The organism is Cellulosimicrobium cellulans (genome assembly GCF_007679345.1).
Lineage (GTDB): Bacteria > Actinomycetota > Actinomycetes > Actinomycetales > Cellulomonadaceae > Cellulomonas > Cellulomonas cellulans_A.
Genome location: NZ_VEGH01000003.1, coordinates 391,755 through 439,444 on the forward strand (window position 1 = coordinate 391,755; position 47,690 = coordinate 439,444).

Here is a 47,690-nt window from a genome sequence, read left to right on the forward strand (position 1 = left end):
CCCCACCGGCCGGCGCCGAGCCAGATGGCGAAGGCCACGAAGCCCGCGACGAGGGCGACGTAGTACCAGCCGAACCCGCTGACCACGTCGGACTGCACCCGCCCGATGACGTCGCCCGCGGCGTCGGGGAACAGGATCGTGAACCCGGAGACGACGGCCACGACGGCGGTGGAGCCCCAGAACACGGCCCGGGACGTGCCCCACGGGCCGCGGCCGCCACCGGGTCGGGGCGCCGCCTCGTCAGCGGGGATGTCGGTCGTCGGTGTCGCCACGGGGGTCCTCTCGGCGGTCGGCGCGGGGCGGCGACCACCCTAACCACGCAGGTCACCACCCACCACAGGATCGTCCCGCCCCTCGCACCGCGCAGGGCGGGCGCTCGCCGTGCGGCTGCGGGCGGCCGGACCTACCGTGACCGGCATGAGCGAGCAGACCCCCGACCCCACCACCGACGCCACCAAGGACCCGTCCGACTGGGTCACCGGCGACGAGCCGATGACCGGCCCGCAGGACTCCTACCTGCACACCCTCGCCCGCGAGGCCGGCGAGGAGGTCCCCGAGGGCCTGACGAAGGCGCAGGCGTCTGAGATGATCGACCGGCTCCAGGGCGAGACCGGGCGGGGCGCGAGCTGACCCGCCGGCCCTCCCCCGTCAGTCCCCCTCGGGCTCCCGCAGCACCGGCCACGCGCCGTCGGACGTGTTCGCGATCACGGTGACCGTGACGCCGGTCCCCGGGTCGTGCCGCGTCCGCGCCGACACCCCCGCGTCGTAGCCCTCCAGGACCAGGTCGGCCGAGTCCGGCCCCAGCCAGAACCCGCGCCCGTAGCGCATCCCCTCGTCCTCGACGACGTGCAGCGGCTCGGTCAACCGCGCCACGGTGGCCGGGGACACGATCCGCCCGCCGGTCAGGGCGGCCCAGAACGCGGCGAGGTCGGCCGCGGTGGTCGCGAGACCCCCGTCGCCGCTCCCCCGCACCGGCAGGTGCAGCACGTTGGTCCGGGGCCCGTCGGCGTCCAGGTAGCCGACCGCCAGGTCCGCCGCCGGCTCGTCCGACCGCGGGAAGCCGGTACGCGTCATCCCGGCCGGCCCGAGGACCCGCTGCGCCACGAGGTCGGGGAACGGCACTCCCGCGACCCGCTGCGCGACGAGCGCCAGCAGCACGAAGCCGGAGTTGTTGTACGCGAACACCGCGCCCGGCTCGGACACCTGCGGGTGCGGAGCGAGCATCGGCAGGTAGGCCTCGGTGTCGTCCAGCGCGTGCGGCGGCACGGTCAGCACGTAGTCGGTGATCTGCCCGTCGCCGTTCTCGTCCAGGTAGTCGCCGATCCCGGACGTGTGCGCGAGCAGGTGGTCGACGGTGACCCGGTCGTCGACCAGCGGCAGGTCCTGACCCAGCACCGGCCGCACGCAGTCGTCCCAGCCCAGCCGCCCCTCCTCGACGAGCGAGGCGATCGTGAGCGCGGTGAAGCCCTTCGCGACGCTCGCGACGCCGAACCGGTGCTCGACGGAGGCCGCGACGCCGCGCGCCCGGTCGGCCCAGCCGTACGCCCGCGCGAACAGCACCTCCTCGCCCCGCGCGACGTGCACGACGCCGCTCAGGCCGGTGGCCTCGGCACGGGCGTGCAGGGCGGGACCGAGGTCCTCGGGGGCGGTCGTCGGGCGACGGTGCTCGGCGGTCGTCATGCGGCGACCGTACGGCGGCGGCCCACGGCGGGACCACCGGATATCGCGGTCGGGCCGCGGCCGTCACCAGCCCCAGGACGAGTCCGGGTGCTGCTCGGGGCACGCGTCCGCCCCGTCCGGCAGCTTCTCGAAGTGCCACACCTCGTTCGCGTACGTCTGGCACAGGCCGAACTCCAGCCCGTGCTCCGCCAGCCAGTACGCGCCCTGGGTGGCGCCCACGTCGATCGCGAGGCCCTGGACGTGCGCGGACGTCTCCGGCGGCAGCACCCACCGGTACGCCTCCGGCACGCCGTGCTTCGCCACCGCCTCGTCGACGAGCTGCTGCTGCTCCTCCGCGGTGCGCCTGCCCGAGGTGATCCGCAGCTCGACGTCCTCCGCCGCAGCGGCGTCGCGGGCCGCCTCGAACCGGGCGAGCAGGTCGGCGTCGACGCCGTCCGCCGGGCCGCCGACCGGGGCGCCGGGCTCACCGGTCGGCGACCCGGGCAGCTCGCCGTCGGACGCGGCCGCGACGCGCGGGGGGCGCTCGGTCGCGCCCGCCGCCGAGCACCCGGAGGCGACGAGGGCCACGAGGGTCAGCCCGGCCGCGGCCAGCGTCGGACGGCGACGGGTCCGTGCGGAGAGGGTGGGTCGGCGGGACGGTGCGTCGGTCGTCATGCCTCGACGGTCCCGCGTGCGGCGGCCCGCGGCGTCGGCCCCCGGGCCGACCGGCGGACGCCCGGGTCCGTCCCCGGTCGCACGCGGCGGTGGTCCCGTCGTCCGACGGGGAGGGTCCTCCGGACCTCCGGCTGCGGAGGCGTGCGGCGCCGCGTCAGCCCCGCACGCGCGTCGCCCAGAACGCCACGGCCCCCGCGGCCGCCACGTTCAGCGAGTCCACCCCGCCCGCCATCGGGATGCGCACCGTGAGGTCCGCCGCGGCGACGGTCGCGGGCTTCAGGCCGTCACCCTCCGCGCCCAGCACGAGCGCCAGCCGCTCCGGCGGGCCCGCCTCCAGCGCGTCGAGGCTCACCGAGTCGTCCGACAGCGCGAGCGCGGCCGTGACGAAGCCCGCCTCCCGCAGCAGCTCGATCCCACCCGGCCACGGGTCCACCCGGGTCCACGGGACCTGGAACACGGTGCCCATCGACACCCGCACGGACCGCCGGTACAGCGGGTCCGCGCAGCGCGGGGTGACGAGCACCGCGTCCACCCCGATCGCCGCTGCCGACCGGAACGCCGCGCCGACGTTCGTGTGGTCGACGACGTCCTCCAGCACCGCGACCCGGCGGGCCCCGGCGATGACGTCCGCCACGGCCGGCAGCGGCGGCCGGTGCATGGCCGCGAGCGCCCCGCGGTGCACGTGGAAGCCGGTGATGGCCTCGAGGACCGGCGGCTCGGCGACGTACACCCGCACCGGCTCGCCGTCCGGGTCCCGGGCCTCCAGCATCGCGGTGAGGTCGGGCAGCCAGCGCGGCGAGACGAGCACCGACCGCGGCCGGTGCCCCGCGGCGAGCGCCCGGCCCAGCACCGTGGAGCTCTCCGCGATGTAGAGCCCCTTCTCGGGCTCGTGCCGCGAGCGCAGCGCCACGTCGGTCAGGGAGACGTAGTCGGCGAGCCGCTCGTCGTCGGGGTCGGTCAGGTGGACGATGTCGAGCGCGGGCACGCCCGCCATCATCCCCCGGCGGCGATCAGGCCAGGAACTCCAGCGCCGCGGCCACCAGCAGCCGGCGTCCCGCCGCGATCGTCGGCTCGTCGAGCGGCGCGAACTGGGCGGTGTGGTTGCCGGGGACGGCCGCCGAGAACCCGGACACGTAGCCGTCCGGGAACAGCGCGGGGTCCATGCCGCCCCAGAACCAGAACGCGTAGGGCACGGGGTCGCCGTCGTAGCGCCCCTTCGGCAGCCCGTACTCGGAGAAGTCCTCGGAGCCCATCAGCGGCTCGGCGGTCCGGACGGCGCCCGCGGGCATGACGGCCTGCTGCGCCGCCATCACGCGGTCGACGACCTCGGCGGTGTTCACGGTCGCGGGCGGGTTCTCCCGCATCGTGATGGTCGGCGGCTCGGGGCAGCCCGCGGCCGCGGCCTCCGCGCCGACGATGCGCTCGACGGCGGCCACGGCACGCGCCATCGACGCGTCCGACCGGGCGCGCAGGTTCACGGTGAAGGTGGCGGTGTCCGGGATGATGTTCGACTTCGTGCCGGCGTGGAACGTGCCGACGGTGACGACCAGCGGGTCCTCCGGGGAGGTCTCCCGCGCGGCGATCGTCTGCAGCCGGGTGATCGCGTACGCGGCGGTCAGGATCGGGTCGACGGTGACGAACGGGCGGGAGCCGTGCCCGCCGCGTCCGTGGATCGTCACGTCCAGGGTCGCCGCCGCGGCCATGAGCAGGCCGCGGGAGTGGTTCGCCACCCCGGCGGGCAGCGGGCCGACGTGCTGGCCGAGCGCGACGTCCGGCTTCGGGAACCGGGTGAACAGGCCGTCGGCGAGCATGGCGCTCGCGCCGGTCGCCGTCTCCTCCGCCGGCTGACCGACCACCAGGAGCGTCCCGGCCCAGACGTCCCGCGCGCCGGCGAGGGTGTCCACCGCCGCGGCGAGCGCCGTCACGTGCATGTCGTGGCCGCAGGCGTGCATGGTGGCGACCGTCTCCCCCGCGGGGTTCACGTCCGTGTGCCGGCTCTGGTACGGCAGGCCCGTCTCCTCCAGGACGGGCAGGCCGTCCATGTCGGCGCGGAGCATGACCACGGGGCCCTCGCCGTTGCGCAGCACCCCGACGACGCCGGTCCCGCCGACGCCCTCGCTGACCTCGAGCCCGGAGGCGCGCAGCTCGGCCGCGAGCGCCGCGGCGGTGCGGTGCTCCCGCCCCGACAGCTCGGGGTGCGCGTGCAGGTCCCGGTACAGGTCCCGCCAGTGCCCGTCGCGGGTGTCCGCGGCGTCCAGGACGCGGCCAGCGCGCGTGCGGTCGGCGGGTGGGGCGGTGTCCAGGGCCATGCGGCGGGGTCCCTTCGGGTGCGGTCGGCGGTCCTGCCGCACGCTACCCCGGGACCGGCGGCGCCCGCCGTGCCGTTCCGGCGCCCACCTGCACCGCCGCGCGGCACCCCTTGCCCTGCGCACCCGCCGGGGGCCACCATCGGCCCATGCGGTACGGGGTCCTGGGGCCCGTGGAGCTCGTGACCGCGGAGGGGGCCGAACCTGTCCGCGGCTCGCGCCAGCGCGCTCTGCTCGCGGTGCTGCTCGCGCACAGGGGGTCGCTGGTCCCGCGCGAGCGGCTCATCGCCGCGCTGTGGCCCGCCGGGCCCCCGCCCAGCTCCGAGCACACCCTGCACAGCCACGCGTCGCGGATCCGCGCGCTGGTGGGCGCCGACCTGCGCGCGGTGCCGGGCGGCTACCGCCTCGACCCGCAGGACCTGGACGCGGACCGCTTCGACCGTGCGGTGCGCGCCGTGACCCGCGGCGCCACCGGACGCGGGCGGCCGGACGCCCGGGACTCGCCTGCGCACGCCGCGGAGGTGCTGGCCGAGGCGCTCGCCCTGTGGCGCGGGCCGGCGTTCGGGTCGGAGGCGGACCTGCCGGAGGTGCAGGCCGAGGCGGAACGGCTGGAGACCGCCCGCCGCAGCGCGCACGAGGCGCTCGCCCGCGCGCTCGTCGACACGGATCCCGAGCGCGCCGCGGACGCGGCGGAGCGGGCGCTGGACGGCGACCCGTACCGCGAGGGCGCGTGGGCCCTGCTCGTGCGGGCCCGCACCGCGGAGGGCCGCCCGGGCGAGGCGGTGCTCGCGTACCTGCGGGCGGCGGCGGCGCTCGACGAGATCGGGCTGCTGCCCTCGCAGGAGCTGCGGTCCGCCCACGCCGGGGCGCTGGCCGCGGGCCGGCCGCCGACGCCCGTCGGCACCCGCCCGGGCGCGTCCCGGGCCGAGGGGCGGGGCGTCCTGCCCACCGGACCCGGCGCCGGTCCCGGCCGCGCCGGCACCCCGTCCGTCGGGCCCGCGACCCGCGGCGCCGGTCCGGGCACGCCCGGGGGCCATGACGCGGCCGCCGCCCCGGCGCGGTCCCGCGGCGGGCGGGACGCACCGGCGGTCCCCTCGGCGAGGTCCGACCCCGGCGCGGCGGTCGACGGCCCCGCGGACCCGGCCCCGTCGGGCACCCGCGCGCCGGCCCCGGGGACGGCGAGCACGGCCGTGGCAGCCGGCGGCCGCCCGACGGGCAGCACGGCGGCGGGCGCGCGCACGTCGCGACGCACCTCGCCCGACGACCCGCCGACGACCACCGCCCCGGCCGCGAGCGACCGCGACCGCCCCCGCGCCCCGACCGGGCAGCAGCCTCCCCGCCCCGACCGCCCCGCTCCCTCGCCGCTCCCCCGTCCCCGCACGTCCTTCGTCGGCCGGGAGGCCGAGCTGCGCGCGGCCCGGGACCTGCTCGAGCGGAGCGCGCTGGTCACCTTCGTCGGCCCCGGCGGGGTCGGCAAGACGCGCCTCGCGCTGGAGTCCGCGGCGCGGGTGACCGCCCCGCTGGTCCCCCGGTTCGTCGAGCTCGCGGCGGTGCGCGACCCAGCAGCCGTCGCCACCGCGATCGCCCACGGCCTCGACGCCGACCCCACCGACGCCCCCGCCCAGGTCCTGGCCCGCGCGGGGACCCGCGCGACGGTCCTGGTCCTGGACAACTGCGAGCACGTGGCGGGGGCGGTGGCGGAGTGCGTGGACCTGCTGCTGTCCGAGCCCGGCCCGCTCCGGGTGCTGGCGACCAGCCGGACCCCGCTCGGCGTCGCGGGCGAGCACGTGCTCCTGGTCGAGCCGCTGGGCACCGCCGGCCCGGGGTCGGCCGCGGCGCGGCTGTTCCGGGACCGGGCCCGCGCCGCGTCCGGGCGCGCCACCGCACCCGCGGCGCACGCCGACGGCGCGACGGGCGCCCCCGCCCCCGACCCCGTCACCCGCATCGTCGCGCGCCTCGACGGCCTGCCGCTCGCCGTCGAGATGGCCGCCGCCCGCACCGCCACGCTCACCGTCGCCGACCTGGCGGACCTGCTCGACGCCCGGCTGGACGCCCTGGTCCAGCCCCGCCGGGACGCCCCCGCGCGGCACCGGTCGCTCGCCGCGCTCGTCGGCTGGTCGCGCGAGCTGCTGACCCGGGACGGGCGCACGGCGCTGGACGGCTGGCCGGTGTTCGCCACCGCGTGCCCGCCCGACCTCGCGGCCCGCGTGCTCGACGTCCCGGCCCGGACCGCCGAGCTGCTCGCCGCGGCCTCGCTGCTGGTGCGCGACGACGCCCGCGGCCGGACCCGGTACCGGATGCTGCAGACCGTGCGGGCGGTCGTGGGCCCGCCCCCGGAACCGGTGCGGGCGCGGCACGCCGCCGTCCTCCTCGACGTGGCCCGGGACGCCGACCGGGCCCTGCGCGGTCCCGGCGAGCCCGAGGCCCGCGCGCAGCTCACGGCGCTGCTGCCCGACCTGCGCGTCGCCCACGCCTGGGCCGCGACCCACGACCCGGACCTCGCCGTGCGGCTCACCCGCGCGCTGCACCGGCACGCGGTCGACGCCCTGCGCACCGACGTGCTCGCCTGGCCGGTCCCCGGGCGGGAGGACGCCCCCGCCGTGCTCGCGGCGCTCGCGGCCCGCGCGCTGGTGCAGGGGCACCGCGGCGGTGCCGGCCGCCGCGCCCAGCAGGCGCTCGCGGGCGCCACCGACGCCGCGGACCGGCTGCACGCGCTCGAGGTGCTGGCGGACCTGGCGCTGTTCGAGGGGCGCACCGAGGACGCGGTCGCCCTGGGCGGCCGGATCGCCGCCGAGGCCCAGCACGCCGCCGACCCGCACTACCGGGTGATCGGCCTGACCTACCCCGCGCTCGTGGCGGCCTACCGGGACCGGCCGCTCGCCGCCGACGCCGCGCTCGCCCAGCTGCGGCGCGCCGTGCACCCCGTGCACGCCGCCCCGTCCGACCGCGCCTGGCTCGCGTTCGCCACCGGGGAGGTGCTGGCGCGCACCGACCCCGCCGCGGCGGTCGCGGCGCTCGCGGACGCCCGCGACCTCGCCGACGCGGTGGGCGACCGGTACCTGTCGGGCGTCGCCCGGGCCGCCACCGTGGCCGCCGTCGCGCGCCGCCCCGACCCGGCGGGGGCGCTCGACGACCTGCTGGCGCTGGCCCGGGACTGGGCGCCGGCGGGCAACCGCACGCACCTGCTCACCGCCCTGCGCAACGCCGTCCCGCTGCTGCTCCGCCTGGGCCGGCCGGAGGAGGCGGCCCTGCTGCTCGGCGCGGTGACCGCCCCGGACCTGCCGGTGACCTACGGGGTCGAGGCCGACGCGCTCGCGGCCGCGCGGACCGGGCTCGACGCCGTGCTGGGCGGCCGGCGGCTCGCGGAGCTGGTCGACGCGGGCTCCGACGACGACCTCGGCGCCGCGGTCGACCGGTTGGCCGCGCCGGTCGCGCCGGTCGCGCCGTCCCCGACGACGCCGTCGGCGCCCGCGCCGGCCCCCGACGACCCGACCGCCACCGCGGCACCGCGCGGCCCGCGGAGGCCCGCGCCGCCCGGCGGCCCCGGGGACGTCGCACCGACGCGCCGCGCGCACGCCGCCGCCGCGGCCCCGCGTCAGCCGCGCAGCCGGTAGAACCGGAAGAGGTCGTGCTCGACCGGCAGCACCTCCGTGGCCGAGAACCCCGCCCCGCGCGCGTACCCGGCCAGCGTCGCCGGCCGCATCACGGTCCCGGTCCCGACCCCGCCGGGGTGCGACAGCCCGTCGGGCAGGCACACCCCGAGCGAGAACCCGTAGTACCACCGGTCGAGCGGCCCGGCCGGCGCGGTGAACTCCTCCGCCACCCGCTCGTCCGCGACCAGCACCCAGCCGTCGTCCGCGACCAGGGACCGCAGCGACGCCAGCACCGCGACCGGGTCGGCGAGGTCGTGCACGCACTCGAACGCGGTGCCGACGTCGTATCCCCCGGCCGCGCCGGACGGCCCGAGCGAGGCCGCGTCTGCCGCGACGAACCGCACCCGGTCCTCGACCCCCCGGGCCGCGGCGTGCCGCCGGGCCGCCGCCACCGACGCCGGGTCGAGGTCCACGCCCGTGATCTCCGCGTCCTCGTACGCGAGCGCCAGGCCGATCGAGGACCAGCCCTCGCCGCAGCCGACGTCGACCACCCGGGCCCCGGCGCGCAGCCGCGCGTCGAGGTCCGGCAGCGCGTCCGCGACGAGACGGGCCAGCCCGTGCAGGAAGAAGGGCCGGTTGAGCGCGGCCTGCGCCTCCCGGGCGTCCGCACCGAGGCGCTCCCACGGGACCCCGCCGCCGGACCGGTACGCCGCGTGCAGATCGTCCGACACGCGCACGCTCGCGGCGTGCATCCTGCCCAGCGGCGCGAGGTAGTCGGGCGAGTCCGGGTCGGCCAGCACCTCGGCGGCACCCGGCGTGAGCACGAACGCGCCGCCCACCGGCACCACGTACCCCGCGGCGGCCTGGTGCTCCAGCCACTCGCGCGCGTACCGCGGGTGCGTGGCGGTCCGGCCGGCGAGCTCGTCCGCGGTGCACGGGCCGTGCTGCGCGAGCGCGCGGTACCAGCCGAGCCGGTCGCCGGCGTGCACGGCCGCGAGCTCCTGCGCGCCGAGGCTCGCGGCGAACACCCGGCCCGCCACCTCGGCCGTGCCCGGGCCGGCGGGCTCGAGCAGGTCGCCGGGCCGGGCGTGCGCTCCCGGCACGGGCGCAGCGGCCCCCGCCGTGGTCGCGGGCGTCGTCGGCGTGGTCGTGGACATGCGGTCCCCCTCGCGGGTCGGGCCGCCGGCCGGGCGCCGGCGGGACCGCACCAGGACGCACCCGTCCCCTCGCACGACGCTCGCAACCCCCTCGCAGCGGGGGCGGCTCAGCCCTGGTCCGCGCGCAGCGCCCCCGTCGCCCGGAACGTGTCCGCGATCTGCTGCGCCTGGGCGGACACCAGCCGCCGGTAGAGGTCGTACGCCTCGTCGACCCGGGCGGGCAGGTCCCCGCGGGTGCGGGCGAGCTGCCAGTCCCGCTTCGCCGCCGCGATGTCCGCGTTGGTGATCACCACCCGCGCGTCGTCCTGTTCCGCCATGACCCCGAGCATGGGTCCGATTTGCCCGTTATGCGATAGTCCGACGGGGTGAACAGGGCATCTGCGCCGGGTGAACTCCCCGCGGACGCCGCCCGTTCGGCCCAGCGCGGGGTCCGCGGGGCCGCCGGCAGGGCCCCGGCCCCCGCCCGCCGCCCACCCCGCGGCGCTCCCGCCGCGCCCCCGGCTCCCGTTCGTCCTGCGCACCTGGGGGGTCCCCTGGCACGCTGTGCCCAGGAGCGGCGACCCGCCGCCCGCCCCACCTGCCCCCGGAGGACTGACGCGCATGAGGATCTGGCCCGGACGCCCCTACCCGCTCGGCGCGACCTACGACGGCAGCGGCACGAACTTCGCGCTGTACTCGGGGGTCGCCGAGCGGGTGGAGCTCTGCCTGTTCGACGAGGCGGGGAACGAGACGCGGGTGGACCTGCCGGAGGTCGACGCGTTCGTGTGGCACGGCTACGTCCCCGCGCTCCAGCCCGGCCAGCGGTACGGCTTCCGCGTGCACGGGCCGTACGACCCGGACCAGGGCCACCGCTGCGACCCGTCGAAGCTGCTGCTCGACCCGTACGCCAAGGCGATCGACGGGCAGATCGACAACGACCCGTCGTTGTACTCGTACACGTTCGGCGCCGAGGACGAGCGGAACACCGACGACTCGGCCGGCCACACCATGACCTCGGTCGTGGTGAACCCGTACTTCGACTGGGGCCACGACCGCCCGCCGCAGCACGAGTACCACGACTCGGTCATCTACGAGGCGCACGTCAAGGGCCTGACGCAGCTGCACCCGGCGGTGCCCGAGGAGATGCGCGGCACCTACTCGGCGCTCGCCCACCCGGCGGTCATCGAGCACCTCACGAGCCTCGGGGTGACCGCCGTCGAGCTCATGCCCGTGCACCAGTTCGTCAACGACCCGTCGCTGCAGGACCGCGGGCTGTCGAACTACTGGGGCTACAACACGATCGGCTTCTTCGCGCCGCACAACGCCTACGCCGCCTTCGGCAGCAACGGGCAGCAGGTGCAGGAGTTCAAGGCGATGGTCAAGGCCCTGCACGCGGCCGACATCGAGGTCATCCTCGACGTGGTCTACAACCACACCGCCGAGGGCAACCACCTGGGCCCGACGCTGTCGTTCCGCGGCATCGACAACGCGTCGTACTACCGGCTGGTGGACGGCGACCAGGCGCACTACTTCGACACCACCGGCACCGGGAACTCGCTGCTCATGCGGTCGCCGCACGTCCTGCAGCTGATCATGGACTCGCTGCGCTACTGGGTGCAGGACATGCACGTCGACGGGTTCCGGTTCGACCTCGCGGCGACGCTGGCCCGCCAGTTCCACGAGGTCGACCGCCTGAGCGCGTTCTTCGACATCATCCAGCAGGACCCGATCATCTCCCAGGTCAAGCTGATCGCGGAGCCGTGGGACCTCGGCGACGGCGGCTACCAGGTCGGCGGGTTCCCGCCCCTGTGGTCGGAGTGGAACGGGCAGTACCGGGACACCGTGCGCGACTTCTGGCGCGGCGAGCCGTCGACCCTGGCGGAGTTCGCCAGCCGGCTGTCCGGGTCGTCCGACCTGTACGAGCACACCGGCCGCCGCCCGATCGCGAGCGTGAACTTCGTCACGGCGCACGACGGCTTCACGCTGGCCGACCTCACCGCGTACAACGAGAAGCACAACGAGGCCAACGGCGAGGACAACCGGGACGGCGAGAGCCACAACCGGTCCTGGAACTGCGGCGTCGAGGGCCCGACGGACGACCCCGAGGTCCTCGACCTGCGTGGCCGGCAGCGCCGGAACTTCCTCACCACGCTGCTGCTGTCCCAGGGCGTGCCGATGATCCTGCACGGCGACGAGATGGGCCGCAGCCAGCAGGGCAACAACAACGTCTACTGCCAGGACGACGAGCTGTCGTGGCAGAACTGGGAGCTCGACGAGCACGACACCGAGCTGCTCGAGTACGCCCGCGCCGTCGTGCACCTGCGCAAGGACCACCCGGTGTTCCGCCGGCGCCGGTTCTTCGCCGGCGCGCCGGAGCGGGGCGGCGAGTCCGACCTGCGCGACATCGCGTGGCTGTCCCCCGCGGGCACGCACATGTCGGACGCGCAGTGGCAGGAGGAGTTCGCGCGCGCCGTCATGGTGTTCCTCAACGGCGACGCGATCGCCGAGCCGGACCTGCGCGGCGAGGAGATCGTCGACGACTCGTTCCTCGTGCTGTTCAACGCGCAGCCGGAGCCGGTGCAGTTCACGCTGCCCGACGCCGAGTACGGCGAGACCTGGACCGTCGCGCTCGACAGCGACCACCAGCTCGCGCCGGGCGACGAGCTCGCGCACTCGACGACGATCGAGATCGCGCACCGCTCCACCGTCGTGCTGTCCCGGCCGCCGATCCAGCAGGTCGACCCGATCACGCAGGCGCCGGCGGTGACGTCGCTGCCCGCGGGCGCCGAGCCGCCCGCAGCGTCGGGCGCGCCCGGCACCCCCGGCGGCCCGACGGCCGGCAGCGCGAAGGGTGGCGCGTGACCGTCGACCGCGGGGCCGAGCCCCGGACCCCCAGCCGCCGCCTGCCCGCACCGGGGCGACCGGTCCCGACGTCGACGTACCGGCTCCAGCTCGGGGCCGACCTGACCCTGGACGACGCCGCGGACCTGGTGCCGTACCTCGCCGACATCGGCGTGACCCACGTGTACCTGTCGCCCGTCCTCACGGCGGCGCCGGGCTCGACGCACGGCTACGACGTCGTCGACCACGACGAGGTGTCGCCGGTGCTCGGCGGCGAGCCGGCCCTGCGCCGGCTCGCCGACCGGGCGCACGAGGCGGGCCTCGGCCTCGTGCTGGACATCGTGCCGAACCACATGGCCGTGCCCACCCCCGCGTGGCACAACAAGGCCCTGTGGTCCGTGCTGGCCGAGGGCCCCGCGTCGCCGTACGCGTCGTGGTTCGACGTCGACTGGTCCGCCGGCGAGGGCGACGTCCTGATGCCGGTGCTCGGCGACCGGATCGGTGCCGTGCTCGCGTCCGGCGAGATCCGGCTGGAGCACCAGGTCGTGCCGGGTCAGGGCGACGAGCCCCAGCCCGTGCTGCGCTACTACGACCACACCTTCCCGGTCCGCCCGGGCACCGAGGCGCTGCCGCTGGCCGAGCTGCTGGAGCGGCAGCACTACCGGCTGGCGTACTGGCGGGTCGCCGACGAGGAGCTCAACTACCGGCGGTTCTTCGACGTCGGCACGCTCGCCGCGATCCGCGTCGAGGACCCGGCCGTGTTCGACGCGACGCACGCCCTGGTGCTGCGCCTGCTCGACGAGGGCGTGCTCGACGGCCTGCGGATCGACCACCCGGACGGCCTGGCCGACCCGGGCGGCTACCTGGAGCGGCTGCGCGACCGCTCGGGCGGCGCGTGGGTCGTGGTCGAGAAGATCCTGCAGGGCGACGAGGAGCTGCCCGCCGACTGGGACACCGCCGGCACCACCGGTTACGAGGCGCTGTGGCGGATCCAGCAGGCCTTCGTCGACCCCGGCGGCGGTGCCCGGCTCGGCGCGCTCATGCACCGGCTGACCGGCGAGGCGTCCGACGCGCTGCCCGAGGTGGTCGACACCGCCAAGCGTCAGATCGTCGACCGCGCCCTCTACGCCGAGGTGTACCGGCTGACCGAGCTCGCCGCCGAGGTGTGCCGCGGCGACCTCCGGCTGCGGGACCACACGTGGCGGTCGCTGCACGACTGCCTGGTGGAGCTGCTGGTCGCGATGGACCGGTACCGCGCGTACGTCGTGCCGGGCCGCGCGCCGCACCCGGCCGACGTCGAGGTGCTGGAGCAGGCGGCCCGGGCCGCCCGGGCGCGGCTGGCGCCCGAGCGGGCCGCCACCATGGACGTCCTGGTGGACCTGCTGCTCGGCCGCGAGGTCGGCAGCGCCGGCCGCACCCGGGAGCCGCAGCGCGACGAGCTGGTCGTGCGGTTCCAGCAGACCTGCGGCGCCGTCATGGCCAAGGGCGTCGAGGACACCGCCTTCTACCGGTGGACGCACCTGGTGTCGCTCACCGAGGTCGGCGGCGAGCCCGAGCGGTTCGCCCTGTCCCCCACCGAGCTGCTCGCCTGGGCGGTCCGCGCCCAGCAGCAGACGCCGCTCGGCATGACCACGCTCTCGACGCACGACACCAAGCGCAGCGAGGACGTCCGGGCCCGGCTCGGCGTGCTGTCCGAGCTGCCGGTCGAGTGGGCCGAGCTGGTCGGGCGGCTGCGCGAGGCCACGGCGTCCTACCGCAGCACCCTGCTCGACGGCCGCGCCGAGAACCTGCTGTGGCAGACGCTCGCCGGGACCTGGACCGCCGACGGCCCGATCGCCGCCGAGCGGCTCACCGAGTACCTCACCAAGGCCGTCCGGGAGGCCAAGGACCGCACGTCGTGGACCAGCCCGGACGAGGCGTACGAGCGCGCGGTGCTCGACGTCGCCGTCCAGGCGCTGGGCGACGAGCGGGTCGCGGCCCTGCTCGCCGAGTGGGAGCACCGGACCAGGGACGCCGTGCGGGCCGCCGTGCTCGGGCAGAAGCTCGTGCAGCTCACCCTGCCGGGCGTCGCCGACGTCTACCAGGGCACCGAGGTGCCCGCCGTCGCGCTGGTCGACCCGGACAACCGGCGCCCGGTGGACCACGCGGCGATCGCCGCCCGGCTCGCCCGGCTCGACGAGGGTGCGGGCGCCCGCGACCTCGCGGACGAGAAGCTGCTGGTCACCTCGCGCGCGCTCCGGCTGCGCCGGGACCTGCCCGAGGCGTTCACCGGCCCCGGCGCCGGGATCACGCCGCTGCCGCACTCGACCGGCCACGTGCTCACCTATGCCCGCACCGCCGACGGCGAGCCGCGGGTCGCCGTGGTCGCCACCCGGCTCGCCGCGATGGTCGACCGGCTCGGCGGCTGGGGCGAGCACACGGTCGCCCTGCCCGAGGGCGACTGGCACGACGTGCTCGCCGACCGGCCCGTCGAGGGCGGCGTGCGCCCGCTGTCCGACCTGCTCGACCGGCTGCCGGTCGCCCTGCTCGTGAGGAGGACCGACGCGTGAGCGACACCCGCGCCGCCCGTGAGATCCGACCCGGCGAGGTGTGGGCGCCCCGGGCGACCACCGTCGCCCTGCACCTGCCGGCGGCCGACGACGCCGGGGCCGAGACCGTCCCGCTCACCGCCGCCGGCGACGGCTGGTGGACGGGCGACCGCGACCTGCCGCACGGCACCGACTACGCGTTCGTGCTCGACGGCGGCGACCCGCGCCCGGACCCGCGCGGCCCCTGGGCGCCCGCGGGCGTGCACGGGCCGAGCCGGGTGTTCGACGCGTCCCGGCACGACTGGTCCGACCACGGCTGGGCCGGGCGGGACGTGCGCGGCGCGGTCGTCTACGAGCTGCACGTCGGCACGTTCACGCCCGAGGGCACGCTGGACGCCGCGGTCGCGCACCTCGACCACCTCGTCTCGACCGGCGTCGAGGTCGTCGAGCTGCTGCCGCTGGCGCCGTTCAACGGCGAGCGCGGCTGGGGCTACGACGGCGTCAGCCTCTACGGCGTGCACGAGCCCTACGGCGGCCCGGCCGCCCTGCAGCGGTTCGTGGACGCCGCGCACGCCGCCGGGCTCGCGGTCTGCCTGGACGTCGTGCACAACCACCTGGGCCCGTCCGGCAACTACCTGGGCGAGTTCGGCCCGTACTTCACCGACGCGCACCACACCCCGTGCGGCGCGGCGATCAACCTGGACGGCGACGGCGCGGGCGAGGTGCGCCGGTGGATCGTGGACAGCGCGCTGCGCTGGCTCCGGGACTTCCACGTCGACGCGCTGCGGCTGGACGCCGTGCACGCGCTGGTCGACGACTCCCCGCGGCACGTCCTCGCGCAGCTGTCGGACGAGGTCGCCGCCCTGGCGGCCGAGCTCGGCCGGCCGCTGTCGCTGATCGCCGAGGTCGACCTCAACGACCCCGTCTCCGTGACTCCCACCGCCGAGGGCGGCTGGGGCATGACCGCGCAGTGGGCGGACGACGTGCACCACGCGCTGCACGCCCTGCTCACGGGCGAGCGGCACGGGTACTACGTCGACTTCGGCGCACCCGAGACGCTGCGCAAGGCGTACCGCGACGTGTTCGTGCACGACGGCGGGTACTCGACGTTCCGCGAGCGGGACTGGGGCGCCCCGGTGCCGCCCGAGGTCGACGGCCACCGGTTCGTCGTGTTCGGGCAGGACCACGACCAGGTCGGCAACCGGGCCCTGGGCGACCGGCCGTCCGACGCGCTGGACGACGGGGCACTGGCCGCGTCCGCCGCGCTCGTGCTGCTGTCCCCGTTCACGCCGATGCTGTTCATGGGCGAGGAGTGGGGCGCCCGGACGCCGTGGATGTACGTCACCGACCACCCCGAGCCCGAGCTCGCCCAGGCGGTGCGCGAGGGCCGGTCGCGGGAGTTCGGCGGCCACGGCTGGGCGGAGATGTACGGGGCGGACGAGGACACCTTCGAGGTGCCGGATCCGCAGGCGCCGGCCACGTTCGAGGCCGGCCGGCTCGACTGGGACGAGCCGACCCTGCCCGGCGGCGAGCGGATGCTCGACTGGTACCGGACGCTCGCGCGGCTGCGCCGCGAGGTGCCGGACCTGGCGTCGGGCGACCGCACGCGCACGGACGTGACGTGGGCCGAGGGCGCCGAGCCGGTCGACGGCGCGTGGGCCGACTGGCTCGTGCTGCACCGCGGCGACGCCCGCGTGGTGGTGAACCTCGCGGACGCCGAGCGCACCGTGCCGCTGGCGTCGGCCGGCGAGCTGCGGGTGCTGGCGTCCTGGGCCACGGCCCGGATCGTCCCGGCGAGCGACGGCGAGAGCACCCAGCTGCTCTTGGGCCCTCGCTCGGTGGCCGTCCTGGCCCCCTGACGCCGCGCGGCGCGCGCCGCGCGCACCGTCGACCCCCGCCCCGTGGCTCCCCGCGCGCCATCCGCCGAATGGATCCCTTCGCACCGACACGCCCGCCCGTGTCGGTGCGAAGGGATCCATTCGGCACGTGGGAGGGGCGGGCGCGCGGCCCGGCCGGTCAGGCGCGGGCCGCGGCCTCCTGGCGGCCGCGCTCGGCCAGCGCGCCCAGGCGGGACAGCGCGCGGTAGTACTTCTTCCGGTACCCGCCCGCGAGCATCTGCTCGGTGAACAGCACCGACTCCCCCGCGCCGCCGAGCAGCACCGGCACGTCCCGGTCGTACAGCCGGTCCACCAGCGACACCAGCCGCAGCGCGACGTCCTGGTCCGGCACCGGCCCGACCCCGGTCAGCCCGACGAGCCCGACCCCGTCCAGCAGCGCCCCGTAGCGCGAGGCGTGCACGGTCGACAGGTGCGCCAGGAGGTCGCCGAAGTCGTCCAGCGTCGCGCCCGGCGCACCCGCGACCGCGGCCCGCACCGCGTCGTCGTCCAGGCCGGGCGCGTCGGTGACCGCCTCGCGCCGCCGGTAGTCCTGGCCGTCGATCCGCAGCACCTCGAACCGGTCGGACAGGTCCTGGATCTCCCGCAGGAAGTCGTCGGCCGCGAACCGGCCCTCGCCGAGCGACTCGGGCAGGGTGTTCGACGTGGCCGCGAGCGCGACCCCCCGGTCGGTGAGCTCGCGCAGCAGCCGGGACATCAGCACGGTGTCGCCCGGGTCGTCGAGCTCGAACTCGTCGATGCAGACGAGCTTCCGGGTGGCCAGCGCGTCGACGGTCGGCCGGAACCCGAGGGCGCCGACCAGGTTGGTCCACTCGACGAACGTGCCGTACGCCGCCGCCTCCGGGCCCACGGCCGCGGCCAGCGACGCCAGCAGGTGGGTCTTGCCGACGCCGAACCCGCCGTCGAGGTACACCGCGGGTACCGCGGCGGGCCTGCGCCGCAGCCGGCTCAGCAGGCCCCCGGAGCCGCTCGCTCCCGTCAGCGTGGCCGCGACCTCGCGCAGCCGGGCCACCGCGGCGGCCTGGCTCGGGTACTCCGGGTCGGGCCGGTAGGTGTCGAAGGACTCGCCGGCGAAGTGCGGCGGCGGGACGCGCTCCGCCAGCAGGCGGTCGCGGCCGACGTCGGGGCGCCGGGAGGTCAGGCTGGCCGTCGTCGGCGTGGCGGGGCTGGGGCTCACGGCCGCACAGCCTACGACTAGCCTGACCGCCATGCCCCGCGAGCTCCCGCCCCTGGACGTGCTGCTGCCCCTCGACCGCGCCGGCGCGACCCTGGCCCCCGAGGCCGGCGAGCCCGCGCTGCACGACCTGTACGCGCACCCGGCCCCCGCGCCCGGCCGGCCCGCGGCCGTGCGGGCGAACATGATCGCCACCGTCGACGGCTCGGCCCAGGGCCCCGACGGCCGGTCCCGCAGCATCAACGGCCCGGCGGACTGGCGGGTGTTCCGGGTGATGCGCGCGGTGGCCGACGTAGTGCTGGTCGGCGCAGGGACCGCCCGGGCCGAGCACTACACGCCGCTCGCGGTCCCCGCCGACCTGCGGGCCGCCCGCGCCGCCCGCGGCCAGGCGCCCGACCTGGAGCTCGCCCTCGTCACGGCGTCCGGTGAGCTGCCCGAGGGCCTGCGCGGGACCGACCGGCCGCCGTACGTCGTCACCGTCGCCGCGAACCCGCGGCTCGCCGACCTGCGCGCGGAGCTGGGCGACGACCGGGTCCTGGTGGCCGGCGACCACGACGTGGACCTCGCCGCGGCGCTCGCCACGCTGGCCGACCGCGGCCTGACCCGCGTGCTCGCCGAGGGCGGCCCGCGGCTGCTCACCGACCTCGTGCAGGCCGGGCTGGTGGACGAGCTCTGCCTCACGACGAGCCCGCTGGTCGTCGGCGGGCCGGGCCTGCGCGCCGTGCAGGGCCCCGAGTGGCTCGACCCGCTGCCGGCCCGCCCGGCCCACCTGCTGCACAGCGACGGGATGCTGCTCGGCCGCTGGGTGCTCGGCGCGACCGGCTGACCCCGCGGCGCGCGGCCGCCCGACCGGGTGAGCAGCGCCGACGCCCGCTAGGGTCGAGCCGTGACCGACACGATCCTGGTCCTCACGGAGGACACCCTCGCCGCCGCCGACGTCGCGCAGATCGTCTCGCTGCACGACGGCGAGCAGCTGCAGTACCGCGTGCTCGTCCCCGCCGACACCGAGCGCAACGTGCTCGTGTCGCTCGTCGACCAGCTCAGCATGGGCGAGCTCCGCGAGGCGCTCGACACCGTCCTGGGCCGGGAGCCGGAGCCGACCGAGGCCACCGCCGACGCCGCCGAGCAGCTCGCCGACAGCCTCGCCGCGTTCGCCGAGGCCGGCGTCAGCGCGTCCGGCACGGTCGTCGACGACGACCCGCTGCCCGCGCTGCGCGCCGCCGTGGCGTCCGAGGGCGCCCGCGAGGTGGTCGTCGTGACCTACCCGCACGCGCTGGAGGACACGTTCCACCGCGACTGGGCGTCCCGCGCCCGTGAGGAGCTGCACGTGCCGGTGCTGCACCTGTACTCGGGGACGTCCGAGCTGGGCTGACACCTCCCGCCCCCGGACGCACGACGGCCGGTGCCCCGCTCGGGGGCACCGGCCGTCGTGCGTCGTGGCGCGGGCCGTGCGGGGTCAGAACCCCGTGCTCGTCGGCTCCGGGTAGTACCGGCGGAACTTGCGCACCTGGTTCAGCCCCGCGGCCAGCACGTACCAGCGCCGCTTGAGCCCGGCGTCGCGGCGGTACCGCAGCGGGTGCGCCACCCGCCCGGCCCGGATCAGCCCGCGCACCTTCCCGGCCAGCGCCGGGTCCAGGACGTACCGCAGCAGCAGCCGGTGCGGCAGGATCGAGTACAGCACCTCGGTGTCGACCACGACCGGCTCGACCGCGCGGTCCAGCACCCGGTCCTCGACCAGGAACCGTGCCACGTTCGCCCCGGCGGCCGTCACGTAGTAGTTGTTCCGGCCGATGCGGGGGTTGACCTCGAAGAACCGGAACGACCCGTCGCGCGGGTCGACCTTCACGTCGAAGTTCGCGAACCCGACGTAACCCACGCCGCGCAGGAACGCCGCCGCCTGGTCGAGCATCCCCTGCTCCCGGGTCACGACCATCGCGGCCGGGTTGCCCAGGCCGGACGGCGTGTGCTCCTCGAGCAGCACGTGCGCGGAGGCCAGCAGCGTGATCGAGCCGCGGGAGTCCACGTACGCCGTGATCGACCGCATCTGGGTGTCGTCGCCCGGCACCAGCTCCTGGACGACGAACCGGCCCCGGAACCCGGCGGCCTTGAGCGAGACCCACAGCGCGTCGAGCTCGTCGGCCGAGGCGATCTCGAAGACCTTCTTCTTCCCCGGGAACTCGACCTCCTGGTAGTCGGCGCTGCTGGCCGCCTTGGCGATCAGCGGGTAGCCGACGTCCACGGGGACCGGCGCCCAGGCCGGGTCGTCCGCGAGCGCGAAGTCCTGGACGATCGTCCGCGGGACGGCGAGGCCGAGGTCCGTCGCGATCTCGGCGAACGTCGCCTTGTCCGACAGCCGGTCCATCAGGTCCTCGTCGAGGAACGGCACCACGTAGTGCGGCTCGAGCTCCGCGCGGTGCTGGACGACGACCCGGACCAGCCAGTCCGAGTTCGCCAGCAGCACCAGCCGCTTCCCGGCCTGCTCGCGGGCCACCTTCAGCACGGCGTCGACCAGCTGGCGCGGGTCGTGCCCGTCCGCGACGAGCCGGTTGTCCACGATCCGCGAGTCGGCGACCGGCCCGAGGGCCGCCCCGCTGACCACGATCGACCGGACCCCGTACGCCTCGTGGAACGCGCGCGCCAGCGCGTACACGCCGATGTCGGCGCCGAGCATGACGGGCTGCAGGTCGCGCAGCCCCTGAGCGCCCGGCGCCGGCGTCGCCGCGCTCACGCCTCGTGCTCGGCGCGGTCGCCGGACCACTCGGTGTGGAACGTGCCGTCCTTGTCGACGCGCTTGTAGGTGTGCGCCCCGAAGAAGTCGCGCTGCGCCTGGATCAGCGCCGCCGGCAGCCGCTCGGCCCGCACGCCGTCGTAGTACGACAGCGAGGAGGAGAACGCCGGGGTCGGCACGCCGGCCAGCGCGGCCTGGGCCACGACCCGGCGCCACGCGGCCACGCCGTTGCCGACCGCGCCGGTGAAGTACTCGTCGGCGAGCAGCAGCGGCAGGTCCCCGTCGCGCTCGTACGCCTCGGTGATCCGGTTGAGGAACCGGGCGCGGATGATGCAGCCGCCGCGCCAGATGCGCGCCATCGCGCCGCGGTCGATGTCCCAGCCGTTCTCGGCCGAGGCCGCGGCGATCTGGTCGAAGCCCTGCGAGTACGCGACGACCTTGGACGCGTACAGCGCCAGGCGGACGTCCTCGATGAACGCGTCGCGGTCGGTGACCTCGAAGGCGCCGGCGTGCGCGGGGAGCGTGCCGCGGGCGGCGGTGCGCTGCGGGACCGAGCCGGACAGCGCGCGGGCGAACGTGGCCTCCGCGATGCCGGTGATCGGCACGCCCAGGTCCAGGCCGTTCTGCACCGTCCAGCGGCCGGTGCCCTTCTGCTCGGCCTGGTCGAGGACCACGTCCACGAACGCGGACCCGGTCTCGGCGTCGACCTGGGACAGCACCTCGGCGGTGATCTCGATGAGGAAGGACTCGAGGTCGCCCTCGTTCCAGGTGCGGAAGATGTCGGCGATCTCCGCGGCGGAGGCGCCCAGGCCCTGCTTCAGCAGGTCGTACGCCTCGGCGATCAGCTGCATGTCGGCGTACTCGATGCCGTTGTGCACCATCTTGACGAAGTGGCCGGCGCCGTCGGGGCCGACGTAGGTGCAGCACGGGGTGCCGTCGACCTTGGCGGAGATGTCCTCGAGGATCGGGCCCAGCACCGCGTACGACTCGCGCGAGCCGCCCGGCATGATCGACGGGCCGTTGAGCGCGCCCTCCTCGCCGCCCGAGACGCCGGTGCCCACGAAGTGCAGGCCCTTCTCGCGCAGCGCCGCCTCGCGGCGGCGGGTGTCCGGGAAGTGCGCGTTGCCCGCGTCGATGACGATGTCGCCCTCGTCGAGCAGCGGCACCAGCTCCTCGATGACCGCGTCGGTCGCGGCACCGGCCTTGACCATGATGATCACCTTGCGCGGCCGCTCCAGCGACGCCACGAACTCCTCGGTCGTCACCGACGGCACGAAGGTGCCCTCGTCGCCGTGGTCGGCGATCAGCGAGTCGGTCTTCGCCTGCGAGCGGTTGTGCACCGCGACGGTGTAGCCGTGCCGGGCCAGGTTGCGGGCGAGGTTGCGGCCCATCACGGCCAGGCCGGTGACGCCGATCTGTGCGGCGGGTGCAGACATGCGCGGGTGCTCCTTCGAAGCGGTGCCAGGGCAGGTTCACCCTAGTCCGGGGCGTGGTCGCCCGGCGTGCCGCGCCCACCGGTCGAGAGGGTCGCCCCTACGCTCGGCGCTGTGAGCACCGGCCCCCGCGACGCGCCACCGGAGTTCCTGCGCGCCCTGCGGTCGCTGCGGGGCGTGACGCTGCGACCCGAGGTGTCCCTCGAGGAGGCCCCCGGCCCCGCGCGGATCGCGCCGTACACCGCCGCCCTCGTCGCCGACGTGCGCAGCACCCGACGGGACCCCGACGCCGACGAGCTCGCCTCCGGCCGGTTCGTCGTCCTGCACGACCCCGCCGGGCAGGAGGCCTGGGACGGCGCGTTCCGGCTGGTGACGCTCGTGCGCGCGACGCTCGAGCCCGAGGTCGGCCAGGACCCGCTGCTCGCCGAGGTCGCGTGGAGCTGGTTCTCCGACGCCCTCGCGTCCGCGGGGGTCGACGCCCGCGCCGCCGGCGGCACGGTCACGCGCGTGCTGTCGCAGTCGTTCGGCGCCCTGGACGAGCGCCCGGAGCTCTGCGAGCTGGAGCTGCGCGCGTCCTGGACGGCCCGCGACGAGGACCTGGCCCCGCACCTGCGCGCGTGGGGCACCCTGCTGTGCACCGTCGCCGGGCTGCCGCCGCTGCCCGACGGCGTGGTCGCCCTGGGACCGCGGCACTGACCGCGGGGGCCGGGCGCGTCGCCCGGGCGCCGGTGCGGTGCCACCACCCGTGACAACCGGGTCACGAGCGGGTCACGATGTCACCCGATCTGCTCAAGACACCGGGGCGACGGGTCGATAGAGGGGGCAAGTGTTGGACCGTCAAGGGGGCACCGCAGTGAGCATCGAGCCGATTCGACGAGGCACCGGCCTGGCGCCGGGCGTCCCGGGCGCCCGGGCGGGAGCGGTCGCCACGCAGGCGCGCCGCCCCGGTTCGGCCGGCACCGGCACCGGCACCGACCCGCGCCGTCGTCCCCTCGGCCAGATGTGCGTCGTGGTCACCGAGCTCGGCGAGGGCGAGGGCCAGACCCTCGTGCGGAACCTGCGGCGCCGCGGCTCCGGGCGGGTCATCCTGCTCGCCCGCCGCGCCGGGCGCCGTGACCTGGTCGGTCTGCTGACCGGCGGCCTGCGGGGCGCCGTCGCCACCGAGCCGAACGCGACCGTCGGCCCGCCCGGATCAGCCGCCGGCGCCGTGCCGTCGCCGTTCGCGCGCACCCGACCCGATCTGACCTCCCGCGAGCTCAGCGTGCTGCGCCTGGTCGCCGACGGTTTCAGCAACCGCGCGATCGGCGACGAGCTCGGGCTCTCCGCGCTGACCGTCAAGAGCCACCTGGCACGCATCTCGCGCAAGCTCGGCACCGGCGACCGCGCCGCCCTGGTCGCCATCTCCATCCGCACCGGTCTGCTCGCCTGAGGACCCGGGCCGTGCCGGACCTCGCGCCTGCGCGCCGGGACGGGAGCGGCGCCCCGACGGCCTACGGTTGTCCCATGCAGTCAGTCCCGCACCCGGCCGGTACCCCGGCCGAGGAGACGAGCGCCCCGGCCGGCGCCGACCACGAGCAGCCCGCCGACGCGACGGAGACCGCGGCGCCCGCCGCGCCCGCCGCCGTCGTGCCCCTGACCGAGCCCGCCGAGGGCGTGCCCGCCGTCGTCGACACCCCCGAGGCCTTCGCCCGGGTGGTCGAGGCGTTCGGCGCGGGCACCGGCCCCGTGGCCGTCGACGCCGAGCGCGCGTCCGGCTACCGCTACGGCCAGCACAACTACCTGGTGCAGGTGCGCCGCGAGGGCGCGGGGACCGCGCTCATCGACCCGGTCGCCGTGCCCGACCTGTCCCCGCTGTCCGACGCCCTGGTCGGCGTCGAGTGGGTGCTGCACGCCGCGTCCCAGGACCTCGGCGCCCTCGCCGAGCAGGGCATGCGCCCCTCGCGCGTCTTCGACACCGAGCTCGGCGCCCGGCTGCTGGGCCTGGAGCGCGTCGGCCTCGCCGCCGTCGTCGCCGAGCTGCTCGGCCTCGGCCTGGCCAAGGAGCACTCCGCGGTCGACTGGTCCACCCGCCCGCTGCCCGAGCAGTGGCTCCGGTACGCCGCGCTCGACGTCGAGGTGCTGGTCGAGCTCCGCGAGGTCCTCGCCGAGCGGCTGGCTCTCGCCGGCAAGGCCCAGTGGGCCGCCGAGGAGTTCGAGGCCGTGCGCCTCGCCCCGCCGCCCGCGCCCCGGGTCGAGCCGTGGCGCCGGGTGTCGGGCGTGCACGCGATCCGCGACCCGCGCCGGCTCGCCGTCGTGCGCTCGCTGTGGGAGACCCGCGACGAGAACGCCCGGCAGCGGGACATCTCCCCCGGCCGCGTCCTGCCGGACGCCGCGATCGTCGCCGCCGCCCAGGCGCTCCCGCGCTCCGTGCCGCAGCTGGTCGCGCTGCCGCAGTTCTCCGGCAAGGGCACCCGGCGCCGCGCCGCGCTCTGGCAGCGCGCGATCGACACCGGCCTGCAGCTGCCCGAGGACCAGCTGCCCAGCAGCCGCGGGCCCCGCACCGACGCCCCGCCGCCGCCCCGGGCCTGGGCCGACCGCGACCCGGCGGCCGCCGCCCGGCTCACCGCGGCGCGCGCCGTCGTCGCCGAGCTGTCCGAGACGCACACGGTCCCCGCCGAGAACCTGCTGCAGCCCGACCTGCTGCGCCGGGTGTGCTGGGCCCCGCCGACCCCGGCCGACGAGCAGCACCTCGCCGAGCGGCTGGCCGCCGGCGGCGCGCGCCCGTGGCAGATCGGGCTGCTGGCGCCGCGCCTGGCGGACGCGTTCGCCGCGGTGGCGACCCCGGCCTGACCGCCCCCCGCTCCGGCGGGCCCCGGCGGGCGCGCCGCCCGGCCGCACCCGCGTGGCCCACGTGCGCCCGCGTGCCGCGCGCGCCCGCGTGCCGCGTGCCGCGTGCCGCGCCGAGCGGGCAACCGACACGTCGAGCGAGCACCCGCCGACTACTCGCTCGACGTGTCGCGTGCTCGCTCGGCGATCGGGTCCGCACCCGACGCCGCGCGGCGCGGCCGGTCGGCCGACGCCCCGCCCCCGGCGGAGCAGCCCGCGCGGCTGACCTGCGGGGCCGCGGCGCGCCGTCGCCCCGGCGCCGCGACAGCGGGCACCGGCGCGACTAGGGTCACGGTGTTCCGACCGGACACCGTCGTCCCCAGGGAGTGCCGCATGCGCCACGCCGCCACCGAGCCGTCCCCGTCGTCCGCCCCGCGCGACCCCGCCGCGCCCGGAGCAGCCGCGTCCGGCGAGCCCGCCGCACCCGGCGCCGCGTCGACGCCCGGCGCCACCCCCGCGCCCGACACGGCCGGAGCGCTCCGCGACCTCCCCGCCGAGGCCGACGACCACGTCCTGCGCGTCGCCACCCGGGATGTCGAGCTGCCGGACGGCGCCGGTGTGCTGGCCCTCCTCACGCTCACCGCGACCGACGAGCGCCGCCCCACGACCCTCGGCCCGCGGGGCCTCACCGTCCTCCGCGAGGCCCTCGACGTCGTGCGCGCCCGCGCCGAGGCCGGCGAGATCGCGGCCGTGGCCGTCACCGGGCGCCCGGGCTGCTTCGTCGCCGGCGCCGACCTGTCCGTCGCGCGCCGCCTCGACGGCCTGGACCAGACCCGGGCGCTCGCCGAGGCCGGGCACGCCGCGCTCCGCCCGCTGGGCGAGCTGCCGGTGCCGACGTTCGCGTGGATCACCGGGCACGCGCTCGGCGGCGGCCTGGAGCTGGCCCTGCACTGCGACCACCGGGTCGCCGCCGCCGGGATCCGGTCGATCGGGCTCCCCGAGGCGTCGCTCGGGATCGTGCCGGGCTGGGGCGGGTCGTGGCTGCTCCCCCGCCTGGTCGGCCTGCCCGCCGCCGTCGACCTCGCCGTGCTGCGCCCGCTCGCGAACAACCGCCTCACCAGCGCCGAGCAGGCCCTGGAGCTCGGTCTGGTCGACTCGGTGCTCCCCGTCGAGGGCTTCGAGCAGTCGGCGCTCGCCTGGACGGCCGGCGTGCTGCGCGCCGGCTCCCCCGACCGCCGCGCTGCCGACGTCCCCCCGGTGCCGGCGGGCGAGCCGGACCCGGTCACGCGCGCCGCCGCCACCCTCGACGCCCGGCTGCACGGCGCCGCTCCGGCGTACGCGCACGTCCTGGACCTGCTGGCCCGCGCGGGCTCCCGCGACCGGGAGGCCGGCTTCCGCGCGGAGGACGACGCCCTGTCCCGGCTGCTCGCGTCCGACGAGGCCCGCGCCGCCCTGTACGCCGCGGAGCTCACCGGCCGGGGCGCGCGCCGCGCGGCCCGCACCGAGGCGGGCGACGCCGCGCCCCGCGAGGTCCGCCGGGTCGGCATCGTCGGCGCCGGGCTCATGGCCGCCCAGCTCGCCGTCCTGCTCGGGTCGCGGCTCGGCGTCCCCGTGGCGATGCGCGAGGTCGACGAGGACCGGGCCGCCGCCGGGCGCGAGCGCGTGCGGGACCTCGTCGAGTCCGCCGTGTCCCGCGGGCGGCTGCCCGAGGACGCGGGCCGCGCCCTGCTCGACGGCGTCCGGGTCGGCACCGACCTGGCCGACCTCGCCGACGCGGACCTCGTGATCGAGGCCGTCACCGAGGTGCTCGACGTCAAGCGCGCGGTGTTCGCCGAGCTCGAGACGCTGGTCCGCCCGGACTGCGTGCTCGCCACCAACACGTCCGCCCTGTCGGTGACCGCGATGGCCGAGGGCCTCGCGCACCCGGAGCGGGTCGTCGGGCTGCACTTCTTCAACCCCGTGGCGCAGATGCCGCTGGTCGAGGTCGTCGCCACGGCGTCGTCGGACCCCGCGTCGCTCGCCACGGCGGTCGACGTCGCGCGTCGCGCGGGCAAGACCGTCGTGCGCACCACCGACCGGCCCGGCTTCGTCGTCAACCGGGTGCTGCTGCGGATGCTCGCCGACGTGCTGGGCGCCGTCGAGGACGGCACGCCGGTCGAGGCCGCGGACGCCGCGCTGCGTCCGCTCGGCCTGCCGATGAGCCCGTTCGCGCTGCTGCAGCTCGTCGGCCTGCCCGTGGCCCGGCACGTCCTCGTCACGCTGCACGACGAGCTCGGCGACCGCTACCCGCTGTCCCCGGGGCTGGACGCGTTGGTCGAGCAGGGCCGCGGGGTCGCCGTGCCCGGCCCCGCGGGTCTGGCCGTCGTGGACCCGGCGATCCAGGACGCGTTCGGCGCGCCCGAGGCCGGCGGGACGCGCGCCGAGCAGGAGGCCGCCGTGCTCGACCGCGTCGCCCGGGGGCTGGCCGAGGAGATCGGCTCGTTGCTGGACGAGGGCGTCGTGCCCTCGGCGGACCAGGTCGACCTGGCGATGCTGCTCGGCGCCGGCTGGCCCGCGCACCTCGGCGGGATCTGCCCGTGGCTGGACCGCACGGGCTGGTCGGAGCGCCTGCTCGGGCGCCGGCTGCTCCCGCCCGGGGTCGCCGACGCGAGCGCGGCGGTCGCCTGACGGCTCAGAACACCGTCAGCCCGCGGTCCCGGAACTGCTGCCGCACCCGCGCCACGAGCTCCGGGCTCGGCGGCTCGGTGTCCTCGAGCTCGTAGGCCATGCCGAGGCTCTGCCACTTGTCCCGCCCCATCTGGTGGAACGGCAGCACCTCGACCCGGCTGACCGTGGACAGCGAGGCGACGTAGTCGGCGACCGCGTCGACGTTCTCCGGCGCGTCGGTGAGCCCGGGCACGAGCACGAACCGGATCCAGATCTCGGTGCCGCTCGCCGCGACGCGGCGGCCGAAGTCGAGCGTCGGCTGCAGGTCCCGCCCGGTGGTCTTCCTGTACGTCTCGGGGATGCCCGACTTCACGTCGAGCAGCACCAGGTCGATGTCGGCGAGCATCGCGTCCGAGCAGTGCGCACCGAGGTAGCCGGAGGTGTCGATCGCGGTGTGCACGCCGAGCTCCTTGGCCCCGCGCAGCAGCCGTGCGACGAACGCCGGCTGCATGAGCGGCTCCCCGCCGGAGATCGTGAGCCCGCCGCCGGAGACCGCGAACACGGGGACGTACCGCGCCAGCCGGCGCAGCAGCTCCTCGGCCAGCACCGGCTCGCCCCGGCGCATCTCCATCGTGTCCGGGTTGTGGCAGTACAGGCACCGCAGCGGGCAGCCGGCCAGGAAGGTGGTGAGCCGGGTGCCGGGCCCGTCGACCGCGGTGACGAGCTCCCAGGAGTGCAGCGACCCGAGCTCGCCGGCACGCATCTGCGCGAACTTCTCGCTGCGCTCCGCGTCGCTCACCGCGAGGCCCGCCGTGCCGGCCGTCGAGCGCTCGTGCGAGCCGCCCGTGACGGGCAGGCCGAGCTCGATCACCGGGGCGCCGACCTCGCCGACGACGGTCTGGCTGCTGCTCATGGTCGCGACCTCCTCGCGGGGTCCTGCTGGGTGGTGCGGGTGGTACGGGTCCTGCTGGTGGCGGGCCGCCCGGCCCGGGTCCTCCCCCGGGCCGGGCGGTCGCCGGTCGGCGTCAGACGCCGCCGTGGAACGTCCGGGACAGCACGTCGAGCTGCTGCTCACGGGTCAGCCGCACGAAGTTCACGGCGTAGCCCGACACCCGGATGGTGAGCTGCGGGTACTTCTCGGGGTGCTCCATGGCGTCCTCGAGGGTGTCCCGGTTCAGGACGTTGACGTTCAGGTGGTAGCCGGAGGACACGTTGTACGCGTCCATGAGGCCCACCAGGTTCGCCACCTGCTCCTCCTTGGTGCGGCCGAGGCCCGAGGGCACGACCGTCGAGGTGAGCGAGATGCCGTCCATCGCCTCGGAGTACGGCAGCTTCGCGACCGACATCGCGGAGGCGAGCATGCCGTGCGAGTCGCGCCCGTTCATCGGGTTGGCGCCCGGGGCGAACGGCTCGCCGGCGCGGCGGCCGTCGGGGGTGTTGCCCGTGGCCTTGCCGTAGACGACGTTCGAGGTGATCGTCAGCACCGACTGGGTGTGCAGGGAGTTCCGGTAGGTCTTGTGCTGCCGGATCTTCTCCATGAACGCCTTGGTGATGCCCACGGCGATGTCGTCGGCGCGGTCGTCGTCGTTGCCGTACTTCGGGAAGTCGCCCTCGATCACGTAGTCCGTGACGAGGCCGTCCTCGTCGCGCACCGGCGTGACCTTGGCGTACTTGATGGCCGACAGCGAGTCCGCGACGACCGACAGGCCGGCGATACCGCAGGCCATGGTGCGGAGGATCTGGCGGTCGTGCAGCGCCATCTCGAGCCGCTCGTACGCGTACTTGTCGTGCATGTAGTGCACGCAGTTCAGCGCGTCGACGTAGGTCTCGGCCAGCCAGTCGAGCAGCTTGTCGTACTTCGCCGCCACGTCCTCGTAGTCGAGGACGTCGCCCTCGACCGGCGCGGACACCGGCGCGACCTGCTTGCCGGACACCTCGTCGCGGCCGCCGTTGATCGCGTACAGCAGCGCCTTGGCGATGTTGACGCGGGCGCCGAAGAACTGCATCTGCTTGCCGACCCGCATCGGGGACACGCAGCAGGCGATGGCCGCGTCGTCGCCCCAGGAGGTGCGGATGAGGTCGTCGGACTCGTACTGGATCGCGGAGGTGTCGATGGAGACCTGCGCGCAGAACTTCTTGAAGCCCTCGGGCAGCCGGTTGCTCCACAGCACGGTCAGGTTCGGCTCCGGGGCCGGGCCGACGTTGTACAGCGTCTGCAGGAACCGGAACGACGACTTGGTGACGAGCGGGCGCCCGTCCTCGCCGATGCCGCCGATCGACTCGGTGACCCAGGTCGGGTCGCCGGAGAACAGCTGGTCGTACTCGGGGGTCCGCAGGAACCGGACGATGCGCAGCTTGATGACGAAGTCGTCGATCAGCTCCTGCGCGAACTCCTCGGTGATCGCGCCCGACGCGAGGTCGCGCTGCAGGTACACGTCGAGGAAGGTCGAGGTGCGGCCCAGCGACATCGCCGCGCCGTTCTGCTCCTTCACGGCGCCCAGGTAGGCGAAGTACAGCCACTGGACGGCCTCGCGGGCGGTGGTCGCCGGCTTGGAGATGTCGTAGCCGTAGGACGCGGCCATCTGCTTGAGCTCGACGAGCGCGCGGATCTGCTCCGCGTTCTCCTCGCGGTCGCGGATGACGTCCTCGACCGACGGCTCCATGTCCATCTCGTGCCGCTCGAGGCGCTTGGCCTCGATCAGCGCGTCCACGCCGTACAGCGCGACGCGGCGGTAGTCGCCGATGATGCGGCCGCGGCCGTAGGCGTCGGGCAGGCCGGTGATGATGTGCGACGAGCGCGCGGCCCGGACGTTCGGGGGGTACACGTCGAAGACGCCGTCGTTGTGCGTCTTGCGGTACGTGGTGAAGATCTTGGCGACCTCGGGGTCGACGTCGTAGCCGTAGGTCTCGAGGCTCTTCTCGACCATGCGCCACCCGCCGTTGGGGATCATGGCGCGCTTGAGCGGGGCGTCGGTCTGCAGGCCGACGATCAGCTCGTTCTCCTGGTCGATGTAGCCGGCCGGGTGCGACACGATCGTCGACGGGGTGTGGTTGTCGATGTCGTAGACGCCCTTGGCCCGCTCGGCCGGGAACATCTCGCTGAGCCTGGCCCAGATCCCGGTGGTGCGCTCCGTGGGGCCGGCGAGGAAGTCGGCCTCGCCGGTGTACGGCGTGTAGTTGCGCTGGATGAAGTCGCGGACGTCGATCCCGTCACACCAGGGTCCGGTGACGAAACCGTCCCAGGCCGGCGCGGTGGCGTCGGACCCGGTCGTGGGTACTGCGGTGGTGGACATCTGAAGCTCCCTCGCTGAGTGCGTCGTACTCGTGACGCTATTCACGAGGTCATGGGATGTCTTGGGACCGAGGTCCCGCCCCCTCGCCGAGGGTCCGGAGGGGTTGCGTGACGGTGCTCACGTCGGGGACCGAGGGCCCGGGAACGGGCCCCGCGACCCCGGTCAGGACGCGGCGCCGAGCGCCGCCAGCACGTCCCGCGCGAGGTCCGGCGCGGTCAGCCGCAGCCCGGTCAGGAGCTCGTCCCGGCTCGCGTGCTCCAGGTACCGCCGGGGCACGCCGAACGCCTGCACGGGCGTCGCGATCCCGGCGTCCCGCGCCCGCAGCCCGACCGCCGAGCCGATGCCGCCCTCGCGGACGCCGTCCTCGATCGTGACCGCGTGGTCGTGCTCGCCCACCAGCTTCACCAGCGCCGCCGGCACCGGCAGCACCCACCGCGGGTCGACGACCGTCACCCGCAGCCCGTGCTGCGCCAGCAGCTCCCCCAGCGCGAGCGCCGTGCGCGCCATCGCGCCGACGCCGCACACCAGCACCGACCGCGCGCCGTCCGGGCCGCCCGCCTCACCGCCGTGCCGCGCCAGCACGTCGACGCCGTCCACGTCGTCGACCGCGGGCAGCGCCTCGGTCAGCGCCCCCTTCGGGTACCGCACCACCGTGGGCGCGTCGTCCACGTCCACCGCCGCGCGCAGCGCCGACCGCATCGTCTCCTCGTCCCGCGGCGCCGCGAGCCGCAGCCCCGGGACGACGCCGAGCAGCGAGAGGTCCCACACGCCGTTGTGCGACGCGCCGTCGTCCCCGGTGAGCCCGGCCCGGTCGAGCACGAACGTCACGCCGGCGCGGTGCAGGCCGACGTCCATCAGCACCTGGTCGAACGCGCGGTTGAGGAACGTCGCGTACACCGCCACCACCGGGTGCAGCCCCGCGAACGCCATGCCGGCGGCGGTCGTCACGGCGTGCTGCTCCGCGATCCCGACGTCGAAGGTGCGCCGCGGGAACGCCTCGGCGAACGGGGCGAGCCCCACCGGCTGCAGCATCGCGGCGGTGATCGCGACGACGTCGGGGCGGCGGCGGCCGATCCGGACGATCTCGTCCGCGAACACCCCCGTCCAGCCGAACCGCGACGGCGCCACCGGCAGCCCGGTCTCGGGGTGGATCTGCCCGACGGCGTGGAACCGGTCGGCGACGTCCTGCTCCGCCGGCGTGTAACCCCGGCCCTTCTCCGTGATCACGTGCACGATGACCGGCCCGCCGAACGACCGCGCGCGGCGCAGCGCGAACTCGACCGCCGCCTCGTCGTGGCCGTCGACGGGACCGACGTACTTGAGCCCCAGGTCCTCGAACATCCCCTGCGGCGCGACGACGTCCTTGATGCCCTTCTTCAGGCCGTGCAGCGCGTCGTACGCGATCCGCCCGGGCGGGCCGGACCGCTTCAGCGCCTGCTTGCCCCACGACAGCACCGTCTCGTAGCCGCGGGTCGTCCGCAGGGCGTCCAGGTGCAGCGCGAGCCCGCCGATCGTGGGGGCGTAGGACCGGCCGTTGTCGTTCACCACGACCACCAGCCGCCGGTCCGAGCCGTCGGCGACGTTGTTCAGCGCCTCCCAGGCCATGCCGCCGGTGAGCGCGCCGTCGCCGACCACCGCCACGACGTGCCGGTCGTCCCGCCCGGCCAGCGCGTTCGCCCGCGCGATGCCGTCCGCCCACGACAGCGCCGTCGACGCGTGCGAGTTCTCCACCACGTCGTGCTCGGACTCCGCGCGGCTCGGGTAGCCGGACAGCCCGCCGCTCTTGCGCAGCCGGCCGAAGTCCTGCCGGCCCGTCAGCAGCTTGTGCACGTACGCCTGGTGGCCGGTGTCGAAGACCAGGGTGTCCCGCGGCGACTCGAACACCCGGTGCAGCGCGATCGTCAGCTCGACCACGCCCAGGTTCGGGCCCAGGTGCCCGCCCGTGCGGGACACCTGGTCGACCAGGTAGCGGCGGATCTCCCCCGCCAGCGCCCGGACCTGCCCCGCGGACAGCGCGCGCAGGTCGGCCGGGGACCCGATGCGGTCCAGCAGCCCCATGTCCCACCGCCCGTCGCCGTCGTCCGCGCGGCTCGCGTCCGAGAAGACCCCACCCTAAAGGGCGGGGTCGCCCCGGGCGCGGGCGACGTGCCCACGACCGGGTGCGACCCCGAGGAGACCCTGCGGCGGCGCCGTGCGCGCCGTCAGGACCGCAGGTGCACCGCCACGTCGGCCTCGGCCTCGACCTGCACCGAGCCGTCCGCGCCGACCCGCACCGCGAGCGGCGCGCCGCCCAGGCGGAGCCCGCGCACGGCGACCGCCCCGAGGGGCGACGGCACCGGCGGCGCCACGGTCAGCCGGCCGCCGGGCACGTCGGGGGCCAGCCCGAGCGCCGCCCCGAGCACCGACACCGCCGCCGCGGCCGACCAGGCCTGCGGGCGGCACGCCGCCGGGTACGGCACGGCGCGCGGCACGGTGCCGCGGGTGTCGCCGCCGTAGAGCTCCGGCAGCCGCTGGTCGAAGTCCTGCGCCGCCGCGAGCAGCCCCTCCGCGAGCGCCGCCGCCTCCCGGGCGTGCCCGGCGCGGGCCAGGCCCTGCACGACGATCGCGGTGTCGTGCGGCCACACGGCGCCGCCGTGGTAGCGCAGCTCCCAGTAGCCGGCCGACTCCGTCGACATCGTGCGCAGGCCGTAGCCCGAGTCCATGTCGGGGCCCACCAGCCGCGCGGCGACCGTCGCCTCCTCCTCGGCCGACAGGATCCCGGTGCCGAGCAGGTGGCCGATGTTCGACGTCACCGTGTCGACGACGCGCTTGTCCGCGTCGAGCGCGATGCCGGGGTAGGCGCCGCGCTCGTCCGACGTCCAGAACGAGGCACGGAACCGCTCGGCCAGCGCGGCGGCCCAGGCGCGCCACCGGTCCCCGCCCTCGCGGCCGAACGCGTCGAGCAGGGCCGCGCCGGCGACGGCGGCCTCGTGCGCGTAGCCCTGCACCTCGGCGAGGGCGATCGGGCCGGTCGCGAGCCCGCCCGCCTTCCACTGCACCGAGTCGCCCGAGTCCTTCCAGCCCTGGTTCGCCAGGCCGGAGCCGGTCTCGTCGGCGTACTCGAGGAAGCCGTCGCCGTCCGAGTCGCCGTGGTCGGACATCCAGGCCAGCGCGCGCTCCATCGCGGGCAGCAGCGCCTCGACCTCGTCCGCCGGCATGCCCCAGCGCCAGGCGTCGTGCAGCAGGCAGACCCACAGCGGCGTCGCGTCGACCGTGCCGTAGTACACCGGCGGCAGCACGGTGCCCTCGCCCGGCATCGACAGCTCGGCGCGGCGCACCTCGTGCAGGATCTTGCCGGGCTGCTCGGCGGTGGCGGGGTCGACCTTCGTGCCCTGCAGCGTCGCGAGCGTGCGCAGCGTGCCCGCCGCGAGCTCCGTGCCGAGCGGCAGCAGCATGCGCGCGGCCCAGAGCGAGTCCCGGCCGAACAGGGTGAAGAACCACGGGGCGCCCGCGGCCAGGAACACGTCGTCCGGCGCGAACCGGGCGCTCAGGCGCAGCGTGCCGAGATCGGCGAGGGCCTGGTCGAGCAGGGCGGGCAGCCGGCGGTCCGCGGCCTCGACGTCGAGCGGCTGCCACTCGGGCTCCGCGCGGCGGGGCGCCGTGACCGGGCCGGCGGCGTCCGTGACGTCGAGGATCCAGGCGACCGCGACCGGCTCCCCGGTCGTCGCCTCCAGGTCCCAGGCCAGCCGCACCGTGCCGTCGGCCTCGACCGCGAGGGCCGCACCCGGCGCGGACAGCACCGCCGCCACGTCCGCGTCGGCCTGCCAGCGCGCGCCGTCCGCGGTGCGCTCCGGGGTCGGCGCCGCCTGCACCGCCGCGCCCGACTTGATCCAGTCCATCGGCGTCCCGTCGGGGCGCAGGGCGATCTCGAGGCGCGCCGCCACGGGCTCCGCGGTCGAGCAGGACAGCGTCAGGGTCTCCGTCACCCGGCCGGGCACGACCTCGCGCAGCCGCTCCAGCCGCGCCGTCGGGTCCGCGCCGGGGCCGTCGACGGAGCGGGCGAGCAGCACCGTGCGGGCCCGCCCCGGCCCGTCCGCGCCCGACGCGACCGCCTCGGGCACCGCGCCGCCGACGGTCAGCCGCGCGCCGGACAGCACGCGGACATCGCCGTGGTAGACGCCCTGGGCGCCGCGGCCGTCCACCAGGCCGATCTGGCCGTCGGCGTCCGACCACGCCTGCGTGGGGGCGTGGACCGCGACCAGCAGGTCGTGCAGCAGGGGCTGGAGCTCCATGGGTACCTCGTCGTTCGGGAGGGGCGTGCGGTGGTCAGGTGACGGGGCCGCCGAGACCGGATCGTGACCCGGCCGCGGCCCCGCCCGGCTTGACAGGCCCGGGGGCGCTGGCAACTCTAGGGGCAACCGTTTGAGCGTTCCAATCGCGACTTGGAACGATCATATGCCCACCGAGCGACGCGAGGGAGCGCCCATGGACGCCACGACGCGGCCGACGCTGGAGAGCGTCGCCCAGCGCGCCGGCGTGTCCCGCCAGACGGTGTCCAACGTGCTCAACGCGCCGCACCTCGTGCGCGCCGACACCACCGAGCGCGTCCGCGCCGCCATCGACGCCCTCGGCTACCGGCCGTCCTCGGCCGCGCGCCAGCTGCGCACCGGGCGGTCCCGCGTCCTGGGGCTGCGGCTCGAGCCGGTGCACGACGGCATCAACGGCGCGGTGCTCGACCGGTTCCTGCACGCCCTCACCGAGAGCGCCCAGGCCCGCGGGTACCGCGTGATGCTGTTCACCGCACCGGACGACGACCGCGAGATCGCCCAGTACAGCGAGCTGCTCGACACCGCCGACCTCGACGCCTTCGTCCTCACCAGCACCCACCGCGACGACCGGCGCGCCGCCTGGCTCGCCGAGCGCGACGTGCCGTTCGTGACGTTCGGCCGGCCGTGGGGCGAGCGGCCCGAGGGCGCCGGCGCCCACCCGTGGGTCGACGTCGACGGCTCGGCCGGCACCCGCGCCGCCGTCGACCACCTGCGCCGCCTCGGCCACGAGCGCATCGCCTACCTCGGCTGGCCCGACGGGTCCGACGTCGGCGAGGACCGCGCCGCCGGCTGGGCGTCCGCGATGGTCGACGCCGGCCACGACGGCTCCCTGCTGCGCCGGCTGCACGCCCGCGTCCCCGACGGCGTCGCGGCCGGGGCCCAGGCCACCGAGCGCGTCCTCGCCGACGCGGCGCCGACCGCCGTGGTCTGCGCGTCCGACTCCCTCGCCCTCGGCGCGCTCACCGTGGCCCGCAGCCAGGGCACCACCCTCGCCGTGGTCGGCTTCGACGACACTCCGGTCGCCGCCGCCGTCGGCCTCACCTCCGTGGCCCAGCCGCTCACCGAGGCCGCGCACCGCGCCCTCGACCTCCTGCTCGACCAGCTCGACGGCACCGGCGGCACCCGCAGCCGCGAGGTCCTGCTGGCCCCGCACCTGGTCGAGCGCGCGTCCAGCCGCACCCCCTGACCCTCCGTGCACCACCCCCTGAAGGAGAGAACCCCCATGCAGCACCGCATCCCCGCCCGAGGGCGGCGCCTCCTCGCCACCACCGCCGTCGGCGCGGCCGGCGTCCTCGCCCTGTCCGCCTGCGGCGGTGGCTCCGGCTTCGAGGACGACGGCGCCGACGCCGCGTCCACCGAGGGCGGCGGCTCGCTCAGCATCCTCATCGGCTCCTCCGGCGACGCCGAGACCGACGCGGTCAAGGCCGCGGTCGCCGCCTGGTCCGAGGAGTCCGGCGTCGACGCCACCGTGCAGGTCGCGTCCGACCTCACGCAGGAGCTCAGCCAGGGCTTCGCCTCGGGCGACCCGGCCGACGTGTTCTACGTGAGCGCCGACCAGTTCCAGACCTACGCCGCGAACGGCTCGCTGTACCCGTACGGCTCGGAGCTGGACGACGCCGACGACTTCTACCCGTCGCTGGTCGAGCAGTTCAGCTACGACGACGAGCTCGTCTGCGCGCCGAAGGACTTCTCCACGCTCGGCCTCATCATCAACACCGCCGCGTGGGAGGCCGCCGGCCTCACCGACGCCGACGTCCCGACCACCTGGGACCAGCTGACCGACGTGGCCGGGAAGCTCACCACCGGCGACCAGGTCGGCCTCGGCTTCTCCGGCGAGTACCCCCGCGTCGGCGCGTTCCTCGCCCAGGCCGGCGGCACGCTGGTCAGCGAGGACGGGACCGAGGCCACCGCCGACTCCGCCGAGAACGTCGAGGGCCTCACCTACGTCCAGCAGCTGCTCGCCTCGGGCTCCGCGGCCTACGCCGCCGACCTCGGCACCGGCTGGGGCGGCGAGGCGTTCGGCACCGGCGCGGCCGCGATGACCATCGAGGGCAACTGGATCACCGGCGCCATGGAGAACGACTACCCGGACGTCGACTACCGCGTCGTCGAGCTGCCGGCCGGCCCGGCCGGCCAGGGCACCCTGCAGTTCACCAACTGCTGGGGCGTCGCCGCCGACTCGACCAGCCAGTCCGACGCCGTCGACCTGGTGCAGTACCTGACCGCCACCGACCAGCAGCTCGCGTTCTCCGAGGCGTTCGGCGTCATGCCGTCCGTGCAGTCCGCGGCGGACGGCTGGAAGGAGCTGTTCCCGGAGATGACCGCGTTCATCGACTCGGCCGACTTCGCGCAGAACGTCGTCAACGCCCGCGGGGCCGCGGACGTCATCACCGACTTCAACGCCCAGCTCGAGGGCCTGAAGACCGGCGACCCGGCCGCGATCCTCGGCTCGGTGCAGACGAACCTGCAGGCCGTGCTCGACGAGAACGCGTCCTGATCCGATGACCACACAGGCGGCGGTGCCGCTCCGCCGCCGGCGTCGCGGCCCCGGGTCCACCCGGGGCCGCGAGGCCGCGTCGGGGTGGCTGTTCCTCACCCCGATGCTCGTCATCCTGGGGCTGTTCCTGGTCGTGCCCGTGCTCATGGCGCTCTGGGTCAGCCTGTCCGACTGGACCGGCCGCGGCAGCCCGTTGTCGTCGGACGTCGGGTTCGTCGGGCTCGACAACTACGAGCGCCTGCTGCTCGGCGGCGGCCTGGCCACCCAGGACTTCGGCACGGCGATGCGCAACAACGCGTACTACGTCCTGCTGGTCGTCCCGCTGCAGACCGCGCTCGCCCTGTTCCTCGCGACGATGGTCAACCGCGCCGCGCTGCGCGGGAAGGGCTTCTTCCGGACGGCGTTCTACTTCCCGTCGGTGACCTCGTCGGTCGCCATCACCGTGCTCTGGCTGTTCCTGTTCTCCGCCTCCGGCACCATCAACGCGATCCTCGCGAAGCTGTCGATCACCGGGCCGAACTGGTTCAACGACCCGCAGGGCGTGATCCACGTGCTGCTCGGCACCCTCGGCGTCGACGCCGCGCCTGCCGCGCTGGCGCAGCACGGGTTCCTCGGCATCTCGCTGTGGGAGTGGGCCGCCGGCCCGTCCGTGGCGATGACCGCGTTCATCCTGCTGGCGATCTTCACCACCTCCGGCACGTTCATGCTGCTGTTCCTCGCGGCGCTGCAGGCCGTCTCCGCCGAGGTCGAGGAGGCCGCGGTCATGGACGGGGCGAACGCCCGGCAGCGGTTCTTCCGCGTCACGCTGCCCATGCTGAAGCCGACCGTGTTCACCGTGGTGACCCTCGGCCTCATCGGCACCTGGCAGGTCTTCGACCAGATCTACACCGGCACCCAGGGCGGCCCGGCGAAGACCACGCTCACCCCGGCGTACCTGTCGTACACGGCGGCGTTCCAGAACAACGAGTGGGGCCGCGGCGCCGCGATCGCGTTCGTGCTGTTCGGGATCATCGTCCTGCTCACCGTCCTGCAGCGGGTCGTGCTGCGCGAGCGGGGGGTGCCCCGGCGCAAGCGCTTCTACCGGACCCCGCCCGCTCCCCCGGCCGCCGTCGCCGCGACGGCCGGGACCACCGGCGGACCCGGTGCCGGCGCCACGACCTCCACCTCGACGACCGGGAGCGACCGATGACCAGCGCCACCGTCACCAGCGGCACCCGGGGCGCGACCCGGGGCGCGCCCGGCGGCGCCGTCCCGCGGGCGCGCCGCAGCCGGCGCCGGATGCTCGCGACGTCGTTCACCTACGCGGTGCTCGTCGTCCTGGCGCTGCTGTACGTCTACCCGTTCCTCATCCAGGTGGCGACGTCGTTCAAGACCGACGCCGAGGCCGCGCAGAACGCGATCTCCCTGATCCCGCAGACCTGGTCCACCGCGGCGTACGAGCGGCTGTTCCTGCGCTCGGACTTCCCGCTGTGGTTCCGGAACTCGGCGATCGTCACCGTCGTCGTGACGATCGGGCGGGTGTTCATCAACTCGCTCGCCGGCTACGCCCTGGCGCGGCTGCGGTTCCGGGGGCGCGGGCTCGTGTTCGCCGGGCTCGTCGCGGTCATGGCCGTGCCGAACGTCGTGCTGCTGATCCCGAAGTTCCTCGTGATCAAGCAGGTCGGCATCTACAACTCGTTCGCGGGGCTCATCATCCCGCTGCTCGCGGACGCCGCCGGCATCTTCATCATGAAGAACTTCTTCGAGTCGATCCCGCCGTCGGTCGAGGAGGCCGCCCGCATGGACGGCGCGGGGACCTTCCGGGTGTTCTGGTCCGTCGTGCTGCCGATGGCCCGGCCCGCGCTGGTGACCATCGTGATCCTGTCGTTCCAGGGCTCCTGGAACGAGCTGTCGCACTTCATCGTCGCGTCCCAGGACCCGCAGCTGGTCACGCTCACCAAGGGCGTCGCCCAGCTGGCGTCCGGGCAGCTCTCGCAAGGCACGCAGTACCCGCTGAAGCTGGCCGCGGCGGCGATCATGACCATCCCCGTCGCCGTGCTGTTCTTCGTGTTCCAGAAGCGGATCATGAACCAGAGCGCCGGTGCTGTGAAGGAGTAGTGCCCGTCCCGCGGGGCCCCGGTGCGGGGTCCCGCGGTCCCGGGTGGGGGCCGCAGGGCGCCCGGTAGCATCGGGCGGAAAGGGGAACACACCTATGCGCTTCCTGCCCGGGCACCAGCCCTCCTCCGACCTCACCTACGGCGACGTCTTCCTCGTCCCGTCGCGGTCCGAGGTCGCCTCCCGCTTCGACGTCGACCTGTCGTCGACCGACGGCACCGGCACGACCATCCCGGTCGTCGTCGCCAACATGACCGCCGTCGCCGGCCGCCGGATGGCCGAGACCGTGGCCCGCCGCGGCGGCCTCGCGGTCCTGCCGCAGGACGTCCCGACGGACGTCGTCGCCGACGTGGTCGCGTCCGTCAAGGCCAAGCACACCGTCGTCGAGAGCGCCGTGGTCGTGTCCCCGCAGGACACCGTGCACACCGCGCTCACCCTCATCGGCAAGCGCGCGCACGGCGCCGCGGTCGTCGTCGAGGGCGACCGGCCCGTCGGCGTCGTCACCCCCGCCGACTGCGAGGGCGTCGACCGGTTCACCCAGATCGCGGACGTCATGTCCGGCGACCCGACGACCGTCGAGCTGTCCGTCGTCGAGTCGGGCGGCACCGCGGGCCTGGAGGCGGCGTTCGAGCGGCTGCACGGCTCGCGCCGCAAGTTCTCCCCCGTCGTCCGCGACGGCCGGCTGGTCGGCGTGCTGACCCAGGTCGGCGCCCTGCGGTCCTCGATCTACACGCCGGCCCTCGACGCGCAGGGCCGGCTGCGGGTGGCCGCCGCCGTCGGCGTGAACGGCGACGTCAAGGGCAAGGCCGCCGCGCTGCTGGACGCCGAGGTCGACGTCCTCGTCGTCGACACCGCGCACGGCCACCAGCGCAAGATGCTCGACGCCCTCGAGGCCGTCCGCTCGCTCGACCCCCGGGTGCCCGTCGTCGCCGGCAACGTCGTCACCGCGGAGGGCACGCGCGACCTCATCGCCGCGGGCGCCGACATCGTCAAGGTCGGGGTCGGCCCGGGCGCGATGTGCACCACCCGGATGATGACCGCCGTGGGGCGGCCGCAGTTCTCCGCGGTGCTGGAGTGCGCCGCGGCCGCGCGCGAGCTCGGCAAGCACGTCTGGGCCGACGGCGGCGTGCGGCACCCCCGCGACGTCGCGCTCGCCCTGGCCGCGGGCGCCTCGCAGGTCATGGTCGGGTCCTGGTTCGCCGGCACCCACGAGTCCCCCGGCGACCTGCACGCCGACGGCGACGGCCGGCTGTACAAGGAGAGCTTCGGCATGGCCTCGGCCCGCGCCGTCGCCGCCCGCACCCGCGGCGGGTCCGCGTTCGACCGCGCGCGCAAGGCGCTCTACGAGGAGGGCATCTCCTCCTCGCGGATGTACCTCGACCCCGAGCGCCCCGGCGTCGAGGACCTCGTCGACCGGATCACCTCCGGCGTGCGGTCCTCCTGCACCTACGTGGGCGCGACCTCGCTCGACGAGTTCGCCGAGCGCGCCGTCGTCGGGATCCAGTCGGCCGCCGGCTACGACGAGGGCCGGCCGCTGCCCGACGGGTGGTGACCGGCGCACGGTGCGACCGCGCCGCCTGACGAGGTGACGGACGGGCCCGGGCCCGGGGTGCGACACCCCCGGACCGGGCCCGCCGTCGTCCCGCCGGGCCCCGCGCCGCGCACCGGTTAGGGTCGCCCCGTGAGCCAGCCGCGTCCCGTCCTCGTCCTCACGCACGTCGCGCACGAGGGGCCGGGCCTCGTCGCCCGCGCGCTCGACGGCCTGCCGATCACGACCCGCACCGTGCTGGACGACCCGTCGCCGCGCCTGCCATCCGTCGCCGACCTGGCCGGGCTCGTCGTCATGGGCGGCCCGCAGGACGCCGACGACGACGCCGGGCACCCCGGCCTGGCCGCCGAGCGCAGGCTCCTGGCCGAGGCCGTGGACGCGGGCCTGCCGACGCTCGGCGTCTGCCTCGGCATGCAGCTGCTCGCGCTCGCGCTCGGGGCGCCGCTGCACCGGCGGCACGGCACCGAGATCGGCTTCGCGCCCGTCGACGTCGTCGCGCACGACCCGCTGCTCGCCCCCGCCGGCCCGCGGCCGACCGTGCTGCACTGGCACGCCGACGCCGTCGACCTGCCCGACGGGGCCACCCTGCTCGCGTCCACGGGGACCACCCCGGTGCAGGCGTTCCGCGCCGGGTCCGCGGTCGGCACCCAGTTCCACCTCGAGGTCGACCCGACGGTGCTCGACCTCTGGCTGACGACCCCGCAGATGGTCGCCGACCTGGAGCCCGACGAGGTCGCCGCGATCCGGCTGGGCTCGCGGCAGCACCTCGCCGCGCTGCGACCCGGTGCGGACCTCGGTCTGGCGTCGTTCGCCGCGGCCGTGCGGGAGCGGGCGTGACGACGGGGCCGGCCGCCGGGCCGGAGTCGGGCGGGGCCACCGGGGCGCTGGCCGACCTGGTCGCGCTCTGCGCCGAGCGGCCGGTCTGGGCCCCGGACCCCGAGCGTGCCTTCGACACACCACCGCCCGGCCGGGAGGCGGCGCACGCGCGACCGGTCCGGCAGTCGGCGGTGCTGGTGCTGTTCGGCGTCCTCGACGCAGCGGGCGCGCGCGCGGACCACCCGGCGGTGGCGGCCGACCTGGACGTGCTGCTGACCCGGCGCTCCCCCACGCTGAGCCACCACCCCGGCCAGGTGTCGTTCCCCGGCGGCGGCATCGACCCGACCGACGCCGGACCCGAGGCGGCGGCGCTCCGGGAGGCCCGGGAGGAGACCGGCCTCGACCCGGCCGGCGTGCGGGTGCTGGGCACGCTGCCGCTGCTGCCGGTCACCGTCAGCCGCAACCTGGTCACGCCCGTGCTCGCGTGGTGGGACCGCCCCTCCGCCGTGGCGGCCGCCGACCCGGCGGAGACCGTCGACGTGTTCCGGGTGCCGGTGGCCGACCTGGTGGACCCCGCGCGGCGGGTGACGACCGTCCTGCGCCGCGGCGGCCACGAGTGGCGCGGGCCGGCGTTCGACGCCGACGGCGTGCTCGTGTGGGGCTTCACCGCGTTCATCCTCGACCGGCTGCTCGACGCCGTCGGCTGGGCCGTCCCGTGGGACGAGAGCCGGACGGTGCCCGCCCCGGTGTGACGTCGCCCGCTGCGGTCCGTCGAACGGGTGGAGTCCGCCGCAGAAACCTCTGGTCACCGCGCGTCGAAACGATACGATCGGTGCAGCGGCACGACGGCACCACCGGCGACCGCCCTCCCCCCGCTCGACCGATCCCCACCCACCCCCGCCCTGCCCCGGAGCACTCTCGTCATGGCCAAGGTCCTGACCGCCGGCAGTCCCTGGCGCGTCATCCTCGTGTTCGCCGTCCCCCTGCTGGTGGGCAACGTCGTCCAGCAGCTCTACCAGTTCGCCGACGCCGTCGTCGTCGGCCGCCACCTCGGCGTCGACTCGCTGGCCGCCGTCGGCGCCACGGGCAGCCTGCTGTTCCTGCTCCTCGGGTTCGCCTGGGGCATGACCTCGGGCTTCGCGATCCCCACCGCCCAGGCGTTCGGCGCCCGGGACGCGGCCGCCGTGCGCCGCTCGGTCGCGGCCGGCACGATCCTCACCGGCGCGACGAGCGTGCTGCTCACCGTCGGCGCACCGCTGCTGGCCGGGCCGGCGCTCGGGCTGCTGCAGACCCCGGCCTCGCTCATGGCGGAGGCGACGACCTTCGCCCAGGTGAGCTTCCTCGGCGCGGGCGCGATGATGTTCTTCAACTTCCTCGCCGCGGTCATCCGGGCGATCGGCGACTCCCGGACGCCCCTGTGGTTCCTCACGCTGGCGTGCGTGCTCAACGTCGTCCTGGTCGTGGTCATGGTCGGGCCCATGGGCCTCGGCGTCGGCGGTGCCGCGCTCGCGACGGTCGTGTCGCAGGCGCTGTCGGTCGCGCTGTGCCTGGAGTACGTCCGGCGGCGCGTGCCCGTGCTGCACGTGCACCGCGCGGACTGGCGGGTGCCGCGGGCCGTGCTCGCCGAGCACCTGCGCCTCGGGCTGCCGATGGGCTTCCAGGCGTCGATCATCGCGATCGGCACGCTCGCCGTCCAGGTCCGGCTGAACACGCTCGGTGCCGACGCCGTCGCCGCGTACACGACGGCCGCCCGCGTCGACGGCCTCGCGGTCGCGCTGCTGCAGTCGCTCGGCCTCGCGGTGTCGATGTTCGTCGCGCAGAACCTCGGCGGCGGCCGCCCCGACCGCATCCGGCAGGGCGTCGTGCAGGCGACGTGGCTCGCGGTCGCGGGCTCGGCCGTGCTGGGCGTCGTGCTGTTCGCGTCCGGAGGCTCGCTCGTGCGGCTGTTCGTCGGCGACGGTGCCGCGGGAGTCGTGGCGATGGCGACCCAGTTCCTGCACGTCAACGCCGCGCTGTACGCGGTCCTCGGCGTGCTCTTCGTGCTCCGCGGTGCGCTGCAGGGCCTCGGCCGCACCGGGGTGCCCACGCTCACCGGGGTGATCGAGCTCGCGATGCGGGTCGGCGCCGCGATCGTGCTCGGCGCGGCCTTCGGGTTCGTCGGCGTCGTCTGGGGCAACCCGCTCGCCTGGGCCGGCGCCGTGGTGCTGCTCGTGCCGGCGTACCTGCGGGCGCACCGCGCGCTCGGGCGCGAGCCGATCGCGCCGCTCGACCGCGTCGGGGCGACGCCGGTGCCGGTGCCGGTCGAGGGCCCGACGGACGGGTCGATGGTCGTCGACGCGGTCGTGCCGCTGCCTGCCGAGTCCGGCGCCGGGCACGAGACGGGCGCCGGCGTCCCCACCCCCGCCCACGGGCAGGACGACGCCCTCCGGCGGCGGGACGACGTGCCCGCCACCTAGGCTGCCCGCATGCAGGAGTTCCTCGCAGGCGCCCGCCTCCTCGGCGGCGGCTGGTCGTGGTGGCGGCGACGTCCGGGCGCGATGGCGCGCGGCCTGATCCCCGCGGCGATCGTCGGCGCCGTCGTCCTGGCGGCGCTGATCGCCCTCGTGGTCAACCTCGACGCGGTCGGCGAGACGCTCACCCCGTTCGCCGACGGCTGGCCGCCCGGCTGGGAGCGCACCGCCGAGCTCGCCGCCCAGGGCGTGGTCCTGGTCGCCGCGGTCGTCCTGGTCGTCGTGACGTTCACCGCGCTCACGCTCACGGTCGGCGAACCGTTCTACGACCGGATCTGGCGCGCGGTCGAGCAGGACACCACCGGCACCGTCCCCGAGGGCTCGACCGGCCTGTGGCGCGGCGCGGCCGACGGCGTGGCGCTCGTCGCGCGTGGCCTCGTCGCCGCGGCGGTCGCAGGGCTGCTCGGCCTCGTCCCCGTCGTCGGCGCACCCCTCGGCTGGGTCGCGGGCGTCGGCCTCACGGGCTGGGTGCTCGCGCACGAGCTGTCGTCCCGCGCGCTCGTGGCCCGCGGGCTCTCGCGCCGGCAGCGCAACGCGCTGCTCCGCGCGCACCGTGCGCGGGCCCTCGGCTTCGGCGTCGCGACGCAGCTGTGCTTCCTCGTGCCGGGCGGGGCGGTGGCGACGATGCCGGCCGCCGTCGCCGGGTCGACGCTGCTCGCGCACTCGGTGCTGCCGCAGGCGGCAGTGCCGGTCCCGGTGCGGTCGGCCGCGCCGGGCGCGGCCGGCCCGACTCCGCCGCCGACCCGGGGCGACGCCGGGCGTCGCTGACGTCGGGCGGCGGCGCGGCGGCGACCACCACGGCCTCGGCCCAGCCGAGCGGGTCGTCCCACGCGACCCCGGCGAACTCGGAGGCAGCCCCGAGCACGCGCCATCGCGGGCGGCCGCGCCGTCGTGCCGGAGCCGCACGGGAGGGGTCGCGAGCGGTGCACCGGCCCGGCCGGTACCTCCGTGCGCAGGCGCGCGAACGGGCACCCCCGAGGCGAGTAGCCTGACCGGTCCGCCCGGGCACCCGCTCGGCGTCAGCCGTGCCGCACCCGAGGAGCCCCCGTGCCCGTCAAGCCGCCCGCCGAGGTCGACCTCACCACCGACCTGGTGCGCGCGCTGCTCCAGGACCAGCACCCCGACCTCGCGGCCCTGCCCCTCCGGCTGGCCGCCCACGGCTGGGACAACGCGACGTTCCGGCTGGGCGACGACCTGGCCGTGCGGCTGCCGCGGCGCGAGGCCGCCGCGCACCTGCTCGAGCACGAGCAGCGCTGGCTCCCGACGCTCGCGCCGCTCTGCCCGGTCCCCGTGCCCGCACCCGTGCGGACCGGCCGACCGAGCCCGCTGTTCCGGTGGTCGTGGAGCGTGGTGCCCTGGGTCAGCGGGGTGCACGTCGCCGACCAACCCGTCGCGGACCGCACCGTCTGGGCGCCCGAGCTCGCCGAGGCGCTCGTCGCGGTGCACGTGCCGGCGCCCGCGGGCGCGCCGGTGAACCCGTTCCGCGGCGGCGCGCTCGCCGGCCGGGCGGCCGCGCTCAAGGCCCGGCTCGACGCGGGCCACCTCGACGTCGCGATCGCCGCCGCCGCGGGCACCGGGGCGGACGCCGCGGGCGGCGACGCGGGCACCGGCGGCGTAGACACGACCGCGCCCGGCGGCGACGCGGGCACCCGTGCCGCGAGCACCACCGCGCCGAGCGGCGACGCGGGCACCCGTGCCGCGGACACGACCGCGCCGAGCGGTGACACCGACACCCGTGCCGCCAAGACGAGCACGACGAGCGGCGGCGCAGGCACCGGCCGGACGAGCGCAGGGACGAGACCGACGCCAGCAGACACGAACGCAGCGCGCGCTGCCGCGGGGACATCGAGCGCCCGCGCGCGTCTCGATGCCCTGTGGCGGGACGCGCTGCTCGCACCGGCGTGGCCGGGGCCGCTCGTGTGGCTGCACGGCGACCCGCACCCGGGCAACCTGGTCGCGGCGGGCGGCCACCTCGCGGGCCTGCTGGACTTCGGGGACATGACGGCCGGCGACCCCGCGTGCGACCTCGCGACCGCGTGGCTGACCTTCGACGCCCGCGGCCGCGCCGCATTCCGGGCGCGTGCCGATGCCGTGGCCGACGCCCGCGGGCCCCTCGACCCCGGACGCTGGCGCCGAGCAGCCGGGTGGGCGCTGGTCATGGCGTCGGCGCTCGTGACGCACGGCGACGACGACCCCGTCATCGCCGCCGCCGGCTTCCACGCGATCGGCGAGCTCATCCGGGACGCCTGACCCCTGCGGGCGACGCCGATGGTCGAGCCCCGAACCGCCACCGATCGCCCACCGGCCGGCCCCTGGAACCGACACCGAACGTCGACCGGCCGGCCCCTGGCGCCGACACCGAACGTCGACCGGCTCCGGCACCATGGACTTATGCCCGACGCCCCGAAGACCGTGCCGACCGACGCCGACGTCGACGAGTTCCTCGCCGCTGTACGCCCCGAGCGGCGGCGCCGGGACTCCGTGCGGGCGCGCGAGCTGCTCGAGCGAATCACCGGCGAGCGCGCGGTGCTGTGGGGGCCGTCGATCATCGGGTTCGGCAGCACGCGCTACCGGTACGCGTCGGGACGCGAGGGCGACTGGCCGCCGGTGGCCTTCGCGCCCAGGAAGACCGCGCTGACGCTGTACCTGATGGACGGCTTCGAGGCGCACGCCGACGACCTCGCAGAGCTCGGGCCGCACACCGTCAGCACGGGCTGCCTCTACGTGAAGGACCTCGACGCAGTCGATCAGCCCGCACTGGAGCGGATCCTCACCCGCAGCTGGAACGCACGCGGCACCGACCCCCACGCCTGACCCCGAGCGACCCGGACCACGCGCACCCCTGGCCGACCCGTCGGCCGAGCACCCCTGCGACCGCGGCCGCAGTGCACGCAGACTGCACCTGGCGTCTGTGCGTCTGCCGTCAGGGACAGCCACGACCTGAAGACCGGGCGTGAGGAGGGCTCGGCGTCGTAGCCACCGAGACTGCACTTCGCGTCTTTGAGTTCGTCGTCCGGGACAGTCACGAGGTGGAGACTCGGCGTGCTGGGCGGGGCGCCCGCGCGGGTGCACAGGGGGCTCCGGGAAACAGAAAGAGCCACCCCCGGAGGGGTGGCTCTTTCTGAAAAGATGTCCGGCGGCGTCCTACTCTCCCACACCCTGGCGAGTGCAGTACCATCGGCGCTGAAGGGCTTAGCTTCCGGGT

The 47,690-nt window shown here is 76.1% G+C and carries 36 protein-coding genes (1 of these 36 only partly in view); 22 read left to right on the forward strand and 14 right to left on the reverse strand.

All coding sequences use genetic code 11. From position 1 onward, the window contains the following. Positions 1–272 carry the 5' portion of a BCCT family transporter gene (locus FS882_RS06290; RefSeq protein WP_222848139.1) on the reverse strand. The gene continues 1,438 nt to the left of window position 1, outside the view, so only the first 272 of its 1,710 coding nucleotides appear in the window; the start codon lies at positions 270–272; its stop codon lies off the left edge, out of view. 145 nt (positions 273–417) lie between these two features. On the opposite strand from FS882_RS06290, the gene FS882_RS06295 reads away from it, so the two are divergent. Further along, a complete protein-coding gene (locus FS882_RS06295; RefSeq protein ID WP_158371971.1) occupies positions 418–630 on the forward strand; it encodes a DUF3072 domain-containing protein in 213 nt (70 codons plus the stop codon). A gap of 18 nt (positions 631–648) precedes the next feature. On the opposite strand, the gene FS882_RS06300 is transcribed toward FS882_RS06295, so the two are convergent. The 4 genes from FS882_RS06300 to FS882_RS06315 form a co-directional block, all read right to left on the reverse strand. Next, complete coding sequence (locus FS882_RS06300) at positions 649–1,680, reverse strand: serine hydrolase domain-containing protein (protein ID WP_158371973.1); 1,032 nt, start codon at positions 1,678–1,680, stop codon at positions 649–651. A 63-nt stretch (positions 1,681–1,743) separates the two neighbouring features. Beyond that, positions 1,744–2,334: a D-alanyl-D-alanine carboxypeptidase family protein gene (locus FS882_RS06305; RefSeq protein ID WP_262348099.1), complete on the reverse strand. Its 591-nt coding sequence runs from the start codon at positions 2,332–2,334 to the stop codon at positions 1,744–1,746. Positions 2,335–2,488: 154 nt separating this feature from the next. Further along, the gene (locus FS882_RS06310) at positions 2,489–3,328 is read right to left on the reverse strand and encodes a TrmH family RNA methyltransferase (RefSeq protein WP_158371975.1); all 840 of its coding nucleotides are present in this window, start codon (positions 3,326–3,328) and stop codon (positions 2,489–2,491) included. Positions 3,329–3,344: 16 nt separating this feature from the next. Further along, positions 3,345–4,643 (reverse strand): amidohydrolase, encoded by a 1,299-nt coding sequence (locus FS882_RS06315; RefSeq protein ID WP_158371977.1) that lies wholly within the window; start codon positions 4,641–4,643, stop codon positions 3,345–3,347. Between the two features lie 146 nt (positions 4,644–4,789). Between FS882_RS06315 and FS882_RS06320 the strand changes: the two genes are divergently transcribed. Then, positions 4,790–8,254: an AfsR/SARP family transcriptional regulator gene (locus FS882_RS06320; RefSeq protein WP_158371979.1), complete on the forward strand. Its 3,465-nt coding sequence runs from the start codon at positions 4,790–4,792 to the stop codon at positions 8,252–8,254. On the opposite strand, the gene FS882_RS06325 is transcribed toward FS882_RS06320, so the two are convergent. Continuing rightward, a complete protein-coding gene (locus FS882_RS06325) occupies positions 8,236–9,390 on the reverse strand; it encodes a class I SAM-dependent methyltransferase (protein ID WP_158371981.1) in 1,155 nt (384 codons plus the stop codon). The genes FS882_RS06320 and FS882_RS06325 overlap by 19 nt on opposite strands. A gap of 107 nt (positions 9,391–9,497) precedes the next feature. Next, the gene (locus FS882_RS06330; protein ID WP_154729113.1) at positions 9,498–9,707 is read right to left on the reverse strand and encodes a hypothetical protein; all 210 of its coding nucleotides are present in this window, start codon (positions 9,705–9,707) and stop codon (positions 9,498–9,500) included. Between the two features lie 283 nt (positions 9,708–9,990). Between FS882_RS06330 and glgX the strand changes: the two genes are divergently transcribed. From glgX to treZ, 3 genes are read left to right on the forward strand one after another with little or no spacing between them, the layout of a single operon-like run. Beyond that, entirely contained in the window at positions 9,991–12,231 is a 2,241-nt protein-coding gene (gene glgX, locus FS882_RS06335; RefSeq protein WP_158371983.1) for a glycogen debranching protein GlgX, read from the forward strand. Further along, on the forward strand, positions 12,228–14,759 hold the full coding sequence (gene treY / locus FS882_RS06340; RefSeq protein WP_158371985.1) for a malto-oligosyltrehalose synthase: 2,532 nt from the start codon (positions 12,228–12,230) through the stop codon (positions 14,757–14,759). The genes glgX and treY overlap by 4 nt, the downstream gene beginning before the upstream one ends. Next, positions 14,756–16,597 (forward strand): malto-oligosyltrehalose trehalohydrolase, encoded by a 1,842-nt coding sequence (gene treZ, locus FS882_RS06345; RefSeq protein ID WP_262348100.1) that lies wholly within the window; start codon positions 14,756–14,758, stop codon positions 16,595–16,597. The genes treY and treZ overlap by 4 nt, the downstream gene beginning before the upstream one ends. A gap of 157 nt (positions 16,598–16,754) precedes the next feature. Here treZ and zapE read toward each other — a convergent pair whose 3' ends face one another. Continuing rightward, positions 16,755–17,810: a cell division protein ZapE gene (zapE, locus tag FS882_RS06350; protein ID WP_262348101.1), complete on the reverse strand. Its 1,056-nt coding sequence runs from the start codon at positions 17,808–17,810 to the stop codon at positions 16,755–16,757. A 31-nt stretch (positions 17,811–17,841) separates the two neighbouring features. Here zapE and FS882_RS06355 point away from each other — a divergent pair, with 31 nt between their 5' ends. Together FS882_RS06355 and FS882_RS06360 are read left to right on the forward strand one after the other, a co-directional pair. Next, on the forward strand, positions 17,842–18,633 hold the full coding sequence (locus FS882_RS06355; RefSeq protein WP_158371989.1) for a dihydrofolate reductase family protein: 792 nt from the start codon (positions 17,842–17,844) through the stop codon (positions 18,631–18,633). A gap of 60 nt (positions 18,634–18,693) precedes the next feature. Next, a complete protein-coding gene (locus tag FS882_RS06360; RefSeq protein ID WP_158371991.1) occupies positions 18,694–19,179 on the forward strand; it encodes a hypothetical protein in 486 nt (161 codons plus the stop codon). Between the two features lie 84 nt (positions 19,180–19,263). Here FS882_RS06360 and FS882_RS06365 read toward each other — a convergent pair whose 3' ends face one another. Together FS882_RS06365 and gndA are read right to left on the reverse strand one after the other, a co-directional pair. Then, positions 19,264–20,535 (reverse strand): hypothetical protein, encoded by a 1,272-nt coding sequence (locus FS882_RS06365; RefSeq protein ID WP_316043623.1) that lies wholly within the window; start codon positions 20,533–20,535, stop codon positions 19,264–19,266. After that, positions 20,532–21,971 (reverse strand): NADP-dependent phosphogluconate dehydrogenase, encoded by a 1,440-nt coding sequence (gndA, locus tag FS882_RS06370; RefSeq protein WP_158371993.1) that lies wholly within the window; start codon positions 21,969–21,971, stop codon positions 20,532–20,534. The genes FS882_RS06365 and gndA overlap by 4 nt, the downstream gene beginning before the upstream one ends. A gap of 111 nt (positions 21,972–22,082) precedes the next feature. Between gndA and FS882_RS06375 the strand changes: the two genes are divergently transcribed. The 4 genes from FS882_RS06375 (at position 22,083) to FS882_RS06390 (ending at position 27,440) form a co-directional block, all read left to right on the forward strand. Beyond that, positions 22,083–22,664: a DUF3000 domain-containing protein gene (locus FS882_RS06375; protein WP_158371995.1), complete on the forward strand. Its 582-nt coding sequence runs from the start codon at positions 22,083–22,085 to the stop codon at positions 22,662–22,664. Positions 22,665–22,821: 157 nt separating this feature from the next. Beyond that, positions 22,822–23,397, forward strand: a complete 576-nt coding sequence (locus tag FS882_RS06380; protein ID WP_262348102.1) for a response regulator transcription factor — start codon at positions 22,822–22,824, stop codon at positions 23,395–23,397. 74 nt (positions 23,398–23,471) lie between these two features. Beyond that, complete coding sequence (locus tag FS882_RS06385; protein WP_158371997.1) at positions 23,472–24,797, forward strand: HRDC domain-containing protein; 1,326 nt, start codon at positions 23,472–23,474, stop codon at positions 24,795–24,797. Positions 24,798–25,166: 369 nt separating this feature from the next. Further along, positions 25,167–27,440 carry a 3-hydroxyacyl-CoA dehydrogenase NAD-binding domain-containing protein gene (locus tag FS882_RS06390; RefSeq protein ID WP_187365158.1) on the forward strand — a complete coding sequence of 758 codons (2,274 nt, stop codon included), beginning with the start codon at positions 25,167–25,169 and terminating at the stop codon, positions 27,438–27,440. A 4-nt stretch (positions 27,441–27,444) separates the two neighbouring features. Here the strand turns inward: FS882_RS06390 and pflA are convergent, their stop codons facing one another. The 4 genes from pflA to FS882_RS06410 form a co-directional block, all read right to left on the reverse strand. Next, positions 27,445–28,332 (reverse strand): pyruvate formate-lyase-activating protein, encoded by an 888-nt coding sequence (pflA, locus tag FS882_RS06395; RefSeq protein ID WP_158371999.1) that lies wholly within the window; start codon positions 28,330–28,332, stop codon positions 27,445–27,447. Between the two features lie 112 nt (positions 28,333–28,444). Then, positions 28,445–30,712, reverse strand: coding sequence for a formate C-acetyltransferase (gene pflB, locus FS882_RS06400; RefSeq protein ID WP_158372001.1), 2,268 nt, complete (start codon positions 30,710–30,712; stop codon positions 28,445–28,447). A gap of 162 nt (positions 30,713–30,874) precedes the next feature. Continuing rightward, positions 30,875–32,770 carry a 1-deoxy-D-xylulose-5-phosphate synthase gene (dxs, locus tag FS882_RS06405; protein ID WP_158372003.1) on the reverse strand — a complete coding sequence of 632 codons (1,896 nt, stop codon included), beginning with the start codon at positions 32,768–32,770 and terminating at the stop codon, positions 30,875–30,877. 143 nt (positions 32,771–32,913) lie between these two features. Next, positions 32,914–34,983, reverse strand: a complete 2,070-nt coding sequence (locus FS882_RS06410) for a glycogen debranching N-terminal domain-containing protein (RefSeq protein WP_158372005.1) — start codon at positions 34,981–34,983, stop codon at positions 32,914–32,916. 193 nt (positions 34,984–35,176) lie between these two features. Here FS882_RS06410 and FS882_RS06415 point away from each other — a divergent pair, with 193 nt between their 5' ends. The 11 genes from FS882_RS06415 (at position 35,177) to FS882_RS06465 (ending at position 47,299) form a co-directional block, all read left to right on the forward strand. Beyond that, entirely contained in the window at positions 35,177–36,205 is a 1,029-nt protein-coding gene (locus tag FS882_RS06415; RefSeq protein WP_158372007.1) for a LacI family DNA-binding transcriptional regulator, read from the forward strand. Positions 36,206–36,241: 36 nt separating this feature from the next. Continuing rightward, positions 36,242–37,516 carry an extracellular solute-binding protein gene (locus FS882_RS06420; RefSeq protein WP_158372009.1) on the forward strand — a complete coding sequence of 425 codons (1,275 nt, stop codon included), beginning with the start codon at positions 36,242–36,244 and terminating at the stop codon, positions 37,514–37,516. A gap of 4 nt (positions 37,517–37,520) precedes the next feature. Continuing rightward, positions 37,521–38,705: a carbohydrate ABC transporter permease gene (locus tag FS882_RS06425; protein ID WP_158372011.1), complete on the forward strand. Its 1,185-nt coding sequence runs from the start codon at positions 37,521–37,523 to the stop codon at positions 38,703–38,705. After that, a complete protein-coding gene (locus tag FS882_RS06430; protein WP_158372013.1) occupies positions 38,702–39,613 on the forward strand; it encodes a carbohydrate ABC transporter permease in 912 nt (303 codons plus the stop codon). The genes FS882_RS06425 and FS882_RS06430 overlap by 4 nt, the downstream gene beginning before the upstream one ends. A gap of 94 nt (positions 39,614–39,707) precedes the next feature. Continuing rightward, positions 39,708–41,162 carry a GuaB1 family IMP dehydrogenase-related protein gene (locus FS882_RS06435; protein ID WP_158372015.1) on the forward strand — a complete coding sequence of 485 codons (1,455 nt, stop codon included), beginning with the start codon at positions 39,708–39,710 and terminating at the stop codon, positions 41,160–41,162. Positions 41,163–41,291: 129 nt separating this feature from the next. Next, positions 41,292–41,996, forward strand: a complete 705-nt coding sequence (locus FS882_RS06440) for a type 1 glutamine amidotransferase (RefSeq protein WP_158372016.1) — start codon at positions 41,292–41,294, stop codon at positions 41,994–41,996. Beyond that, positions 41,993–42,727: an NUDIX hydrolase gene (locus tag FS882_RS06445; protein ID WP_262348103.1), complete on the forward strand. Its 735-nt coding sequence runs from the start codon at positions 41,993–41,995 to the stop codon at positions 42,725–42,727. The genes FS882_RS06440 and FS882_RS06445 overlap by 4 nt, the downstream gene beginning before the upstream one ends. Before the next feature lie 171 nt (positions 42,728–42,898). After that, positions 42,899–44,431, forward strand: coding sequence for an MATE family efflux transporter (locus tag FS882_RS06450; protein ID WP_158372018.1), 1,533 nt, complete (start codon positions 42,899–42,901; stop codon positions 44,429–44,431). Positions 44,432–44,440: 9 nt separating this feature from the next. Next, positions 44,441–45,253 carry an EI24 domain-containing protein gene (locus FS882_RS06455; RefSeq protein ID WP_158372020.1) on the forward strand — a complete coding sequence of 271 codons (813 nt, stop codon included), beginning with the start codon at positions 44,441–44,443 and terminating at the stop codon, positions 45,251–45,253. 279 nt (positions 45,254–45,532) lie between these two features. Next, complete coding sequence (locus FS882_RS06460) at positions 45,533–46,735, forward strand: phosphotransferase (RefSeq protein ID WP_158372022.1); 1,203 nt, start codon at positions 45,533–45,535, stop codon at positions 46,733–46,735. A gap of 141 nt (positions 46,736–46,876) precedes the next feature. Next, on the forward strand, positions 46,877–47,299 hold the full coding sequence (locus FS882_RS06465) for a DUF1801 domain-containing protein (protein WP_158372024.1): 423 nt from the start codon (positions 46,877–46,879) through the stop codon (positions 47,297–47,299). The last annotated feature ends 391 nt before the right edge of the window (positions 47,300–47,690 follow it).

Excerpts from the sequence above, each read along its gene's own strand:
- FS882_RS06390 (WP_187365158.1), top strand. The coding sequence starts at position 25,167 with ATGCGCCACGCCGCCACCGAGCCGTCCCCGTCGTCCGCCCCGCGCGAC.
- FS882_RS06465 (WP_158372024.1), top strand. The coding sequence starts at position 46,877 with ATGCCCGACGCCCCGAAGACCGTGCCGACCGACGCCGACGTCGACGAG.
- FS882_RS06300 (WP_158371973.1), bottom strand. The coding sequence starts at position 1,680 with ATGACGACCGCCGAGCACCGTCGCCCGACGACCGCCCCCGAGGACCTC.
- pflA (WP_158371999.1), bottom strand. The coding sequence starts at position 28,332 with ATGAGCAGCAGCCAGACCGTCGTCGGCGAGGTCGGCGCCCCGGTGATC.
- FS882_RS06295 (WP_158371971.1), top strand. The coding sequence starts at position 418 with ATGAGCGAGCAGACCCCCGACCCCACCACCGACGCCACCAAGGACCCG.
- FS882_RS06310 (WP_158371975.1), bottom strand. The coding sequence starts at position 3,328 with ATGGCGGGCGTGCCCGCGCTCGACATCGTCCACCTGACCGACCCCGAC.
- gndA (WP_158371993.1), bottom strand. The coding sequence starts at position 21,971 with ATGTCTGCACCCGCCGCACAGATCGGCGTCACCGGCCTGGCCGTGATG.
- FS882_RS06415 (WP_158372007.1), top strand. The coding sequence starts at position 35,177 with ATGGACGCCACGACGCGGCCGACGCTGGAGAGCGTCGCCCAGCGCGCC.
- FS882_RS06435 (WP_158372015.1), top strand. The coding sequence starts at position 39,708 with ATGCGCTTCCTGCCCGGGCACCAGCCCTCCTCCGACCTCACCTACGGC.
- FS882_RS06315 (WP_158371977.1), bottom strand. The coding sequence starts at position 4,643 with ATGGCCCTGGACACCGCCCCACCCGCCGACCGCACGCGCGCTGGCCGC.
- FS882_RS06420 (WP_158372009.1), top strand. The coding sequence starts at position 36,242 with ATGCAGCACCGCATCCCCGCCCGAGGGCGGCGCCTCCTCGCCACCACC.
- FS882_RS06430 (WP_158372013.1), top strand. The coding sequence starts at position 38,702 with ATGACCAGCGCCACCGTCACCAGCGGCACCCGGGGCGCGACCCGGGGC.
- FS882_RS06330 (WP_154729113.1), bottom strand. The coding sequence starts at position 9,707 with ATGGCGGAACAGGACGACGCGCGGGTGGTGATCACCAACGCGGACATC.
- FS882_RS06385 (WP_158371997.1), top strand. The coding sequence starts at position 23,472 with ATGCAGTCAGTCCCGCACCCGGCCGGTACCCCGGCCGAGGAGACGAGC.
- FS882_RS06450 (WP_158372018.1), top strand. The coding sequence starts at position 42,899 with ATGGCCAAGGTCCTGACCGCCGGCAGTCCCTGGCGCGTCATCCTCGTG.
- FS882_RS06325 (WP_158371981.1), bottom strand. The coding sequence starts at position 9,390 with ATGTCCACGACCACGCCGACGACGCCCGCGACCACGGCGGGGGCCGCT.
- FS882_RS06425 (WP_158372011.1), top strand. The coding sequence starts at position 37,521 with ATGACCACACAGGCGGCGGTGCCGCTCCGCCGCCGGCGTCGCGGCCCC.
- FS882_RS06320 (WP_158371979.1), top strand. The coding sequence starts at position 4,790 with ATGCGGTACGGGGTCCTGGGGCCCGTGGAGCTCGTGACCGCGGAGGGG.
- FS882_RS06455 (WP_158372020.1), top strand. The coding sequence starts at position 44,441 with ATGCAGGAGTTCCTCGCAGGCGCCCGCCTCCTCGGCGGCGGCTGGTCG.
- pflB (WP_158372001.1), bottom strand. The coding sequence starts at position 30,712 with ATGTCCACCACCGCAGTACCCACGACCGGGTCCGACGCCACCGCGCCG.
- FS882_RS06410 (WP_158372005.1), bottom strand. The coding sequence starts at position 34,983 with ATGGAGCTCCAGCCCCTGCTGCACGACCTGCTGGTCGCGGTCCACGCC.
- FS882_RS06305 (WP_262348099.1), bottom strand. The coding sequence starts at position 2,334 with ATGACGACCGACGCACCGTCCCGCCGACCCACCCTCTCCGCACGGACC.
- FS882_RS06355 (WP_158371989.1), top strand. The coding sequence starts at position 17,842 with ATGCCCCGCGAGCTCCCGCCCCTGGACGTGCTGCTGCCCCTCGACCGC.
- dxs (WP_158372003.1), bottom strand. The coding sequence starts at position 32,770 with ATGGGGCTGCTGGACCGCATCGGGTCCCCGGCCGACCTGCGCGCGCTG.
- glgX (WP_158371983.1), top strand. The coding sequence starts at position 9,991 with ATGAGGATCTGGCCCGGACGCCCCTACCCGCTCGGCGCGACCTACGAC.